At 47.0% G+C, this 57,158-nt stretch carries 60 protein-coding genes and 8 tRNA genes (2 of these 68 only partly in view); 22 read left to right on the top strand and 46 right to left on the bottom strand.

What is annotated here, in order from left to right; translation table 11 throughout:
• The 8 genes in view from GQ671_RS09365 to GQ671_RS09400 are tightly spaced (at most 60 nt apart) and all read right to left on the bottom strand, a layout consistent with a single transcriptional unit that may run on beyond the window.
• Positions 1-168 carry the 5' portion of a PTS sugar transporter subunit IIB gene (locus GQ671_RS09365; RefSeq protein ID WP_160656088.1) on the bottom strand. The gene continues 111 nt to the left of window position 1, outside the view, so the window shows 168 of its 279 coding nt (coding positions 1-168); its start codon is at positions 166-168; its stop codon lies off the left edge, out of view.
• Positions 165-929: an SDR family NAD(P)-dependent oxidoreductase gene (locus tag GQ671_RS09370; protein WP_160656091.1), complete on the bottom strand. Its 765-nt coding sequence runs from the start codon at positions 927-929 to the stop codon at positions 165-167. Before GQ671_RS09370 ends, GQ671_RS09365 begins: the two co-directional genes overlap by 4 nt.
• Positions 930-942: 13 nt before the next feature.
• Positions 943-1,626, bottom strand: a complete 684-nt coding sequence (locus GQ671_RS09375; protein WP_160656094.1) for an SDR family oxidoreductase — start codon at positions 1,624-1,626, stop codon at positions 943-945.
• Positions 1,627-1,640: 14 nt separating this feature from the next.
• Positions 1,641-2,669, bottom strand: a complete 1,029-nt coding sequence (locus tag GQ671_RS09380; RefSeq protein ID WP_160656097.1) for an alcohol dehydrogenase catalytic domain-containing protein — start codon at positions 2,667-2,669, stop codon at positions 1,641-1,643.
• Entirely contained in the window at positions 2,666-3,115 is a 450-nt protein-coding gene (locus GQ671_RS09385) for a hypothetical protein (RefSeq protein ID WP_160656100.1), read from the bottom strand. Before GQ671_RS09385 ends, GQ671_RS09380 begins: the two co-directional genes overlap by 4 nt.
• 22 nt (positions 3,116-3,137) lie before the next feature.
• A complete protein-coding gene (locus GQ671_RS09390) occupies positions 3,138-3,422 on the bottom strand; it encodes a PTS sugar transporter subunit IIB (protein ID WP_160656103.1) in 285 nt (94 codons plus the stop codon).
• Between the two features lie 60 nt (positions 3,423-3,482).
• On the bottom strand, positions 3,483-4,886 hold the full coding sequence (locus tag GQ671_RS09395) for a PTS galactitol transporter subunit IIC (RefSeq protein ID WP_322789470.1): 1,404 nt from the start codon (positions 4,884-4,886) through the stop codon (positions 3,483-3,485).
• A complete protein-coding gene (locus tag GQ671_RS09400) occupies positions 4,876-5,361 on the bottom strand; it encodes a PTS sugar transporter subunit IIA (protein WP_160656108.1) in 486 nt (161 codons plus the stop codon). Before GQ671_RS09400 ends, GQ671_RS09395 begins: the two co-directional genes overlap by 11 nt.
• Before the next feature lie 200 nt (positions 5,362-5,561).
• Here GQ671_RS09400 and GQ671_RS09405 point away from each other — a divergent pair, with 200 nt between their 5' ends.
• The 4 genes from GQ671_RS09405 to GQ671_RS09420 all read left to right on the top strand — a co-directional run bounded on the left by GQ671_RS09405 (position 5,562) and on the right by GQ671_RS09420 (position 9,862).
• The gene (locus GQ671_RS09405; protein WP_160656111.1) at positions 5,562-6,542 is read left to right on the top strand and encodes a thiamine pyrophosphate-dependent dehydrogenase E1 component subunit alpha; all 981 of its coding nucleotides are present in this window, start codon (positions 5,562-5,564) and stop codon (positions 6,540-6,542) included.
• A gap of 12 nt (positions 6,543-6,554) precedes the next feature.
• Positions 6,555-7,550 carry an alpha-ketoacid dehydrogenase subunit beta gene (locus tag GQ671_RS09410; RefSeq protein ID WP_160656114.1) on the top strand — a complete coding sequence of 332 codons (996 nt, stop codon included), beginning with the start codon at positions 6,555-6,557 and terminating at the stop codon, positions 7,548-7,550.
• A 2-nt stretch (positions 7,551-7,552) separates the two neighbouring features.
• Positions 7,553-8,830 (top strand): dihydrolipoamide acetyltransferase family protein, encoded by a 1,278-nt coding sequence (locus tag GQ671_RS09415; protein WP_160656116.1) that lies wholly within the window; start codon positions 7,553-7,555, stop codon positions 8,828-8,830.
• A gap of 75 nt (positions 8,831-8,905) precedes the next feature.
• Positions 8,906-9,862, top strand: a complete 957-nt coding sequence (locus tag GQ671_RS09420; RefSeq protein WP_160656119.1) for a sugar-binding transcriptional regulator — start codon at positions 8,906-8,908, stop codon at positions 9,860-9,862.
• 48 nt (positions 9,863-9,910) lie between these two features.
• On the opposite strand, the gene GQ671_RS09425 is transcribed toward GQ671_RS09420, so the two are convergent.
• The 4 genes from GQ671_RS09425 to GQ671_RS09440 are packed head-to-tail and all read right to left on the bottom strand — an operon-like array spanning position 9,911 to position 14,359.
• Positions 9,911-12,349, bottom strand: coding sequence for an ATP-dependent Clp protease ATP-binding subunit (locus GQ671_RS09425; RefSeq protein WP_160656122.1), 2,439 nt, complete (start codon positions 12,347-12,349; stop codon positions 9,911-9,913).
• A 1-nt stretch (position 12,350) separates the two neighbouring features.
• Positions 12,351-13,415: a protein arginine kinase gene (locus GQ671_RS09430; protein ID WP_246153222.1), complete on the bottom strand. Its 1,065-nt coding sequence runs from the start codon at positions 13,413-13,415 to the stop codon at positions 12,351-12,353.
• Positions 13,369-13,887 carry a UvrB/UvrC motif-containing protein gene (locus GQ671_RS09435; RefSeq protein WP_160656125.1) on the bottom strand — a complete coding sequence of 173 codons (519 nt, stop codon included), beginning with the start codon at positions 13,885-13,887 and terminating at the stop codon, positions 13,369-13,371. Before GQ671_RS09435 ends, GQ671_RS09430 begins: the two co-directional genes overlap by 47 nt.
• A 4-nt stretch (positions 13,888-13,891) precedes the next feature.
• Positions 13,892-14,359, bottom strand: a complete 468-nt coding sequence (locus GQ671_RS09440) for a CtsR family transcriptional regulator (protein WP_160656128.1) — start codon at positions 14,357-14,359, stop codon at positions 13,892-13,894.
• A 203-nt stretch (positions 14,360-14,562) separates the two neighbouring features.
• On the opposite strand from GQ671_RS09440, the gene GQ671_RS09445 reads away from it, so the two are divergent.
• Complete coding sequence (locus GQ671_RS09445) at positions 14,563-15,774, top strand: NupC/NupG family nucleoside CNT transporter (protein WP_160656131.1); 1,212 nt, start codon at positions 14,563-14,565, stop codon at positions 15,772-15,774.
• Positions 15,775-15,840: 66 nt separating this feature from the next.
• Here the strand turns inward: GQ671_RS09445 and GQ671_RS09450 are convergent, their stop codons facing one another.
• Together GQ671_RS09450 and GQ671_RS09455 are read right to left on the bottom strand one after the other, a co-directional pair.
• Positions 15,841-16,554: a Crp/Fnr family transcriptional regulator gene (locus tag GQ671_RS09450; protein WP_160656134.1), complete on the bottom strand. Its 714-nt coding sequence runs from the start codon at positions 16,552-16,554 to the stop codon at positions 15,841-15,843.
• Positions 16,555-16,678: 124 nt separating this feature from the next.
• Positions 16,679-18,574 (bottom strand): heavy metal translocating P-type ATPase, encoded by a 1,896-nt coding sequence (locus GQ671_RS09455; RefSeq protein ID WP_160656138.1) that lies wholly within the window; start codon positions 18,572-18,574, stop codon positions 16,679-16,681.
• A gap of 195 nt (positions 18,575-18,769) precedes the next feature.
• Between GQ671_RS09455 and GQ671_RS09460 the strand changes: the two genes are divergently transcribed.
• The gene (locus tag GQ671_RS09460; protein ID WP_160656141.1) at positions 18,770-18,979 is read left to right on the top strand and encodes a heavy-metal-associated domain-containing protein; all 210 of its coding nucleotides are present in this window, start codon (positions 18,770-18,772) and stop codon (positions 18,977-18,979) included.
• Between the two features lie 170 nt (positions 18,980-19,149).
• The gene (locus tag GQ671_RS09465) at positions 19,150-19,959 is read left to right on the top strand and encodes a metallophosphoesterase (protein WP_160656144.1); all 810 of its coding nucleotides are present in this window, start codon (positions 19,150-19,152) and stop codon (positions 19,957-19,959) included.
• A gap of 24 nt (positions 19,960-19,983) precedes the next feature.
• Here GQ671_RS09465 and GQ671_RS09470 read toward each other — a convergent pair whose 3' ends face one another.
• A complete protein-coding gene (locus tag GQ671_RS09470) occupies positions 19,984-20,277 on the bottom strand; it encodes a YerC/YecD family TrpR-related protein (protein ID WP_160656147.1) in 294 nt (97 codons plus the stop codon).
• A 160-nt stretch (positions 20,278-20,437) separates the two neighbouring features.
• Between GQ671_RS09470 and GQ671_RS09475 the strand changes: the two genes are divergently transcribed.
• The 11 genes from GQ671_RS09475 to GQ671_RS09525 all read left to right on the top strand — a co-directional run bounded on the left by GQ671_RS09475 (position 20,438) and on the right by GQ671_RS09525 (position 28,556).
• On the top strand, positions 20,438-21,241 hold the full coding sequence (locus GQ671_RS09475) for an ATP phosphoribosyltransferase regulatory subunit (protein ID WP_160656150.1): 804 nt from the start codon (positions 20,438-20,440) through the stop codon (positions 21,239-21,241).
• The gene (gene hisG, locus GQ671_RS09480) at positions 21,238-21,843 is read left to right on the top strand and encodes an ATP phosphoribosyltransferase (protein ID WP_160656152.1); all 606 of its coding nucleotides are present in this window, start codon (positions 21,238-21,240) and stop codon (positions 21,841-21,843) included. Before GQ671_RS09475 ends, hisG begins: the two co-directional genes overlap by 4 nt.
• Positions 21,840-23,072: a histidinol dehydrogenase gene (gene hisD / locus GQ671_RS09485; protein WP_160656155.1), complete on the top strand. Its 1,233-nt coding sequence runs from the start codon at positions 21,840-21,842 to the stop codon at positions 23,070-23,072. The genes hisG and hisD overlap by 4 nt, the downstream gene beginning before the upstream one ends.
• On the top strand, positions 23,035-24,108 hold the full coding sequence (locus GQ671_RS09490; RefSeq protein ID WP_246153223.1) for a pyridoxal phosphate-dependent aminotransferase: 1,074 nt from the start codon (positions 23,035-23,037) through the stop codon (positions 24,106-24,108). The genes hisD and GQ671_RS09490 overlap by 38 nt, the downstream gene beginning before the upstream one ends.
• Complete coding sequence (hisB, locus tag GQ671_RS09495; RefSeq protein WP_160656157.1) at positions 24,056-24,634, top strand: imidazoleglycerol-phosphate dehydratase HisB; 579 nt, start codon at positions 24,056-24,058, stop codon at positions 24,632-24,634. The genes GQ671_RS09490 and hisB overlap by 53 nt, the downstream gene beginning before the upstream one ends.
• Positions 24,631-25,206 (top strand): imidazole glycerol phosphate synthase subunit HisH, encoded by a 576-nt coding sequence (gene hisH, locus GQ671_RS09500; RefSeq protein ID WP_160656159.1) that lies wholly within the window; start codon positions 24,631-24,633, stop codon positions 25,204-25,206. The genes hisB and hisH overlap by 4 nt, the downstream gene beginning before the upstream one ends.
• On the top strand, positions 25,207-25,908 hold the full coding sequence (gene hisA / locus GQ671_RS09505) for a 1-(5-phosphoribosyl)-5-[(5-phosphoribosylamino)methylideneamino]imidazole-4-carboxamide isomerase (RefSeq protein WP_160656161.1): 702 nt from the start codon (positions 25,207-25,209) through the stop codon (positions 25,906-25,908).
• Entirely contained in the window at positions 25,905-26,669 is a 765-nt protein-coding gene (gene hisF, locus GQ671_RS09510; RefSeq protein WP_160656164.1) for an imidazole glycerol phosphate synthase subunit HisF, read from the top strand. The genes hisA and hisF overlap by 4 nt, the downstream gene beginning before the upstream one ends.
• Positions 26,666-27,289 (top strand): bifunctional phosphoribosyl-AMP cyclohydrolase/phosphoribosyl-ATP diphosphatase HisIE, encoded by a 624-nt coding sequence (gene hisIE, locus GQ671_RS09515; RefSeq protein WP_170288676.1) that lies wholly within the window; start codon positions 26,666-26,668, stop codon positions 27,287-27,289. Before hisF ends, hisIE begins: the two co-directional genes overlap by 4 nt.
• Before the next feature lie 111 nt (positions 27,290-27,400).
• On the top strand, positions 27,401-27,748 hold the full coding sequence (locus GQ671_RS09520) for a PadR family transcriptional regulator (protein WP_246153224.1): 348 nt from the start codon (positions 27,401-27,403) through the stop codon (positions 27,746-27,748).
• Entirely contained in the window at positions 27,720-28,556 is an 837-nt protein-coding gene (locus GQ671_RS09525) for a hypothetical protein (RefSeq protein WP_160656166.1), read from the top strand. The genes GQ671_RS09520 and GQ671_RS09525 overlap by 29 nt, the downstream gene beginning before the upstream one ends.
• 101 nt (positions 28,557-28,657) lie before the next feature.
• On the opposite strand, the gene GQ671_RS09530 is transcribed toward GQ671_RS09525, so the two are convergent.
• Positions 28,658-29,968: a CitMHS family transporter gene (locus GQ671_RS09530; protein WP_160656169.1), complete on the bottom strand. Its 1,311-nt coding sequence runs from the start codon at positions 29,966-29,968 to the stop codon at positions 28,658-28,660.
• Between the two features lie 366 nt (positions 29,969-30,334).
• Between GQ671_RS09530 and GQ671_RS09535 the strand changes: the two genes are divergently transcribed.
• Both GQ671_RS09535 and GQ671_RS09540 read left to right on the top strand, forming a co-directional pair.
• Positions 30,335-31,702, top strand: a complete 1,368-nt coding sequence (locus GQ671_RS09535) for a PepSY-associated TM helix domain-containing protein (RefSeq protein WP_160656172.1) — start codon at positions 30,335-30,337, stop codon at positions 31,700-31,702.
• Positions 31,695-32,159: a FixH family protein gene (locus GQ671_RS09540; RefSeq protein WP_160656175.1), complete on the top strand. Its 465-nt coding sequence runs from the start codon at positions 31,695-31,697 to the stop codon at positions 32,157-32,159. The genes GQ671_RS09535 and GQ671_RS09540 overlap by 8 nt, the downstream gene beginning before the upstream one ends.
• Positions 32,160-32,225: 66 nt before the next feature.
• Here GQ671_RS09540 and GQ671_RS09545 read toward each other — a convergent pair whose 3' ends face one another.
• From GQ671_RS09545 to GQ671_RS09560, 4 genes are all read right to left on the bottom strand, one after another.
• On the bottom strand, positions 32,226-32,918 hold the full coding sequence (locus tag GQ671_RS09545; protein ID WP_160656178.1) for an aspartate/glutamate racemase family protein: 693 nt from the start codon (positions 32,916-32,918) through the stop codon (positions 32,226-32,228).
• Between the two features lie 60 nt (positions 32,919-32,978).
• Positions 32,979-34,571, bottom strand: a complete 1,593-nt coding sequence (locus GQ671_RS09550) for a MutS-related protein (protein ID WP_160656181.1) — start codon at positions 34,569-34,571, stop codon at positions 32,979-32,981.
• 151 nt (positions 34,572-34,722) lie between these two features.
• Positions 34,723-35,496 (bottom strand): hypothetical protein, encoded by a 774-nt coding sequence (locus GQ671_RS09555; protein ID WP_160656184.1) that lies wholly within the window; start codon positions 35,494-35,496, stop codon positions 34,723-34,725.
• Positions 35,486-35,824, bottom strand: coding sequence for a PadR family transcriptional regulator (locus GQ671_RS09560; RefSeq protein ID WP_160656187.1), 339 nt, complete (start codon positions 35,822-35,824; stop codon positions 35,486-35,488). Before GQ671_RS09560 ends, GQ671_RS09555 begins: the two co-directional genes overlap by 11 nt.
• Before the next feature lie 171 nt (positions 35,825-35,995).
• Between GQ671_RS09560 and GQ671_RS09565 the strand changes: the two genes are divergently transcribed.
• Entirely contained in the window at positions 35,996-36,904 is a 909-nt protein-coding gene (locus GQ671_RS09565) for an SDR family NAD(P)-dependent oxidoreductase (RefSeq protein ID WP_160656190.1), read from the top strand.
• Positions 36,905-36,950: 46 nt separating this feature from the next.
• Here the strand turns inward: GQ671_RS09565 and pdxT are convergent, their stop codons facing one another.
• On the bottom strand, positions 36,951-37,532 hold the full coding sequence (pdxT, locus tag GQ671_RS09570; protein WP_160656193.1) for a pyridoxal 5'-phosphate synthase glutaminase subunit PdxT: 582 nt from the start codon (positions 37,530-37,532) through the stop codon (positions 36,951-36,953).
• Entirely contained in the window at positions 37,532-38,416 is an 885-nt protein-coding gene (gene pdxS, locus GQ671_RS09575; protein WP_160656196.1) for a pyridoxal 5'-phosphate synthase lyase subunit PdxS, read from the bottom strand. Before pdxS ends, pdxT begins: the two co-directional genes overlap by 1 nt.
• A 100-nt stretch (positions 38,417-38,516) precedes the next feature.
• On the opposite strand from pdxS, the gene pdxR reads away from it, so the two are divergent.
• Positions 38,517-39,863, top strand: a complete 1,347-nt coding sequence (gene pdxR / locus GQ671_RS09580; protein WP_160656199.1) for a MocR-like pyridoxine biosynthesis transcription factor PdxR — start codon at positions 38,517-38,519, stop codon at positions 39,861-39,863.
• 49 nt (positions 39,864-39,912) lie between these two features.
• Here pdxR and GQ671_RS09585 read toward each other — a convergent pair.
• The 24 genes from GQ671_RS09585 to GQ671_RS09700 all read right to left on the bottom strand — a co-directional run.
• Positions 39,913-39,986, bottom strand: a tRNA-Ile gene (locus GQ671_RS09585).
• Positions 39,987-40,011: 25 nt separating this feature from the next.
• Positions 40,012-40,084: transfer RNA gene (locus tag GQ671_RS09590), tRNA-Ala, on the bottom strand.
• 32 nt (positions 40,085-40,116) lie between these two features.
• Positions 40,117-40,190: transfer RNA gene (locus GQ671_RS09595), tRNA-Pro, on the bottom strand.
• Positions 40,191-40,202: 12 nt separating this feature from the next.
• Positions 40,203-40,276 (bottom strand) — tRNA-Arg (locus GQ671_RS09600).
• Positions 40,277-40,318: 42 nt separating this feature from the next.
• A tRNA-Gly gene (locus GQ671_RS09605) sits at positions 40,319-40,393 on the bottom strand.
• Between the two features lie 26 nt (positions 40,394-40,419).
• Positions 40,420-40,503, bottom strand: a tRNA-Leu gene (locus tag GQ671_RS09610).
• A 72-nt stretch (positions 40,504-40,575) separates the two neighbouring features.
• Positions 40,576-40,651, bottom strand: a tRNA-Thr gene (locus GQ671_RS09615).
• A 20-nt stretch (positions 40,652-40,671) separates the two neighbouring features.
• A tRNA-Val gene (locus GQ671_RS09620) sits at positions 40,672-40,747 on the bottom strand.
• A gap of 136 nt (positions 40,748-40,883) precedes the next feature.
• Entirely contained in the window at positions 40,884-42,371 is a 1,488-nt protein-coding gene (lysS, locus tag GQ671_RS09625) for a lysine--tRNA ligase (RefSeq protein WP_160656202.1), read from the bottom strand.
• 96 nt (positions 42,372-42,467) lie between these two features.
• A complete protein-coding gene (gene folK / locus GQ671_RS09630) occupies positions 42,468-42,944 on the bottom strand; it encodes a 2-amino-4-hydroxy-6-hydroxymethyldihydropteridine diphosphokinase (protein ID WP_160656205.1) in 477 nt (158 codons plus the stop codon).
• Positions 42,944-43,309: a dihydroneopterin aldolase gene (gene folB / locus GQ671_RS09635; protein WP_160656208.1), complete on the bottom strand. Its 366-nt coding sequence runs from the start codon at positions 43,307-43,309 to the stop codon at positions 42,944-42,946. Before folB ends, folK begins: the two co-directional genes overlap by 1 nt.
• A complete protein-coding gene (gene folP, locus GQ671_RS09640; protein ID WP_160656211.1) occupies positions 43,302-44,090 on the bottom strand; it encodes a dihydropteroate synthase in 789 nt (262 codons plus the stop codon). Before folP ends, folB begins: the two co-directional genes overlap by 8 nt.
• 123 nt (positions 44,091-44,213) lie before the next feature.
• The gene (gene cysK / locus GQ671_RS09645) at positions 44,214-45,143 is read right to left on the bottom strand and encodes a cysteine synthase A (RefSeq protein WP_160656213.1); all 930 of its coding nucleotides are present in this window, start codon (positions 45,141-45,143) and stop codon (positions 44,214-44,216) included.
• A 67-nt stretch (positions 45,144-45,210) separates the two neighbouring features.
• On the bottom strand, positions 45,211-46,086 hold the full coding sequence (gene hslO / locus GQ671_RS09650; protein WP_380645460.1) for an Hsp33 family molecular chaperone HslO: 876 nt from the start codon (positions 46,084-46,086) through the stop codon (positions 45,211-45,213).
• A 44-nt stretch (positions 46,087-46,130) separates the two neighbouring features.
• Positions 46,131-48,230, bottom strand: a complete 2,100-nt coding sequence (ftsH, locus tag GQ671_RS09655) for an ATP-dependent zinc metalloprotease FtsH (protein WP_211364908.1) — start codon at positions 48,228-48,230, stop codon at positions 46,131-46,133.
• Between the two features lie 74 nt (positions 48,231-48,304).
• Positions 48,305-48,838: a hypoxanthine phosphoribosyltransferase gene (gene hpt, locus GQ671_RS09660; RefSeq protein ID WP_160656398.1), complete on the bottom strand. Its 534-nt coding sequence runs from the start codon at positions 48,836-48,838 to the stop codon at positions 48,305-48,307.
• Positions 48,828-50,081, bottom strand: a complete 1,254-nt coding sequence (gene tilS / locus GQ671_RS09665) for a tRNA lysidine(34) synthetase TilS (RefSeq protein ID WP_160656219.1) — start codon at positions 50,079-50,081, stop codon at positions 48,828-48,830. The genes hpt and tilS overlap by 11 nt, the downstream gene beginning before the upstream one ends.
• 59 nt (positions 50,082-50,140) lie before the next feature.
• Positions 50,141-50,521 (bottom strand): S1 domain-containing RNA-binding protein, encoded by a 381-nt coding sequence (locus tag GQ671_RS09670; protein ID WP_160656222.1) that lies wholly within the window; start codon positions 50,519-50,521, stop codon positions 50,141-50,143.
• Between the two features lie 85 nt (positions 50,522-50,606).
• On the bottom strand, positions 50,607-51,005 hold the full coding sequence (locus tag GQ671_RS09675) for a septum formation initiator family protein (protein WP_160656225.1): 399 nt from the start codon (positions 51,003-51,005) through the stop codon (positions 50,607-50,609).
• A 62-nt stretch (positions 51,006-51,067) separates the two neighbouring features.
• Complete coding sequence (locus GQ671_RS09680) at positions 51,068-51,343, bottom strand: RNA-binding S4 domain-containing protein (RefSeq protein WP_160656227.1); 276 nt, start codon at positions 51,341-51,343, stop codon at positions 51,068-51,070.
• Positions 51,333-52,511, bottom strand: a complete 1,179-nt coding sequence (locus GQ671_RS09685; protein WP_160656230.1) for a MazG nucleotide pyrophosphohydrolase domain-containing protein — start codon at positions 52,509-52,511, stop codon at positions 51,333-51,335. The genes GQ671_RS09680 and GQ671_RS09685 overlap by 11 nt, the downstream gene beginning before the upstream one ends.
• A complete protein-coding gene (gene mfd, locus GQ671_RS09690; RefSeq protein ID WP_160656233.1) occupies positions 52,508-55,978 on the bottom strand; it encodes a transcription-repair coupling factor in 3,471 nt (1,156 codons plus the stop codon). Before mfd ends, GQ671_RS09685 begins: the two co-directional genes overlap by 4 nt.
• Positions 55,971-56,543: an aminoacyl-tRNA hydrolase gene (gene pth, locus GQ671_RS09695; protein WP_160656236.1), complete on the bottom strand. Its 573-nt coding sequence runs from the start codon at positions 56,541-56,543 to the stop codon at positions 55,971-55,973. The genes mfd and pth overlap by 8 nt, the downstream gene beginning before the upstream one ends.
• A 63-nt stretch (positions 56,544-56,606) precedes the next feature.
• Positions 56,607-57,158 carry the 3' portion of a 50S ribosomal protein L25/general stress protein Ctc gene (locus GQ671_RS09700; RefSeq protein WP_160656239.1) on the bottom strand. 108 nt of this gene lie beyond the right edge of the window, so only the last 552 of its 660 coding nucleotides appear in the window; its start codon lies off the right edge, out of view — the gene reads right to left on this strand; its stop codon occupies positions 56,607-56,609.

Genomic DNA, 57,158 nt, shown 5'->3' on the forward strand with positions numbered 1-57,158 from the left:
GAGCAGTACGATAACCGCAGGTGAAATTTCTTCGAGGTCAGCTTTATAGACATTGGACGCTATGACCTCTGCTTCTATATTTTCTGCCTGACAGTAGTTTCTAATCTTATCGGCCACTGTATTCATCTTATTTTCAGATGTACTTGTCGCTACCAAAATCGTATTCATTGTAATATCTCCCTACTTTTTAAATGTGTTCTTCCGCCATCCAGAAACAGTACTTGTCCTTGTATATAATCTGAAGCGTCAGAGCATAAAAAGTTTATTGCTTCCGTTGTATCTTCCAAAGTTCCCATCCGCCCCAATGGTATGGAACGGAGCAACTCTTTTCTACTTTCCTCAGTGGGATAGAGTGTTTCAATCATCGGTGTTTCAATGACCCGGGGCGCAATCAGATTTATGTGAATGCCCCTGTCACTGTACGCCTGTGCCACCGCTCGCATCAGTCCTATGGCGCCTCCTTTTGAGGTCGCATAATGGACGCCCCCGCCAGATCCTGTGAAGGAGGATCCGGAACCTACAATAACTACTTTGCTTTTGGCATTTTTCAAAAGAAGCGGAATCGCTGCTTTTACACTGTTGAACAGCCCCATTAGATTGATGTCCATCGTCTTCTCCCACTGGTCAAGGTCCAGATCATCCCAATTCTTTTTCATTGTTATACCGGCTGAACAGATAAGAACATCGATATTTCCGAAATGGTGCGTGATTTCTTGAAAAACTCTTTTTGTCATTTCTTCTGAAGTGACGTCGTGATGAATATAGTGAAGGTTAGAATTGCTTAAATCATCTATCATTTCCATTCCAGCTTTTGAATTCACATCGGTAGCGACCACACGATCTCCTTTGCTTAGACGGTCGACTACAAAATCTCGCCCTATACCCGAAACTCCACCAATCACAACAATATTCTCAGTTTTTCCCTGCATAGTATTCTCCTTTCTATGCGATGATTATCGTGTCATCGACATTAATAATCTGTCCATTGATGTGTTTTGATAAAGGAGACGATAAGAACGTTGTAGTACTGATCAGCGTACTGATACTGGAAGTATTAGCACGCTCGAAATCAAAACGCAGACAATTGACCCTAAAGCCGTTTGGTGACAGTTCTTTATACAGAGCTGTACTCATCGACTCGAGTGCTGAGCTCGCAGCACAGTAGCTTGCGTCACCCTGGTCCCCTTTCACTGCATCTACTGCCGAGACATTTACTATGCACTTGGTTTCACTTTTCCCTAAAGTCCTATACAACTTTTTTACCACCATATAGGGGATCGTCAGGTTGATGATTGTATTTTGCTGCCAGTCAGCCAGTGATGTATTTTGAATATCCTTATTCAACTTAAAGTTATTGGCATTTAGAATCAGATCCACATCTTTAACGTAATCGAGCAGGATGCTGCTTTTATAGAGATGCTTATATTCATCCAGGGATATGCTGAAAAGTGGTTCCGCATCACCAGTGGTGACCCTTCTCAGCTCAACTTTCCCTGAAAGACCATCTGCATAGAGGTGGTATAGGATCAAATCCTGCTGACTGTAATGGTCAAGAAACACTCTACCCAAATCATTGTTTGTACTCAACAGAAGTACGCTTTTAATTGTTGAACTGTGTGCTTCCAAAATATGAACCTCCTTCAACGCTCGGTTATGACCACCTTCAGAGATTGTCCGCTTGGATCATGGGCACTATGGATGGCGGATTCCAGCTCTTCCAGTGGAAACTTGTGCGTAATCATTGCCTGTGCATCAATCACCTTATTTTTTATCATTATTAAAGCCGGCTCATAATCGAGCGGGGTCGAGGAATAGGCACCAACAACTTTGATTTCATCTTCAAAGAATCTGTAGGCGGGAATATGTACGTCATCTTTTTTGAAAGGGGCGAACACCAGAATCTGCCCACCTCGTCTAATCAGATTCATCGCATCATTGAGCAGCCTGCCTATGCCTGCAGATATGATGATCAGGTCGATTCCCTGACCGTCCGTCATCGCAAGCAGTTCCGCATGGATATCCTGTTTGGATGGATTAATTATATTGGTGGCACCGAACGCCAATGCTTTCTCCAGCCGAAAGTCATTGACATCACTGACTATGATCTGATTTGCCAGCTTATGCCTGGCTATTTGAGATTGAATGATGCCGATCTGTCCTGCACCCATGATAAGAACATTATCGCCAGGCTCGAGATCCACTTTACTGAATCCGTGCAGACAGCACGCCACAGGTTCTACCAGCGCACCTTCTTCGTAGCTGACGTTATCGGGAAGTTTGCCCATAGTACTGTGTATATGCTTATCGGAAACAACGATATAATCTGAAAATCCACCTGGATTCAAGTTGGTTGCCTTAAACTGTGGACATAAGGAGTAGTTGCCTTTTCTACACTGATCGCAGCTGTAGCAAGGCACATGATGTGCCACGAAGACTCTGTCCCCTGCTTTAAAGTCCTTAACATCCTTACCTGTCTTTTCTATAATTCCTGATACTTCATGCCCCAAAACTGTAGGTGTAGGAACAGTCTGCTCGATTGCTTTATGAACGTCTGTACCACATACACCACAGCACATCATCTTGAGCAAAAGCTCAGTATCCCCGATCTCTACATTTTCTAGACTTTCAATCCGAAAATCATCTTTCCCGTAGTAAACATTCTTTTTCATGACCCACACTCCACATCCTGATTTCGTTCCGCATCAGCAAGCCCAATCAACATCGTCTTCAAATCCTGGGAATCTGATATGCTTCCTGAAATCCAGTATCTTCCTCCAAAAAAGTGATTGGAACTGTCAATGGAAAAATAGAATTTTCCGATATAGGCGTAGTCTTTAACTTTGACACTCTTCACATGACTCCATTTATAGCTGTGTTTGATCAAACCCAATGATAAGGTCATACCTTCTTCATTGACGTTCACTCTAGCAGGGTTGTTGATACCTACAATGGACATGAATAGCATAAATGGCATTGCAACGAGCACTAGGTTATTTAATGGCGCTGACCCGTTTCTGTAGATATCAAAGATGCCCCACACCAATACGCCCGCCATAAGCAGTATCGGCACCAGAATGGTAAAGAAAAAGTTCGACAGTGAATATCTACATGACATGCTCATCTGCTCCTTCCTTTGGTTAATATTCGAGATTCAGCTCATTAAATATTTTCTTGATATCTTCTTCCATGCCGATACCAGTAAGAAACGATATGGATTGTATGACAGGCGTGTCTCCGACATTTCCGACCGGCGTCGTAGCCACGATCAGATCGAAGTTTGCAGCCTTGGAAGGTGCTTCCGATGCTTTGCACTGATCAACTTGTACATCATGTCCTTTGTTTTTAAATACTTCCTCTATCTTCTTGGCGACTACAGTAGATGTTGCGATGGCTGTTCCACATGCGACCAATATTCTTTTCATTATTATTCTCCTTCAGGATATGATTTTTACATCTTGTTTTATTAGCTGATTTCTACTTGATCAAGTGTTTTGTTTTTGTGATTCGGCTAAGGCAATCTCCTCAGCAAATTGCTTCCTGATATCCTTTCTGACCCAGAACCAGAGCAGGGAATAGATGACCGCGAAGATAATTGCAGTAATGAAGAGTGGATTGCTCGGATCGAGAAGGTTTATAAAAATAAACACCAGAATATGGGAACCTACGTCAATACCTGAAATGAGGGTTGCGCCATCCGGTATATCAAACCCTACTGTGCGTCCCATAGTTGTGGTCAGTTCGGCGATGTTTGTTGCAATGAAGAATACAATCATCATGACCACTGTGGCATTGACAATCCCTCTTATGATATTGCCTCTGGAAGCCGCAACAGCCCAAATTACAGTGAATGGGAGTACTGCAAGGTCAGCAAAAGGTAGCATTTCATTCCATGGCAGAATGATCGCCAGAAGTATGGTAATAGGTACCATGATAAGCGCAACCGCCATATTTGCCGGGTTACCAATGACAATCGCTGCATCCAGCCCAATGTAGACTTCTTTTCCCGGGAACCTCTTCGTAATATAGTCCCTTGCCCCTTCTGAGATGGGGATAAGGCCTTCCATCAGCAAAGCCACCATTCTTGGTAATAGCACGAGTACTGCGGCCATTTGTATACCTAATGTCAGCACACCTTGAAGATCATAGTTTCCAAGCACACCGATCAGCATCCCAAGAACCAGACCCATTACTAAAGGTTCACCGAAAACACCAAATTTTCTACTCAACGTTTCGGGGTCGGCATTCCATTTGTTGAAACCAGGAATCTTATCCTCGACTTTATTTAAAGCATAGGTGATTGGTGCAAAGTTTACTGTTTCCGAGTGTGCGAGTGAAACACCTTTCAGTCCAAAGTGATGTTCCACTGCAGGCGCTGTCCAATCGGCGAGTTTCAGAGTGATAGCTGTAATGATAAGACCGATCGCTATTGCCAGAATTGCATTATCTGTAGCAATATACGCGATTGAAGTCGAGAAAATCAAATGCCAGAAATTCCAAATGTCAACGTTCACTGTTTTAGTGAAATTAATTGCAACCAGAATAACATTGAAAATGATGATGAGCGGAATCATCAATGGTGCAAGTGATGTCCCAAAGGAGATGGCCGCACCGACTGGCCAACCCACATCCAATATGCGCAAATTCAGACCAAACCTTTCGACCATCGCTGATGCAGCTGGTCCGAGCGCTTCAGAAAGCAGCCCGATCACTAGATTAACTCCAACAAAACCAATTCCTATCGTTATTGCAGCACGGAATGATTTATTAAACCCTTGTCTAAGTAATAACCCGAAAATCAACATCACGATAGGCAGCATAACCGAAGGGCCAAGTCCAAGAATAAAATCTACACTGTTTTGTAAAGTCTGCATTGACTCACTCTCCATTGGTCATTTTTTGAGTACTGTACTCTCTGATAATATCTATCACTGCTTCCTTGCTTCCGGCACCCTTTATTGAATCCAGCAATTCTTCTTTCTGGATCAAGTCCATAATGATTTGAAGAACACCAATCTGATTTTCGGGTTTCTTTATTGCCAGCATGAATATCACTTCTACATCCACTGAGACCTCGGGCATGCCCATATGCTCAAACACGACTGACTTCTCCAATACGCCGATACTTATTTTTTCTTCATTGACATGCTCATAATCGGTATGCGGAATCGCTACGCCGCGGGATGATGTCTGCAATCCGGTGGCGTACTGCACTTCTCTATCCAGCAAAGCTTTGAAGTAGCTTTCTTTTACAACCCCTTTCTCATACAGATTATTGAACATGACTTCCAGTGCTTCCTCTTTGCTTTTCTGCTCCTTAATGAAACAGATAAATGCTTCATCAAAATACGAGTCAAAGTCCATTTTTCTCCACCTCCTTATTTACACTTGTAAGTTAAAGTAACTTTTGTAAAAATGATAGCGCTTACTTTCATTCTTGTCAATATAATTTTTAGAAAAATTAAAATGTTCAAAATAGAGTGATCCTATTGCATAATTTCACTAAATGTATTACATTACTATCAAATGTTCTATTTAAGAACAGATGTAAAGGGAGGCATATTATGAATTTTCAGGTTCCTGAAAAAGTATCCAATGAGAAACTGATCGAGCTTTACGAGCAGATGTGGCTGATAAGACTATTTGATGAGAAAGTGGATGAGTTCTTCGCAAAAGGAAAAATCCATGGTACCACGCACCTGGCTGTCGGCCAGGAAGCGTCAGCAGCAGGAGTGTGTGCACTGCTGGATGATTCCGATAAGATCACGAGCACCCATAGGGGGCACGGGCACTGTATTGCCAAAGGTGCAGACGTCAACAATATGATGGCGGAACTATTCGGCAGGACAACCGGCTACTGCAAAGGCAAAGGCGGATCGATGCATATCGCGGATCTTGAAAAGGGCAACCTCGGTGCCAACGGCATTGTCGGTGGCGGCTTTGCGATTGCGACAGGTGCTGCACTGACTTCAAAAATGCGCAATGAGGGATACGTTGTCGCCTGCTTCTTCGGAGATGGTGCTTCCAATGAAGGCAGCTTCCATGAAGCGATCAATCTTGCCTCCGTATGGCAGCTTCCCGTCGTCTTCGTATGCGAGAACAACCAATACGGCATGTCGGGCTCGGTGAACGATATGACCAACATCAAAAATATCGCAGATCGTGCGGTTTCCTACGGTATTCCTGGAACAGTCGTCGACGGCAATAACATTTTCGATGTAATGAATGCGATGGAAGAAGCAGCCGACCATGCCAGAAATGGTAACGGTCCAAGCATCATCGAATGCAAGACATACCGTTGGAAGGGGCATTCCAAGAGTGACGCCAAGAAGTACAGAACTCGCGACGAGGAACAGGAATGGCGGTCCAAAGATCCAATCAAAAGAATGCGCGATAATTTGATAGAACAAGGCATCTTTACTGAAGAAGATGCCGAACGAATCAAAAAGGAAGCGGTCCAGAAAATAGAGGACAGTGTGGAATTCGCCCTCAACAGCCCGGAACCGGATGTGTCAACACTACTCGAAGATGTCTATGCTGAATAGGAGGATATGATAATGAGGGAAATAACTTATTTGGAAGCGGTAAGAGAAGCACTCTCCCAGGAAATGAGGCAGAACGAAGATGTCTACATGCTCGGGGAGGACATTGGTGTATATGGCGGTGCGTTCGGCGTATCGCGCGGAATGATCGAGGAATTCGGTCCGGAGCGCATCCGGAATACCCCGATTTCAGAAGCGGCGATTTCAGGTGCCGCCATCGGTTCCGCGCTGACAGGCATGCGTCCGATACTGGAGCTGCAGTTTTCGGACTTCATCACCATTGCGATGGACAACCTGGCCAACCAGGCAGCCAAAATCAGATACATGTATGGCGGTAAAGGCACCATTCCTATCGTCGTCCGGACACCATCCGGCTCAGGTACAGGCGCTGCAGCCCAGCACTCGCAGAGTCTCGAGGCATGGGTGGCGCATATTCCCGGACTCAAAGTTGTCCAGCCATCGTCGGCAAGTGATGCCAAAGGGTTGCTGAAAGCGGCAATGGACGATGACAATCCGGTCATCTTCTATGAACATAAGCTACTCTATAAAACGTCGGAAGACGTGCCCGAAGAGCAGTACAGCATTCCGCTTGGTAAAGCGGATATCAAACGGGAAGGCACAGATGCGACAATCGTAGCGACAGGTGTTATGGTCCATAGGGCGCTCGAGGCAGCTGGGAAACTTGCAGAAAAAGGTATTGAAGCAGAAGTCGTCGATCCAAGAACACTTGTACCATTCGATGTGGAGACTGTCGTCGAATCGGTCAAGAAGACAGGTCGTCTGCTCGTCGTGCATGAGGCAGTCAAGTTCGGAGGCATCGGCGGAGAGATTACATCCATCGTCGCTGAAAGCGAGGCATTTGATTACTTGGACCACCCGATCAGACGTCTTGGCGCAGCCTTTGTACCCGTCCCCTACAACCCTACTCTTGAAAAAGCAGCCATTCCGTCGGTTGAGGAAATCATCGCAAATGTCGGCGAAATGGTGAACTACCAGTCCGAGGAGGAATAGAGATGGCAAATGAGATTTTCATGCCCAAGTTGAGCAGTACGATGGCTGAAGGTACCGTCATCGAGTGGTTTAAAGAAGAAGGAGACACGGTGGAAGTCGGTGAACCTATCTTAGAAATCATGACCGATAAGATCAATATTGAAGTCGAGTCCTATAATGACGGCATACTATTGAAAAAATATTTTGAAACGGATGACGTCGTTCCGGTAAATCACGTCATCGGATTCATCGGTGAGGCGGGAGAATCCGTCCCTGATGAGGCACCGGGTGAGAGCAGCGGCGCCGATTCTGATAATGGTCCAGAAGAGGCACCTTCACAGAGCGAACAACCGGAAGGTCACGCCAAGGACAGTGAATCGAAATCAGAGCTTTCCGGGAAAAGGGAATCGATGATCGGCAAGGTGCGCGCGACACCAGCCGCGCGGGCACACGCCAGAACTAATGACGTTGATATCAAGCAGATTACAGGCAGCGGAAGGAATGGACGCATCCACAAAGCTGATGTCGTCAATCATCTCTCTGCACAGTCTAAAACTCCAGCGAAACAGGCTGAGAGTGTAGATGCACCTGTAACAGAAGTTACGGCAAGTCAGGCGGCAACAGTCCAAACCGAGAAGCTGAGAGGTTCACGAAAAGTGACAGCAGATCGGATGGCTGACAGCAGTGCGACCATTCCACACGTCACGTTGAATTTCGAAGTGGAAATGGAACCATTGATTGAATTGAGAAAGGATCTGAATGAGAAGTACAAAGATGTAAAGGTTTCTTTCAATGATCTATTCATTCTCATTGCATCAAAAGCATTGGTTCTGCACCCGGACGTCAACATCACTTTCAAAGACAATGAAATCAGCTATCATGAGGAAAGGAACATTTCATTGGCTGTCGCTGTTGAAAAGGAACTGTTTGTGCCTGTTGTCAAAAATACCGAGAAGATGGGTCTGTTTGGCATCAGCAAGGAAAGCAGACGCCTGATTGAGGATACACGCAGCCGCAAGCTGTCGCAGGAGGATATGACCGGCGGCACATTCACCATATCGAATCTCGGCATGTATAGCATCACCAGTTTCACCCCGATAATCAATAAACCGCAGGCTGCCATACTCGGCATCGGTGCCACGACCGAGCAGCCGACGCTTAGGGATGGTGTGCTCCATAACAGGAAAATCGCAACACTCAGCCTTTCATTTGATCATAGAGTAATCAATGGCGCCCCTGCTGCAGCGTTCTGCGACACGGTTAAAAAGTTGACGGAGAACCCGATTGAACTGATCCTGTAATGAGAATGCCATCCTTATAACAGGATGGCATTCTGCATTTGAGGTGGTATAATTTACCCATGAGAGGATGAGTTTATGAGAGCCATTGTAGACGATAAAAAATTGATTGTTAAAGTATGCAAACTCTACTACTTCGATGGAATGACACAGGCTCAGATTGCCAAAAGGATCGGCGTATCCAGACCGATCGTCTCCAAAATGCTGTCAAAAGCAAAGGAGGAAAAGATTGTCGAAATCTTTATCAAGGATGAGAGTGCCCATACAGTGGATCTCGAACTGCATATAGAAAAAAAGTACGGAATAAAGGAAGCCATTGTCGTATCAAAATCCGGCTATGGGTCTGGTGTACTGCTGGATCTTCTAGGACAGGCAGCGGCTTCCTATGTATCCAAGAAGATAGGCAATATCGGATCTCTTGGCATCAGCTGGGGGAAATCCGTTTCAAGCTTTGTCGATGCCTATCCATTTGAGAAGAATGAGAATGTAAAGGTCGTACCGCTTATCGGTGGCATGGGTCGCAGCGAACTTGATCTGCATTCCAACATGCTGACGCTTAAACTGGCACAGAAACTGCATACACATTGCAGCTATCTGTATGCACCCGCCATGCTAAAGAATATCGATACAAAGAATAGGCTGCTGGAATCAGAAGATATCAACGGGGTCCTTCAGGAAGGAAATGCGGTCGATATGGCCATTGTGGGCATCGGCAACCCCGTTGTCCATTCCACCATGGAAGAGATCGGCTACCTCTCCAATGAAGATGTGGAGTCACTGAGAGAATCGAGCGCTATCGGGGACATCAACTCCTTTTTCTTCGATATTGATGGCGTACCTCTAACCCATCCGCTGAACGACAGCATCATCGGGGTCGACCTCGAGTCGCTAAAAGCCATCGGCACGACCATTGCCATCGCTACAGGTGACAACAAGACCCTGAGCATCCATTCGGCACTCCTCGGCGGGGCTGTGGATGTACTGGTAACAGATGACGAAACAGCACAGAAGATACTGGATATCGAACAAAAATAAAAACGACGGACCATCATGTCATCATATGATGGTCCGTCGTTTGCTGTATTATTCAGCTGTCACACTTTCTTTAGTCGTCACACTGAATTCGTCATCTTTATAATCGATTGTTACGATTCTGCCTTCAAGCTCTTCTCCGGAAAGGAGTGACTCACTGAGCCTATCTTCAATATGACGCTGGATGGAACGCGCAAGTGGACGTGCACCATATTCCGGATCATATCCTTCATCAGCAATTTTCTCTGTCGCAGCCTCAGTCACTTCAAGATGGATATCCTGACTGTCGAGGCGTTTCGTGAGCTGATTGATCATCAGCTTGACGATCTCTTTAAGATGTTCTTTTTCCAGACTGTGGAATACAATGATATCGTCCACACGGTTGATGAATTCAGGACGGAAAGTATTTTTCAGTTCCTTCATCATCGTGTTCTTGATGTTATCATAGTTACGTGTCTGATCCGTTGTACCGAAGCCGGCGAACTTATTGTCCTTGAGCTCCTGTGCACCTACGTTTGATGTCATGACGATGATTGTATTACGGAAATCTACAGTACGTCCGTTGGAGTCTGTCAGACGACCATCATCCAGCACTTGCAGAAGCATGTTGAAGACATCCGGGTGTGCTTTTTCTATTTCATCAAAGAGTACGAGTGAATAAGGCTTTCTTCTCACTTTTTCAGTGAGCTGGCCACCATCTTCGTATCCGACATACCCTGGAGGTGAACCGACGAGACGGGAGACGGAATGCTTCTCCATATACTCACTCATATCGACACGGATCATCGCATCCTCTTCACCGAACATCGCTTCACTGAGCGCTCTGCCAAGTTCAGTTTTACCGACACCTGTCGGGCCAAGGAAAATAAAGCTGCCTATCGGACGCTTCGGATTTTTAAGTCCGGCACGTGCCCTTCTGACCGCCTTGGCGATGGACGTCACTGCATCCTCCTGACCGATGACACGGTTGTGCAGGATTGATTCAAGATTCATCAGCCTATCCGACTCATCTTCAGCAATTTTCGAGAGTGGAATACCGGTGATGCCGCTGATGACGATTTCAATGTCACTTTTCTTAACAGACTGGGAAGCCTGACCCTGTTCCTTCTTCCAGTCATCTTCACGTTTTTTAAGCTCTTCTTCGAGTTTTGTCTGCTGATCCCTGTAGTTTGCTGCCGCTTCGAACTCCTGGCTCTGTACAGCAGAATCCTTCTCTTTCTTGATCGCTTCAAGTTTGCTTTCAAGGTCTTTCAGGTCCGGTGGGGATGTGTAGCTTCTGAGTCTCACTTTGGAGGACGCTTCGTCGATCAGGTCAATCGCCTTGTCCGGCAGGAATCTGTCCTGGACATAGCGGTCACTCATGACTGCCGCCGCTTCCAAGGCCTCGTCTGTAATTGTGATTCTATGGTGGGCTTCATAGCGGTCACGCAGTCCTCTGAGAATAAGGATCGCATCCTCAACATTCGGCTCATCCACCTGTACCGGCTGGAAACGGCGTTCCAGTGCTGCATCTTTTTCGATATGCTTACGGTACTCATCAAGCGTTGTCGCACCAATACATTGCAGTTCGCCACGGGCCAAAGCAGGTTTCAAGATGTTCGATGCATCAATAGCACCTTCTGCACCCCCTGCACCGATCAGTGTGTGGAGTTCATCGATGAAGAGGACAACGTTGCCCGCCTTATGGATTTCCTCCATGACCTTCTTCATACGCTCTTCAAACTCACCACGGTATTTGGTACCTGCGACAACCGTTCCCATATCGAGGGACATGACACGCTTGTCCTTCAGCGTTTCAGGCACTTCATTTTTGATGATCGCCTGGGCAAGACCTTCAGCAATGGCCGTCTTACCTACACCCGGCTCACCAATCAGTACCGGATTATTCTTCGTTCTTCTGCTCAGGACTTCGATGACACGCGTAATCTCTTTGGAACGGCCGATTACCGGGTCGAGCATTTCGTCACGTGCAATCTGAGTCAGATCACGCGCGAGTGAATCCAGTGTCGGCGTGTTATGGTCTTTTTTCATGCTTTCCTTCTGCTGGAACGACTCCGGGTTGCCGAGCATCTTGATGACAGCAGCCCGTGCTTTAGTAATGTTCAGATCGAGATTCGACAGTACACGTGCCGCAACGCCTTCACTCTCTCTGATCAGACCGAGCAGCAGGTGCTCTGTGCCTACGAAATTATGGTGAAGCTTGCGTGCTTCATCCATGGAAAGTTCAATGACTTTCTTTGCTCTCGGTGTATAGTGGATGGAAGAAGATGGTTCTGTCCCTTCATTGATCAGGTTGAATACTTCTTCTTTCACTTTCTCTTCGGTGATATTGAAGGATGCGAGCACTTTGGCCGCGATACCTTCATTTTCTTTAACCAGGCCGAGCAGCAGGTGCTCTGTGCCGATATTGGAATGTTTGAGGTTGATTGCTTCTTCCTGTGCATAAGCAAGCACTTTCTGGGCTCTTTCAGTTAATCTGCCAAATAGCATATTATTCCCCTCCTAGTAGTTGTCTCATCAATGCCGCACGCTCTTCTTCAACAGCGCGCTCCAGTGATGCTATTTCTTTATTCTGTTCATTCAGGCGCATCTTGATGAATGCTGGCTGAATCAGTTGAATCCATTTTTGGAATTGAAAATCTTCATGTTCTATCAGCTCAAGGTCGATTCCGAGTTTGATATCACTCAGACATTTGGCCGCTTCCTTCAGCGGAAGCTTGAAAGCATGCTTCAGTATACCGTATGAACGGTAGACCGAATCCTTCACTTCAATCAGATGTTCACTTTTGAACTGTGAGCGCATCTCGATCTCCTCTTCCACTATCCGTTCCTTCAATTCGTCCAGATTGCTGATGATCTCCTCTTCAGTCTGACCAAGCGTCAGCTGGTTGGAAAGCTGGTATATGTGGCCAAGGGGGATGGAGCCTTCTCCATATATGCCTCTCAATGTAAAACCGAAACGACTCAGGTTCGCCGCCAGTGTCTGAATTCTGCTGCCGAACGTCATCGCCGGCAGATGCAGCATGACCGAAGCTCTGAGGCCGGTACCAATATTGGTCGGACATGCTGTCAGATAACCATACTGGTCATCGAATGCATAACCTACTTCGGACTCTATTTCATCATCGATCTCATTCGCTTTATTATAGAGCGACATCAAGGACATCCCGACACCCATCGTCTGGATGCGCAGGTGGTCTTCTTCGTTGACCATGATGGAAATCGACTCTTCTTCATTAATGTAGCTGAGCAGTCCCCGCTTTGTAAACAGTGGACTGATCAGATGCTTTTCGACCATTAATGCCTTGTCTTCAAATTGAAGGGTGTCCATCTGTATACGTCTGTACCCTGTCAGTGTATCATCCAATCTATCCAATACAGGTTTAAGCTGCGCGTCATCGTTCATCATATGAGGGAACGGCAGATTGCTGATATTCCTCGCCAGCCTGACCCGTGTCGACATCTCGACAGGCAGCTCTTCGACATTGTGCATCCATGGACTGATATGGCTATACTCCATTGCTGTCACCTGCCTGTTCCAATGCTCTGATTTCATCCCGTACGACAACCGCCTCTTCAAACTCCTGAGTTTCGACGAGCTGTGCCAGTCTTTCCTTCAATGCTTCGATTTTTCTTTTGGTTTGCAGATGGGCCCGCGATTTCATCGGCACTTTGCCTACGTGCTCCGACTGATGCGCCTGTACTCGGCTCACGATATCCGGCACCTGCTCTTCAAATGTGTCATAGCAGTCGGGACAGCCGAACTTGCCCATATGGACGATGGTATTGATCGTCGAGCCGCACGTGGAACACTGTCTAGGCTGCTGCTTGGACTGATGCATCGATGGGTGCTGGGACAGTGATTGCAGCAGCTTCTGGATATTGAATGTATCGTCCGGATAGCTGAAGTCATTTTCAAATGAAGCATTGGCACACTGCTCACAAAGGAACTTCTCCGTCTTTTCGAGACCATTGCCTTTGGATATGTGGATCGTCGCTTCCCTTTCATTGCAGGATTCGCATTTCATCCCCTCACTCCTCGCTGTAGAGAATGACGTCGATCACCCTCATAAGAATATTTGCCCTGAGGCGGTCACGATATGGCAGGTCGAGCATCAGGCTCTCCCTTTCCAGTACCGCATCTATGATTTTTGCTTCTTTTCGTGTAACCACTTCATTCTCCATCAGAGACTGGACGATGCGATTCGCATTCTGCTGTGAGATGCCGTCCCCGATCAATTGCTTCAGACGTGCCAGATAATCGGATTTGGAATGCGTTTCGACTTTCGTGATCCGGATGTATCCGCCACCGCCTCTTTTGCTTTCGACGGTGTAGCCGTGCTCATTAGTAAAACGGGTTTTTATTACATAATTCAGCTGTGAGGGGACACAGTCGAACTTCTCAGCGATATGCGCACGCTTGATTTCGACGACTTCACCGCCGGACTGCTCAATCAGCTGTTTCAGGTACTGTTCGATTATATCCGACATATTGCGCATTTCATCACCCCTTTTGACCTTCTTTGACTATAATTATATATCCTATGATCCAATATGGCAAATGGAATGTTTTGCAAATTCACTCTTTATTTTTGTAACCGTTTGCATTATAATTAATCAGGATGTTCCATCAATCGTGCATATACAGAAAGAAACACTCTATTATATAATGTACAAAACTTACTATTTATGAGGTGACAGACTTGAATATTATTATGGGTATCATCGGAATCGCGTTTACATTCCTACTGGCATGGATTGTCAGCAGTGACCGCAAGCGTGCTTTCAGTAAATGGAAGAACATACTGATTCTTCTTGCCATCCAGTTGCTACTTGCCTTCATTCTTCTTTCCACTGGTGCCGGAGAAGCACTGATTGGCGCACTTGCAGCCGGCTTCAACGCTTTACTCGGGTTTGCCGCTGAAGGTGTTGCATTCGTCATGGGCGACCTGACCACACTTGAAGATGGTTCACCTGCAGATGTGTTCTTATTTAACGTATTGCTGCCGATCATCGTCATTTCCGCACTGATAGGAATTCTGCAGTTCACTAAAATTCTGCCACTGATCATTCGTCTACTTGGTCTACTATTGACAAAAATCACCGGTATGGGATATCTCGAGTCGTACAATGGTGCTGCTTCAATGATCCTTGGTCAGTCTGAAGTATTCATTTCACTCAAGAACCAGCTGCCGCACTTGCCTAAACACCGTCTTTATACATTATCAGCACAGGCGATGAGTTCAGTATCACTTTCCATCGTCGCTGCATACATGACGATGCTGGAACCGCAATATGTTGTAACAGCAATCGTCCTCAATCTATTCGGTACATACGTCATTGTCCACATCCTCAATCCGTATGACGTAACGGATACAGAAGATGCGGCAGATGTCGATGATAATCCTGATGCAGGAAAATCATTCTTCCAGGTGCTTGGAGACTACATCATGGATGGTGCCAGAGTCGCATTGACCGTAGCAGCGATGCTGATCGGCTACATTGCACTCATTGCCATCCTGAACCAGGCATTCCTGCTTATTCCTGGTGTAAATATTACTTTCCAAGATGTCCTTGGCTACATCTTCATGCCGATTGCATTCCTGATCGGTGTGCCATGGTCGGAAGCCCAGCAAGTGGGTAGCCTGATGGCCACGAAGCTGATTACGAACGAATTCGTCGCGATGCTCGACTATACGACAATGGCAGAAGAACTCAGCCGCAAGTCCCAGGCAATGATTTCCGTATTCCTGGTATCATTTGCGAACTTCTCAAGTATCGGTATCATTGCAGGATCTGTTAAGGGTCTGCATAACGAAAGCGGCGACAAAGTTGCACGCTTCGGTCTGAAACTTGTTTACGGTGCTTCCCTCGTCAGCGTTCTGACAGCAGCAGTCGTCGGCTTCTTCGCTTAGAAATTCATAGCAAATAAAAATACAGGCCAATGGCCTGTATTTTTATTTGCTTCATATTTGATCGAATCAACTACTAGAGGACGATAAGGCGTTCAGATTCAAAACGCGAATGACGCGCTGGTCCTTTTGTTCAATCCAACCCTCATTTTCAAATTTACCCAACTTTCGACTGATGGTTTCGGGAGTGGTTCCAAGAAAGGATGCAAGATCCTTCCGAGACATCGGCAGATGGAATTCCATGGAATCTTTTTCTTCCGCCTGCTGTACCAGGTAGAAGGCGATACGCGAATCTATATCTTCTGTTGCAAAACGTGTCATCTGCATTTCCGTCCGTTCAAGACGGTCGGAGAATTCATTGAGAATCTTTAAAGAAATGCTTGGAAATATCCTAAGGAGTGCATTCAGATCATTTCGCTGTATACTACAGATCTCTGTTTTTTCCATGGCTTCTGCATACACATCATGTATCGATTCCTTAAAGAGCGCAAGTTCACCGGTAAAGTCACCCGGGTACAGAATCCTGACCAGCTGCTCTTTTCCATTCTCGGATAGCCGGTAGATTTTAATTTTTCCACGATGAATGATATAAAGTGAACTTGAGACGTCACCTGCACTATATAAAGGTTCCCCTCTCCTTAGAGAGATAGGACGTGTTGTTTTCACGACTTCCCTCATTTCTTCTTCTTGAAGATGATTGAAGATCGGTACAATGGCAACACACGACTGGGCCGTTTTTTTACTATTCTGCGCTGTATGACTGCAAACTTCCTGCTCCTCCATGTCTATCCTCCTCCATACACCAATACTATATAAACTATTTTACAGAATTTCCAGTTGAACATACCAGCAACTAAAAAATATAAAGCGAAAAGATGTCTTACCCGAATGGGTCATCTCCTCAAAATCAAACAGGTTTAATCTTTAAGTCCTGCCTTGATTTTTTAGAGGGACGTTTGAAACTCATCAGCCGCATGGCATTCAGAATGACAATCAGTACGCTTGCTTCGTGGATAAACATGCCGGAAGCCAGATGGACGGAACCCATAAGCACACCAATCAGCAGAATTACGACAATACTAACGGCAAAGAACGTATTCTGTTTCATATTTCGTATTGTGGCCTTCGACAGTGAGTGGGCATGGGATAGTTGCATCAGCCTATCGGCCATCAGGACGACATCTGCAGTTTCCATCGCAACATCCGTACCACCCTCACCCATTGCAATGCCGACATCCGATGCGGCGATTGCTGGTGCATCATTGACACCATCACCTGCCATGGCGACCGTATGCCCCTGTGCTTTCAGTCGTCTCACGAAAGCCACCTTTTCTTCAGGCAATAGTTCGGCATGGAATTCATCCAGTCCCAATCTTGAGGCAACGAGTTCAGCAGTATGCTGATTGTCACCGGTCAGCATGATGATTCTTCTGATGCCATTATTTCTCATTCGAGCGAGTGCAGCCACTGCATCTTCGCGGATCTCATCGGCAATCGAGAAGATGCCGGCTAACTTCTTGTCCACGGCGATGAGGATCGCTGTGTTTCCAAGCTTTTCACGTTCCACCGCATAAGCTTCGATTTCAGTTGGGATAGCGATTTTTTTCTCTGACATCAGCTTCCGGTTGCCGATAGTCAGAACCCGTCCTCTCACTCTGGCCTCCAGACCGTTTCCTTTGATGACGTCCACCTGTCCAGCCTCCTGGTCGAGGACCAATCCTCTGGTTTCCGCTTCTTTGACAATCGTTTGTCCAAGGTGGTGTTCAGAGCCTATCTCTGCTTGTGCCACCCAGTTGAGCAATTCCAATTCCTTGTGTGAATCGAAGGCTTTAATTTCAGTCACTGACGGTTTCCCTTTAGTCAATGTACCCGTTTTGTCTAATACGATCGTATCCACTTTCGAGAAACGGTCCATCACTTCTCCACCTTTGACCAGCACACCATTTTTTGCGCCATTGCCGATGCCTGCTACACTGGAAACCGGTGCACCAATGATCAACGCACCCGGACAAGCGATGACAAGGAAAGTGATTGCGAGATGCAGGTTTCTTGTCAAAATATACACCAGGATGGAGAGCACTATTACTGCAGGTGTATAGATATCCGCGAATCTGTTCAGAAATTTTTCTGTTTTCGATTTTGATTCCTGCGCTTCTTCTACAAGCTCAATGATCTTTGCGAATGTTGTATCATTCCCGACTTTTTCAGCGATCACTTCTATATAGCCGGTATCAATGATTGTACTGCTGAACACATTGTCCCCAATGCTTTTGGAAGCCGGTACAGATTCACCCGTGATAGCTGCTTCATCAAGGGAAGCATTCCCACTGACTATTCTACCGTCCACTGGCACTTTTCCACCCGTACGGATGAGGACATGGTCCCCTTTGCTCACTTCTTCCACCGGCACTGTCTGGCTGATGTCGTCCCGAACTACCGTCGCTTCCTGTGGTGTCATATCGATCAAATTCTTTAAGGAAGAACGTGTTTTTTCCAACGTTCGCGCTTCCAGATAATCGCCGAAAAGGAACAGGAAGGTCACAACAGCCGACTCCACATATTCTCCAATGAAAAGCGCACCAATGACCGCAATCGTTACGAGCACTTCAATACTGAAGGCCTTCATGCTAATCGCCTGCAAGGCCTTCAATGCAATCGGACTTCCGGCCATGACAGTCGCAATGATCAGGGTGAACTGCCGCAGGACATCGAAACCTGTGAAGTGGAAAATGAGCGTCAATACCAATAGTAATGCAGACAGAAAAGTAATCGCTTTTTTATGCTTATGAATAAGACCCACCATTTCGTTCAACTCCTCTTTTAAAGTGTATTTTCTTTACACTCCTATCTTAAGTGATTTTAAAAAAGAATAACTTGACTCCCATCAAGAACGAAGTTTTTCGAATATATTTTTTACCCCAAAAGATTGATGACGGTCAAGGAATGATGAAAGCAGAAGATCTATACTTGAGATAGAAAAAATAAAGGAGAGATCGAGATGAACACAGTCAAATTTAAATTGGAACCCCTCACATGCCCATCCTGCATCAAAAAGATAGAAAGCAAAGTCGGGAAAGTGGAAGGTGTCGAAGAAGTGAAGGTCCTTTTCAACTCCAGCAAAGTGAAAGCCACCTTTGACAAAGACAAAGTGACACCAGAAGAACTGAAGACGATCATCGAGAAACTGGGTTATGCGGTAGTCGCTTAGAATCAACCACTGATTTTATGGATGGAAATAGAAATGCGAGCCTCCTGTGGCAAGGAGGCTCGCATTTCTATTTTCCTGTTCTTTAATATAACAGCTGAACTCACTTCAGTTGACTTCATTACAATATGTGCATAGTATTTTTCAGTATATGAATACGACGGAGAGATAATATGAAAATAGGCATCATCGCCGATCTGCATATCGATCGGACCAGGACAGAATATACAATAGAAGATTTCAGGCAAGTACTGTCCCATGAAATGCTCAATCAAAATATCGACTTGCTGCTCATTGCCGGTGATATTTCCAATGACTACCGGGTCACTTCGGCATTTGTCGAGTCTCTGATGGAATCAACAAATATCGACATCCGGTTTGTTCCGGGCAACCACGACTACTGGCAGCCGGAGGGTGTCTCAAGTACGGAGGTATACCGATTCTACAAGGACCATCCGAAAAGCCTGATCGAATCGCCGCTCATACTGGGTGATGACTGGGCGATTGTCGGTCATAGCGGCTGGTACGACTATTCCTACGCCGACCCGCGCTTCACGCTGGAGAAGCTTGCGAGTGGCAAGTTCTACGGCGGTACTTGGCAGGATAAGGTCAAAATCCACTGGCCAGTCGATGATCCGGAATTATCACGTTCCTTTGCCGAATCCGTACAGAAGGACCTGGAAACAGTCAAAGACCGCAACATCATACTGATGACGCACGTCGTGACCCATCACAGATTCACCGTGCCCACACCCCATAGACTGTTCGACTTCTATAATGCCTTCATCGGCACATCCGATTTCGACAGCTTCTATGAAGATTATCCCATCCGCTACAGCATCATGGGACACGTCCATTTCCGTCACCAGTTTGAAGCAGACGGCATCCAGTATATATGCCCCTGCCTCGGCTACCAGCGGGAATGGCGGACGGATGACCTGGCTACGGAAATCAGAAATACATTCAGAGTCATTGAAATATAGGCAGTCCCTGCATGCAGAGGCTGCCTATTTCTGATCCATCCGGTCAATGATAGCGTGATAGCCTTCACTCCCATAATCCAGACACCGCTTCACTCTGGATACTGTAGCACTCGATGCACCGGTCTTATCCTGTACTTTCGAATACGTATGTCCCTCTTTTATCATCTTAGCCACCTGGAAACGCTGCTTCAATGAAACGAGTTCATTCGTTGTACATAGGTCATCGAAAAAGTGATGGCATTCCTCGACCGATTCAAGCTTCAGTATCCCCTCGAACAGATCATCCAGTTCTTTACCCCTCAGTTTATCTATCTGCATATATTTCCCTCCATTAATACGATTATCATAACAAAACACTTTAGCGTTTTAAAGTGTTAAACAAAATTGCACCAAAAGTCTTGTCATTGTCAGTTTACTTTGCTATTATCTAATTTATTGATTATTCTTTATCACGCTAAAGTATTAAAGGAGACATCGTATGAAAAATGAACTGATCATCCGACGATTGAAATTTGCACAGGACTATACACAGCTGCTTGCTGATGAAAACTATCAGCTGGTCGATATGAATATGGTGGAACCATTCAATATCGATGACAAAAGACACCATTCTTCAACCATCATCTTCGAGAAGAATGAACAGCTCTTTTCAATCCGCAGTGACTGGACACGCTCACTGCTGAACTATAATGAAAACTATACGCTTGATGACCGCTTCTTCGGCTACTTCGGATCGGTAGTGAGGAACTATGAGACATTCTACCAGGCAGGCGTTGAGCTGTATGGCCCATCCAACGATGAAATTCTTTCAAGCATCGATATGCATCTGTCGTTTGTCACAGCAAGATATGATGAGAAATTCCAGTCCATCGTCGTCAACGACGATACGCTGCTTGATCTGTATATCGAAAAATACGCGCTTGAAGATGATATCCGTACGCTCGTCCATGAGAAGAACCTGTCGGAAATAAAGAAACGCCTCGGTGGCAGCCACTCGCTCTATACGTTGCTTTCCGCAAAAGTAAGCGACCAGATCGATCTGGTGAATGCAGAATTCGGAGACAGTGACATCATGCTTTTCATTGAAAGACTGAAACAGCTGCTCGAAAAATATGATATGAAGTTCATACTGGATTTATCGTTCCGTTCTCCACAGTCCTACTACAACGGCTTTTATTTCCAAGCTTTCCTGAACCATGACTATCCATTGCTCAGCGGCGGGGAATATAACAGCAGCGCCTTCGGCATCGCGGTGAATCTATCTAATGGAGGATTGCTATGATTACAGTTGCATTGACAAAAGGACGCCTTTTCAAGGACTTCCTGAAATATATGAATAAGAACGGACTGACCGTCTACAACGAAGCGCTCGAGGAAGAGACACGTTCGCTCTATACCATTGTCGACAATGTCAAATTCATCTTCGCCAAAGGCCCGGACGTACCGACCTATGTGGAGAGTGGGGTGGCGGATCTCGGCATCGTCGGATCCGACATCATCACCGAGGATACATTCAATATACTGAACGTCTCCCAGCTGCCGTTCGGCGAATGCCACTTCTCGGTGGCTGCACTGCCCGACCAGCAGGAATTCAAGGTCATCGCGACGAAGTATATGAACATCGCCCACACCCACTTTAAAAACAAAAGACAGGATGTCTCTCTGATCCATCTGAATGGTTCAGTGGAACTGGCCCCACTGCTTGGCCTGTCCGACGGCATCGTCGATATCGTCCAGACCGGTAGTACGCTCCGGGATAACGGACTCGTGGAACACGAAGAGATCATGGAAATCCACGCAAGACTCATTGCCAACAAACGGACGTTCTATACGAAAGAGGACGAGATCTATGATTTCATCAAGGAAATCGGGGTGATCGAATGAATGTCGCAGAATTCAAATCGGTTTTCGATGTAAAGCGCGGCTCTGCCGGTTTCGATGACTATAAAGGTGTCATGGAGATCATAGAGCAGGTCCGGACGGATGGTGACCGGGCACTGCATGACTATACGGCACAGTTCGACAATCAGACCGTGGATACTTTTAAAGTAGACAAGGCAGCACTGAAGAACAGCTATGATGCCATCTCAGAAGAAGAGCGTGAAGCGCTTGAGACGATCAAGAAACGGATAGAACAGTATCAGGGAAGCATCAAGTATAGGGATATGGATAACGGTGAGTTCCAATACGTCTACCATCCCATTGAAAGAGTCGGCGTCTATGTACCCGGCGGTACGGCACTCTACCCATCGAGCGTGCTGATGACAGTTGTGCCGGCACTTGCTGCAGGCGTTAAGGAGATCCACGTTGTCACGCCAACTTTCGAAGAGAACAACATCACCTTCGCCGCTCTCCACATCTGTGGTGTCGAGAATGTATATACGGTCGGTGGCGCACAAGCCATTGCTGCTCTCGCTTACGGCACAGAAACGATTCCAAAAGTCGACAAAATTGTCGGACCCGGCAACTATTACGTAGCGCTTGCCAAAAGATTATTGTTCGGCGAAGTCGGCATCGACATGATTGCCGGCCCAAGCGAGATTCTGATCTATGTCGATCAGGACGTCCATATCGACGCCATCGTCTACGATCTGTTTGCCCAGGCCGAGCATGATGTGAATGCACGGACATTTCTGATCAGTGAAGATGAAGCGGTCATAAAAGCTATAGAAGACCGTCTTGATCAGATGATGGAAGATCAGCCACGCAGCCATATCATAAGAGATTCCATAAAAAACAATCACTACGCTGTGATCGATTCGCAGGAAGCGCTGATCGGTATGATCAACGATATTGCACCCGAGCACGTTTCCATCCAGCATAAGGATGCGGACAGAATCATCCGTAATATCAGGTATGCCGGTGCCGTCTTCAATGGCTATTATTCACCGGAAGCGATCGGCGACTACGTAGCCGGCCCGTCCCACGTGCTACCGACCGATAAGACCGGGCGGTTCAGCCATGGACTGAACGTCAATGACTTCATGACGAGCCATGCAGTGATTTCACTGGAAAAAAGTACTTATGGTGAGATTGCAGGACCAGCAAAGACCATTGCCAGACGCGAGCAGCTGGATGCCCACTACCAATCTCTACACATTCGAACGGAGTGATGACATGATCCATATGGACCGCAATACAAGCCCGATCTCCCCGCTCGATGATGAAGCCATCTCAGAAGTCATCAAGGCGACGAAAATTCATGAATACCCGGGAGATGAAATAGATAACTTCAAACAACTATATGCCGACTACTACGATATCGAGCCTGCCACCATCGAAGTCGCCAATGGCTCCGATGAATGGATTCAGAAGGCCATCATGACACTGGGGCACAACGGCGTCATGACACTCGACCCGGATTTTGTCATGTATCATGAGTATGCCAATCAGGTGGATGTGCCTGTCTACACTGTTTCGTGTGATGCAGACTTCACTTTCGACTTTGATCAGGTCATCAAGGCAGTCGAATTACACAAGCCTTCTCTCTTCCTGATATCCGTACCGCATAACCCGACCGGGCGCATGTTCAGAGCCGAAGAACTTCAAGCACTGGCAGATGCGATGCAAGACGTGGACGGCTATCTCGTACTCGATGAGGCCTACTTCGAATTCGGACCGGCCTATACAAGACCGGAAGGTGCACATGTGCTGATCATCCGTACGCTCAGTAAAATGTTCGGTGTTGCGGGACTTAGAATCGGCATTGCGATTGCCAAGGACGAGACGTTCGATAAAATCACCCGTCTCAACCACCCCTACCCGGTCAACTCACTATCACTGAACTTGGCAAGCAAAATCTTCGAAAAAAGATCGACGCTTGATGTATTCATCCGTTATCAGCTCGATTCGAAAAAACGCCTTTCCAAGTCGCTTGGACAAGTATCTGATAAAATAAATATCATCGGATCCAGTACAAATTTTATTCTGACCTATGGTGAAACTGCCCGTGATCTGGCAGCCTATCTGAAATCACATGGCTATCAGGCAAGGGTGTATGACAAACCGCCGCTTGAAAATGCCGTCAGATATTCGATCATCGGACTCGAACATTACGAAACTTTCAACCAACTAATCAAGAAATGGAGCAATCAATATGATCAAGAAGGAACGCGCGACAAAGGAAACGAAAATATCCATATCACTTGATGATGAGAAGTCACCCAACGACTCCTCCATCTCGACCGGTGTCGGCTTCTTTGATCATATGCTGACACTGTTCAGCTTCCACTCCGGCCTCTACCTCAATGTTGAAGCGGACGGTGATCTTGAAGTGGACGACCACCATACCGTCGAGGATGTCGGCATCATTCTCGGCCAGATGATCCGTGAACTTTATGTCGAGAAGTCCTCATACCAGCGCTATGGCACCACCTATATACCGATGGACGAATCCCTGGCGCGTGTCGTGCTCGATCTTTCCGGCCGACCGCACCTCAGTTTCCAGGCACACTTCTCGAAAGAGAAGGTCGGTACATTCGATACGGAACTGGTCATGGAATTCTTCAACGCAGTGAGCATGAACAGCCGGATGACGCTGCATATCGATTTGCTCAAAGGCGGCAATACGCACCACGAAATTGAAGCGATCTTCAAAGGATTTGCCAGAAGCCTGAAAGCCGCACTTGCACCGAGTGATGCAGGCGTACCTTCCTCAAAGGGTGTCATCGAATGATCGGCATCATAGACTATTCCCTCGGTAATATACAGAACATAAAGAATGCACTCGAGAAGCTTGAATATGAATATATCCTTTCAAGCAAATATGAAGATCTGAAGGATTGCGATGCCATCCTGCTGCCTGGTGTCGGCCATTTCGGCAATGCGATGGAAACCATCGATCGTCTTGATATCAAGTGGGATCTGTTGAAACTGGCTGAAACGAAGCGGTTCATCGGCATCTGTCTCGGCATGCAGCTGCTTTTTGAGGAGAGCGCGGAAGGCGACGCAAAGGGACTCGGTCTACTGCCCGGAAGAATCATCCGGATGAAAACACCGCATCCTGTGCCGCACCTCGGTTGGAACACACTCACAAGCACGAACCCGGTGCTTGACGGCAAGGACGTCTATTTTGTACACAGCTTCATGGCTGAGAGCACAGAACACGCCATCGCCACAGCGGAATATGGTGTGACCGTACCGGCAGTTGTAAAAAAGGGCAATATCATCGGCATCCAGTTCCATCCGGAAAAATCCGGAGATCTTGGTGTCGATATGCTGAAGCAAGCCATTGAAGGAGGACTATAGATGAACATCATCCCAGCAATCGATATCATCGACGGTCAGAACGTCCGTCTGACCCAGGGCGACTATGATAAGAAAACATCGATGAAGCGGACACCTGAGGAGGCGATCGCCTTCTACAGTAGTTTCGATCAAGTGGCCCGTATCCACATCGTCGATCTTATGGGTGCATTGAAACAGAACGCTCAAGAGTCCACTATCATACAGAAATTGAAGCAAAAGACTACGCTTCCCCTGCAGATCGGTGGAGGGCTGAGAAACACCGAAACACTCGAAAAATATGATGCCATCGGCATCGACTACTTCATTCTCGGTACCCGGGCCATCATGGACTTCGAATGGTTGAAATCAGTTGCCACAAAGTTCCCAGGACGCATATTTGTTGGTGTCGATGCCAGAGAGAACGACATCTACATCAATGGTTGGACTGAAAACAGTGGTATCGTGATCGATGACTACATTGAAAAGATAGAAAGTCTCGATATCGCCGGCATCATCTATACCGATATCAATAAGGATGGCATGAACCAGGGGCCGAACTTCGAGAATACAAAGCGGATCAATGACCTGACACGCCACACCGTCATCGCAAGTGGCGGTGTCAGAGACAAGGCAGATCTCGACCAGCTCGAGTCGATGGGAATCACTCATGCCATCGTCGGCAAAGCCAGTCATAGCAACGACTTCTGGAGGGGAATCAGATGATCAAAAAACGCATCATTCCATGCCTCGATGTCAAAGAGGGACGCGTCGTCAAAGGTGTGAACTTTGTCGGATTGAGGGACGTCGGTGACCCTGTGGAACTGGCTACTCGATACAACGCAGAAGGCGCAGATGAACTCGTGTTACTCGACATATCCAAGACCCAGAACGGACATGATCTGATGATCGATGTCATCCGCGAAACTGCCAAAGCCCTATTCATTCCGCTGACAATCGGTGGTGGCATCTCGACAGTCGATGATATCCGCCAGCTACTCAACGCAGGCGCCGATAAGGTCAGCGTCAACTCCGCTGCCCTCAGAAATCCGGAACTGATCCGTGAAGCCAGTGAAGTGTTCGGAAGCCAGTGCATATGCGTCGCGATAGATGTAAAGTATGATCCCGATGCAACAGACTACTTCGTCCACACCCATGGCGGTTCGAAAAAGACGGAGATCCGTGCTTTCGAATGGATCGAGCAGTGTGCCGCACTCGGTGCTGGGGAATTCCTCATTACAAGCATGGATCATGACGGCGTCAAGCAGGGCTTCGACATCGACTTTCTCGCGCGTGCAAATAAAATGGTGGATATTCCGATCATCGCAAGCGGCGGTGCCGGGAATGCAGCCCACTTTACGGAACTCTTCCAGGAAACCGGTGTATCGGCTGGACTGGCAGCTTCCATCTTCCACAACAAGGAAGTTGAAATCAAAGATTTAAAAGAAGATCTTCATCAATCAGAAATCGAGGTGAGATTCATATGAAACCGGATTTTGCCAAAGGCAACGGTCTCCTATCCGTCATCCTGCAGGATGACAGTACCGGTCAGGTGCTGATGAACGGCTTCATGAATGAAGCAGCCTACGAGAAGACCCTCGAAGACAAAGTCGTATGGTTCTATTCCCGCTCCAAGGAGCGGCTGTGGAAAAAGGGTGAAACAAGCGGCCATATACAGGTCGTCAAAAGTATGGCACTCGACTGTGACTCTGATGCACTGCTCATTCATGTCGATCCGAAAGGACCGACATGCCACCTTGGCACACAGAGCTGCTTCGGCGATGCCTATTTCAACCTGCAGACGCTGGATAGGATTGTCGATCAGAAGGTGGATAATCCACAAGAAGGCTCCTACACCAGTTATCTCACAGAAGAAGGCATCGATAAGATTCTTAAGAAATGCGGTGAGGAAATGACCGAAGTTGTCATTGCCGCCAAAAACAATGATCATCAGGAGCTTGTAAACGAAACAAGCGACCTTTTCTATCATATGCTCGTCCTGCTGAAACACCAGGGTGTTTCCCTGAAAGAAGTGGAAGACAACCTGGAAACTCGCCATGGACAGAATCTTTCATACAAGGTCCGTGGAGATATTGAAGAATGGTAGAACAGATGGCTGGATAACATTCCAGCTTTTCTTTCTGCTCACTACCTTGCTTTACAAGTTATTAAATCTATCCTATACTATCACCAAGTTGTAAAACAAGGATGTGATATTTTGAAGTCACAGATGCTAAAAGGCATTCTAGAAGGATGCATCTTAAAACTGATCGAGAAAGAAACGCTTTACGGATATGACATCATTGTCCGTCTGAAAGAGTTCAACCTCAGCATGGTCAGCGAAGGCAGCATCTACCCTCTGCTGCACAAACTTCAGAAGGCTGGATACATTACTGGCAGGCGTGTCAAATCTGCAGAAGGCCCAATGAGAAAATACTACAAGATTACCGATGAAGGAAAAAACTATCTCGATGAATTTCAGCTCCACTGGCGGGAACTGGACGGCGCAGTAAATCAGATCTTTGAGGAGGAATATGATGATAACCCCGCTCAAAAGAGAATATGACCATATGCTATCAACCTTGGATGAAGCAGACAGACTCCATTTCCAGGAGCTCGAAGGTGTACTTGATGCACATTATGTAGATGAAGAAGAAAAATGGGATATCCTCCATGAAATGATGACGCACTTCTATGAAACCGAGAATATCTCCTTCAAAGAAATGTTCGGAAATGATCCAAAATCCTATGCACTCGATCTGGCTACAAATACAGACAGATCTTCTGTGGGTTTTTGGCGTGACTATCGTCTGATGATTGGCTATTACGTATTCATATACTTTCTATGCGTCATCATCATCGGTCGCCTGGCTCTCTCATGGTTCATGATCGTCGTGCCTTTCCTGGTCCTCATCATGGTCCCTCTGATGAATAGAGGTATAAAGCAGCAGGCTTTCAGGGGCCCCGCAAAACAGACACTGACCACCATTCTTTTCATTCTGCTGTTCGGAGTCACAAAAATTTTCATCATATTTTCATTCCATGAACGGTTCGAGCAATTTTTCCTATTCAACTATGAAGGCAGCATATTCAATATTCTCAGAGTGATGATCATGCTCGCAGTCATCTTTATCGGCATCAGAATCTTCCAGTTGTCAAAAGGTCTATTTCATAAAGTATTCGCCAGTGTCATCATACTGTATGCAATAAACTCCACCCTGCAAACCTTCGAGATAGCATGGCCAGGAAGCGCAATCTTTAATGAGGTCATCGACATCGCAACTATATTGACGGTCATTGCATTTTTCATCCACAATATTAAAATTGAAAATAGATTTTGGAATCCAAAATCTACCGGCAAGACTGTAAAGTAAATGTTGGATATGAAGTAATTTAACCATAATATAAAAGAGCGCACCTCCCAGTGATATGTAATCATCGGGAAGTTCGCTCTTTTATTTTCTATAACCAGATTTTAAATAATACCCATTAGGAATGCAGCACCCATCGCTATCAGGCTGAATCCCCACACCCAGAAGAAGGCGTATCGGATGTAGCGGCCCATCTCTATCCCCGCAAGACCTACAGCGAGCCATAGTGCTGGTGAGAATGGACTGATGAATGTGCCGATGACATTTCCGATCATTATTGCATACGCGGCACGGATACTGTCTACACCATAACTTGTAACAATCTGCTCCACCACCGGAAGCAGTGCAAAGTAATAGGCATCCGTATTCAGAAATATTTCCATCGGTGCACCGAAGAACCCGACAATATAGTGGAGATAAGGCACCATGAAGGCCGGCAGTATATATATGATATCTTCTGCCAGTGAGTCCAGCATTCCGGTATTGCTGAGTATACCCAGGAAAGAGCCGGCTGCCAATATGATGGCTGCCATCATCAAGGCATTGGGCGCATGTGCTTTGATGCGCTTCATCTGCAGATCAGTACTTCTGAAGTTGAGTGGCAAGGCGATGCTGACTGCAAGCATGAACACCATGCCGGCTGGAAGCACACCCCACATTAGAAAACCGACGACTACAAGTGTCAGCAGGAAGTTGAGCCAAAGCAGCCCAGGACGTTTCAACTCTTCTGACTCGTCATCCTGAGAGACACCTATTCCGAAACTCTCCACGTTCTCTGGATTGGTCAACAGTCCTTTGCGTTTTATCCGCATCTTCTCCAAATAGCCAAGCAATGCCCCGACCAGAATCAAGGATATTATCAGAACGCCCTGCAAGGGAATGAGCGGTTGCCATAGTTCAGATGCATCCACCCCGAGAACCGCTGCTGTACGTCCGAGCGGACCACCCCAAGGCACCATATTTATGATACTTGCACTCAGTCCGATCAGCATGACAAGAAGATAGGGGCTCATATTCAGTTTCCTATAGAGTGGCAACAGTGCCGGTATTGTAATCAGAAATGTAGATGCTCCGGAGCCATCCAGATGTGCCACAACTCCGATGACCACAGTAGCCATCGCCACAAGAATGACATTCCCCCCAGAAAGCTTCACCATGCGGTCGATCAACGGGTTGAACAATCCTACATCCTGCATGATTCCAAAAAATAGAATTGCAAATATGAACATGATGACAACGGATAATACAGAACTGATGCCATCATTGAAGAATTCACTGATCTCCCCGAACCCAAATCCAGCGATCAGTGCTCCGATGAATGGCACAATCACCAATGCAACAATCGGATTCAGCTTCTGTGTAATCAGAAGAACGACAATCGTCGAGATGACAAATAAACCAACTATACTGAGCATAACCTTACTCCTTCGTGCGTTATTCCCCTTGATGATCAAAACGACTGATCCATTTACTATAAATCGCCGTATATGTAGTAAGCGTTCACAATATTGCTTGGAATATCCCCTTCATTCCTTGAATGTTCAATTATATTCCAAATGAATATCAAATCCAATAGATAGGAATATAAATTATTTATATTTTTTAAAAATTTTAACTTTTAGTGGAGGTCTGCAAATTTCATGGTGCTTTGAACTCTCAATTCCATGACTTTTGATGCAGGTGATCTACTGCAGTCTTGTCTTCTTTAGTACATTCTAGACCTGACTCTATTCCTTACTTTTGCCATCGTATATAATTTGACCTATCGAGGAGGAAATAAATTGAAAAAATCGCACAGGAAGCGTTATGCGGCCATTTGGCGATGGCATTTTTATGCAGGGATCATCATTACACCAATACTGCTTATTCTAGCTTTTACCGGCGCAGTCTATCTCTTCAAATATGATATAGAAGCCGCCCTATATAAAGACTACTATCAAGTTGAAGCAGTGGGAGATCCCCTTACGCCTGAAGAGCAGGTGGATATCGCCCAGAATGAAATAGATGGCAGTGTCACCCGCTACCGCCCGGGAGAAGGTCCAGAGCGTTCCGCAGAGGTTGCAATCACAACAGAAGATGGGACATCCTACACAGTCTTCGTCGATCCGTATGATGGCACAGCACTGGGTGTCTTGAATGATGACAGGCGTGTCATGGATATCATTGAAAAGGTCCATGGTGAACTCATGGCAGGCACAGTCGGTGATAGGCTTGTGGAACTTGTCGCCTGCTGGACAATCATCATGATCATTACAGGAATCTATCTCTGGTTCCCAAGAAAGGCCAAGGATTTCCGAGGTATACTGATTCCCCGACTGAAACAGGGAACAAAGATATTGATACGCGATCTGCATGCCGTGACCGGTTTCTGGTGGTCAGGCGGGTTGATATTCTTCCTCCTGACGGGCTTGCTCTGGACCGGATTCTGGGGAAACGGTGTACAGAACATCACGACCATGAGCGGGGCTGGCTATCCACCATCCATCTGGATAGGCCCCGCTCCGGAATCCGACGTTAAAACCGAAGAAGTGGCAGATGTCTCCTGGGCAGCAGAAAACCTGCCCGCACCAACATCAGAAATACTGTCCGGACGCCTTCCTGTTTCAATCAACGATGTTGTCAACAGAGCTCAGGAAATTGAAGTTCACCCAACATACGATGTCTTCTATCCAGCAAGTGAAGAAGGTGTATTCACCTTGTCCACCTTCCCGGATCAGGCACAGGATGAGGCGACCGTCCATATCGACCAGTACAGTGGCATTACACTTGCAGACTACCGTTTTGTGGACTACGGCATTCTCGGAAAAATAATGGCTCTTGGGATCACCATCCATAAAGGACTACAGTTTGGACTGATCAACCAGCTGTTCGGTCTCGCCATCTGCCTGGGACTCATCGCCATGATCATCACCGGGTTCTGGATGTGGCTGAGAAGGAAACCGAAGGACAGTACAGGTGCACCTGCATCCGACAGGCTGATCAACCATAAAGTGCCGTTCTTTATCCTGATTGTTCTGTCCCTGATCTTCCCGCTTGTCGGCCTTTCCTTGATTGCAGTGTTCCTGATCGACCTGCTCATTTTGCAGAGAATTCCAAAGGTCAGGAAATGGCTGAATGTCAAAGAAAATCGGAGGTCCGATGATGTATAGGCTATTGATCTTAATATTGGCCGCGACCCTCCTTTCCGCCTGTGGCAGTATAGACAGTGAGACGCATGGTATATATACAGAGATTCCTGACATCTCGATTATTATGGATACTCAAGGGATTTCTGACGTCAAAGAAGCACAGCCACTCTTCATTGAAGTCAGTGAAAATGACACATTGGTCGATGACGCAGAAATCAGCTTGGAAGTATGGCGTGCCGTTGAAGAGATTTCGGCATCTGAAGTTTACACTGTTTCCCAAAGGGACGACGGTTTATATGAAGCAAACGTCGATATCGATGTTCCAGGTCTATATTTTGCCAAAGCCATTGTTTCAGCAGGCAATGTAGAAGCGACGCCTTTGCAGTACTTTATAGTCGGACAGCTCAATCCGCAGGAACATGAGCTGCTCAATGAAATTCTCCCTGGTGATAATGAACATACAGGCGGCCACCATTAGTGAAGTTTTCCAAAGAAATTAAAATGGTTTTTCACCCTTCCGCAAAGAAGAGTGAAAAACCATTTTTTATTCTGTTAGAGCCGTATTTACTGCCTCGACTGCATGGATATATGCAGTATCAAAGAGTGGCACGGTTGAATCTTCAGGTTTAATCAACAGGCCGATTTCAGTACATCCGAGTATGATTCCTTCGGCACCGGCTTCGATCAGATTTTCAATCACCTGCCTATAATATTCTCTGGATGGCTGCAAAATTTTTCCCATGCACAGTTCTTCAAATATGATCTCGTTGATGACTCCACGCTCTTTTTCCGGAGGTATGATTACATTGATATCATTTGATGCAAGTCGCTGTTTGTAGAAATCCTGTTCCATGGTATAGCGCGTTCCAAGCAGACCCACTGATGTCATTCTTTGGGCTTTGATCTGTGTCGCCGTAGTATCTGCAATATGGAGCACAGGAATATCTATTCTCGATTCGATATCATCTATGACCTTATGCATCGTATTGGTGCAGATGACAATAAATTCGGCACCACCCCGCTCAAGAGACTCTGCTGCATCTGCCAGTATTTGGCCCGCCTTTTGCCATTCACCAGCTGCCTGGCATCGCTCAATCTCTTCGAAGTCCACACTATAAAGTAGACTTCTGGCTGAATGCAGACCACCCAGACGATCCCTGACTTCCTCATTGATAAGTCGATAATATTCTGCAGACGATTCCCAGCTCATTCCACCAATCAGACCGATTACTTTCATCACTTACCTCCATGAATAATTATTATATCGAAGCCGATACTTGCTGTTGCTGCTTTGCCATTACTCAATCTTACGCTTTGCTTCCTCATATACCTCGTCCGGAAATTCATAGAGTCTGAGCAGTTCGATGGCGTTTGATGTGGAAGCAACGCCTTTTCGCAGTTTGTAGTCGAAGTAGATGTCATCACCTTCCAGATGCTCTCTGAAGTGGTAGAATACATATTTATCTTTCAGCAGATCAGTCAGTTCCATGTCATGGGTGGCCGCAATAACGAAGACATTCCCTCTTCTATTCAAGTAGCGCAGTACCGTCTCGGCTGCAGCGACTCTTTCTATCGTATTAGTACCTTTGAAGATCTCGTCTATGATGCAGTAGACATTCCCTTCAAAATCCTCCACTTCCTCCATGATACGCTTCAATGACTTTATTTCACTGATGAAGTAGCTATCTCCTTCGATGACGCTGTCTGTAATATCCATGGAAGAGATCACCTTACCACGTCTGTACTTGAACATTGTACTGGTCGATGTATTGAGTCCATTGCTCATGATGACATTGAGCCCCAGCGCCTTCATGAAGGTTGATTTCCCTGCAGCATTCGACCCTGTCAGCAAAATATCAGTGTCATAATCAAGATCGTTTTCCACCGGCTCTGTCAATAATGGATGATAGAGGCCTTCAGTCTGGATGGAGGATGTCTCCGCCACTTCCGGAGTGGTGAAGTAAGGCAAGGTCTCCCGCCACAATGCGACACTATAGTTCACATCCATTTCGGCCAGATAGCGCCAGCTTTCTCCATATAATGTGTGGTTCCTGCTCAATGACCTGATGACCAGATGGTAGAGATGATAATCCAGAAGAAAAGCTGATTTCAGTCCAATGAACAGCTGGAGTCCTATATTCATTTCACCAGCGTTGTCGTCTGTTACTGAGAGCGGACTGATGAATGACAACCGCTTCAATCCTTTGCGATTATACCTGGAATTGATTTTCCCAGCTGCAATGATGATATTGATGGCGTGAAAGATATCCGGATAGTCGAATCCGGTCGAAGATTTATGCTTCTGTGATATGTAAAGATTGGCACCCAGTCCGCTGAGCACCGTCACAATCGACAGAAGTGGATGGATGAAGAACATGAACACACCGATGATGGGAAGTAGTGACAGCAGAATGAATAATGGATTATATTCCATCCTCGGTCTGAATGCGTACATGAACTTGCTTGTATCGGAGTTCCTCGACTTGCCCAATTTCGCCAGCTGATATGAAATACGCTCCCGGAACTCGCGGTCCTCTGTTATTTTATCAATCAGATCTTCATCAATGATGCTACTTTCAGTGGCATTTCTGAGTGAAGCGTACAGCAGTTCATCACCAATTGTCGTAAATGTGAAATTGCTTTTCGGTAACAGTTGACCGACATCGAGATCACTCCATGTCTGGTCATCCACGATGTTCCTGTCCTCCGTATCTTCATTTTCCATGATGTTGACGAAGTAGTTATGGTAATGGACGTAAGGATTATTGTTGTCCGATAAAGCCCGCTTCCTATCCCATAACGTCTTGATCGCCTGCCTAGTTTTATAATTCTCGTAAATGCCAATGCCGACGGACAGCAGAAAAGTCAGCGCAATGACAATCAGAATCAAATATAGCGTCTGAATGAAAATCACCCGTTCTTATAAAATTATGTATACATGAATATTATACAGAAGTTGGAAGGTTACATCTAAAAGAAACTTCTGCAAAGAGAAATGGATAAGTAAAACCCTCCTCCATTATTTGGAGGAGGAGACTGTATTATGTTTCACTCTTCTTATCTTCTTTTCGGTTCATATAAAGCAATATACCTGTGATAGTTAAATTGACCAGAATCAGAATGATTCCTGAAATGAGTAGATAATCGTCACTCATCGGAGAAGCGCCATCGGTAGCAAACCTGGCTATAAGTTCGGGGGCAGATAATAAGAGCAGCAGTACTGCAAAAAACCATCTTTTCATAAACAACGTAATGAGCAGGAAAACACCGAGGAGGGATAGACCGATGATAAAGTTCAGATACGGGGTACCTTCATAAAAGACGAGTCCTGGGTACGAACGAATGATAAACTGACCACCGACCATCCCAGCAAAAATAAGTACTCCGTAGGAGACAGTATACACATATGTTCTTCTACTATCCCCATACTTCACTATCATTTCTTTCATCACATAGAGTGATCCGTACCCCATGAACAGAATCACAAGAAGATAATATATGATTAATGAAGTCGACAGCTCAAACTGGCCGCTGAGCAGGCTCGGTATAGTAAATAATCCGAATATATAGAAGATGAGCTGTACGCCTTTCTTCTTAATGCCAGGCTCCAATGAAAGTTCCTCTGATATCGATCTGATATATGATTTCACAGAACCGCCAGTAACACTATCGACACTTTTGCCGCGCGCTTCCGCTTCAGTCAGATGATCGCGAAGTTCTTCTTCCAGCTCTTCAACCTCAGTATCGCTTTTTCCACGAGCCATCAGTTCGATCCTCAGACTCAAAAGAAATTTTTCCGACTTTTTACTCAGCATCTTCAACACTCCTCATCAGATTATTCATTCCACGATTAAGATAAGTCCACTTGTTCCGAAAAATCTCCAGTTCCTCAAGGCCACTTCCAGTAATGGAATAGTACTTTCTTTTTGGTCCGCCTGTATCCGACTTTTTCATCTGTGTACTTACATATCCCTTCTTGCCCAGCCTCAGGAGTACCGGATATATGCTGCCATCACTGATTTCTGGAAAGTCCTTCTCCTTCAGCTTTTCCAGAATTTCATAGCCGTACGTCTCTCCCTGGGCAATCAGGCCGAGTATGGCCCCATCAAGCAATCCTTTCATCATCTGGTTCGATACTGTCATAAGCTTCCTCCCAGCAACTATCTTATAATGTACTATAGTTTAATATAATGTAGATGTCAACTACCTTATATAAAAAGGGAGTTCTTTCCGTCTATTCATTGATCATACGAATATTTATTGGCATAAAGGGAAAAAGAGAACAGATACTTAATATAAATGGGGGAAGTCAATATGAAAAAACGTGAAGGACTGACCGTAGTCATCGCCGGCGCATCAAGCGGATTTGGTAAGGAAACCGCTAAGCAGCTTGCTCAGGAAGGTGCCAATGTTGTCATCGGAGCCCGTCGTGCCCATCTGATTGAGGAACTTGCCGACCAGCTGGGAGAATCGGCCATCGGCGTAACTATGGATATCAGCAAGGAGGAAGATGTCAAAAAGCTTCATGACGCTGCAGTGGATAATTTCGGAGATATAGATGTGTGGATCAATATGGCTGGTGTCGGATTAATTGGTTCCTATACTGAAATACCTGTCGAAGATATGAAGCGCATGCTTGATATCAACGTGCTGGGTACAATGATCGGCAGCCAGTTTGCACTGAAACACTTCAGACAGCAGAAGAAGGGCACTCTCATCAATATCGGCTCGGTTGCTGCCAAAGTACCATTTCCATACTACACGAGCTACAGTGCAAGCAAATACGCTGTATCATCACTGAGCTACGCGTTGCAGCGCGAAATGGAGGCGGATGGCTATGATGACATCCACGTCTGCACTGTCCACCCTTGGGCGACAGATACACCATGGTTCGACCATTCAGGCAACTACACCGGACATCGTGCCCAGATGAAGCCAATGGATAAGCCGGAAAGTGTCATCAAAGCGATCATCGGTCTGATTGATGAACCTGAGGAGAGCGTGGAAGTTGGCATCAAGACAAAAGGTACAGGCATTTCGGAAAGTCTGGTCCCAGGGCTGACAGAGAAATTCAATGCCAACCATGTCAAAAGTGTCATTGAAGATGCACCGGAAGCACCATATACGTCAGGTAGTCTGCACGAACCGATGGAAAGCGGTACAGAAACATCTGCAGGCATGAAAGTGCGGATGAAGGCGGATAAGAAAAATAAAGATGACTGATACGAAAAAGCTGCAAAGTCCTAATCCAGACCTTGCAGCTTTATTTTTAGACACTCATTTTCTTCGAAATATTTTCTTTTACCATATCCATGAAATACTTATGGAATACTAGCGAATCTGTCAGCTCCGGATGGAAAGATATGCCGAGATGGCGGTCGGAGCGTACAGCAACGATCTTGCCATCGACTTCCGACAGTACTTGTACATCATTCCCAGCCACAGCAATATGAGGCGCCCTGATGAATACTGCGAGGGCACGCTCCTCTAAACCTCTGACCTCGAGCTCCACTTCGAAACTGTCAACCTGTCTGCCGAATGAATTTCTTTCCACTGTAATATCAAGCTTGTTAAGATGGCCTGTTTCTTGGCCCACAACTTCTTTTGCTAGCAGGATGACACCAGCACATGTGCCGAACATCGGCAGTCCACTTGAACGCAATGCCTCTGTGAAACCGTAACGATCCATCAGCCTTCTTATGGCTGTCGACTCTCCGCCAGGCAGGATGAGTCCATCAATTTCAGATAGTGTCTCGACTTTCCTGATGAGTACAGCTTCCCCACCACATGCTTCGACCATCCGGTGGTGCTCCCGGACAGCACCCTGCAGGGCCAGTATGCCGATTTTCATTACCAGCCACGCTCCTGCATCCGATCTTCCAGTGACAGCTGATTGATATCGAGACCTTTCATGGCTGTACCGAGCTCCTTGGCGAGTTTGCCGATCAGTTCATAATCCTGGTAGTGCGTTGTTGCCTCGACAATGGCTTTCGCAAATTTTTCCGGGTTATCCGATTTGAATACGCCGGATCCGACGAACACGCCATCTGCGCCAAGTTCCATCATCAATGCAGCATCCTGCGGCGTTGCGACCCCACCTGCTGCAAAGTTGACGACCGGAAGCTTACCGTGTGCCTTGATTTCTTTCAAGATATCGTACGGTGCGCCATGGTTCTTCGCTTCGGTCATCAGTTCGTCATCGCTCATCACAGCAATCTGACGGACCTGCTGGTTGACCATCCTCATATGTCTGACCGCTTCTACAATATTGCCTGTGCCAGGCTCCCCTTTCGTTCTGAGCATGGCGGCGCCTTCCGCGATACGTCTTGCTGCTTCTCCAATATTGCGGCAGCCGCAGACGAATGGCACTGTGTAGTCATCCTTCTTCAGGTGGAAAACTTCATCGGCAGGCGTCAGCACTTCCGACTCGTCTATGTAGTCGACACCCATCGCTTCAAGTACTCTTGCTTCCGTAATGTGTCCGATTCTGCATTTTGCCATGACCGGAATGGATACGGCATTCATCACGTCTTCGACGATCCTCGGATCACATGCTCTCGCTACACCGCCTGCTGCACGGATATCGGATGGGACACGCTCAAGTGCCATGACTGCGACTGCGCCGGCAGCTTCAGCCACACGTGCCTGCTCCGCGTTGACAACGTCCATGATGACGCCACCCTTCTGCATTTCGGCCATTCCTCTTTTGACTCTCTCGGTACCTGTCTGCTGCATTCAAAACGACTCCTTTATTTTCAGATTATAATAACGTAGTATAGAGGTAAATCTGATTACCCGAAAGTATCAGTTTGGAATCATTTAAGGAGGTCAGATAATGCTCATTACTCTAGACAGACAATCGGAGACACCCCTTTTTGAACAACTATATAATGTGCTCAGGGGACAGATACTGGACGGTTCATTGGCCAGTGATGAAAAATTGCCGAGCAAACGTCAACTGCAGTCGGACCTTTCCATCAGCCAGACAACTGTCGAACATGCCTATCATCTGCTTCTGGATGAAGATCTGATCTACAGCCGGGAGAAGAGCGGGTTCTACGTCTCTGTCATTGAACAGCTGAAGCAGACAGACAGTCCCGCCCAGCCTGAAATCCGACGTCCGAAGGAGAAGGAATATACACTGCCGCTCGGTACCATCGATACGACACTCGTCCAAAGTGATGTCCTCAAACAGATTGCCCGGGATGTCCATGCCGATCCGGAACTGCTGAATAAAGGAGATGACAGCGGAGAAACGGTACTGAAAGAACAGCTCAGACACTACCTTCATATCAATCGTGGTGTCACATGCGCGGTGGATCAGATATTCATCGGCCCTTCCACTGAATTTCTGCTCGAGCAGGTCCTTTATTTGCTGGGTCATCCGAAGATGACCATAGAAGATCCGGGGTATCCTATCATACGGAGAGTGCTCGACCGTCTCGATAGCGGCATGGATTTTGCACCGGTTGAGGTGGATGGAATCGATATTGATACAGTTGAAGCACTGGACAACCCCGTCATCCATGTGACACCGTCGCACCAGTTTCCGAGTGGTGCTGTCATGTCACTGCAAAAGCGTATCCAGCTGCTGAACCATGCAAGCACCCGGGAGCACTACATCATCGAGGATGACTACGATAGTGAGTTCAGATACACCGGCCGCCCATTGCCTTCACTGCAGGGGCTCGACCAGAACGACCGTACAATCTATATGAGTACATTCTCGAAGTCGCTCTATCCTTCATTGAGGCTATCGTGCATGGTGCTGCCTGCCACACTGGCAGAGCGCTACTACCAGAAAGCTCTTTCCTGCAACGTCCCCCGGCAGATGCAGCATATCGTTGCCCGCTTCATGGAACAAGGCTATCTGAACCGCCACATCAACCGGATGCGGAAGATCTACAAGAAGAAGATGGCGGATATTACGGAATGGCTCAAAGCATCTCACGATGTGGAAATATACGGCGACCATACCGGTATGCATTTCATGCTCAGAATACCTGGAACCGACCTTCAGGAAATTGCTCACAAGCATGGTCTTGTACATGGCAACAGCTATGCCAATGATGGAAACCTGGAAAATACCGTCGTCATTGGCATCGGGGAGAAGGATATGGAGGAGATCAGGCACATTCTTGATGCATTTCTGGAAGATGCAGAAATGCAAGGAAGGACATGACTGTTTCAAGACATGAAAAAAAGACATGGATATTTCCATGTCTTTTGAGTGGGCCTAAGTGGACTCGAACCACCGACCTCACGCTTATCAGGCGTGCGCTCTAACCAGCTGAGCTATAGGCCCTCATTATGTATTCAAATTAAAAAAGTGGAGACTAGCGGGATCGAACCGCTGACCTCCTGCGTGCAAAGCAGGCGCTCTCCCAGCTGAGCTAAGCCCCCATCATAAGATGAAAAAAATATTAGAATAAGAGTCGGGAAGACAGGATTCGAACCTGCGACCCCTTGGTCCCAAACCAAGTGCTCTACCAAGCTGAGCTACTTCCCGTAAATTACTGAGCGCGCCCGAGAGGAGTCGAACCCCTAGCCTCTTGATCCGTAGTCAAACGCTCTATCCAATTGAGCTACGGGCGCATGAAAAAAATAAAAACGGTATCCACCGTTTAAAATAAATAATGGAGCGGAAGACGGGATTCGAACCCGCGACCCCCACCTTGGCAAGGTGATGTTCTACCACTGAACTACTTCCGCGTTTGAATATGAAATTAAATATATGATGCGGGTGAAGGGACTCGAACCCCCACGCCGATAAAGGCACTAGATCCTGATTCTAGCGCGTCTGCCAATTCCGCCACACCCGCATATATTAATATAGAGGTTTACCCTCCGATGATTACTGTTGTTCTGTCAACTGGCTCCTGAGTCTAATCAGATGGTGCCGGCCAGAGGAATCGAACCCCCAACCTACTGATTACAAGTCAGTTGCTCTGCCAATTGAGCTAGACCGGCTGAATCACCAAGTTTATAAATGGTGGAGAATGACGGGTTCGAACCGCCGACCCTCTGCTTGTAAGGCAGATGCTCTCCCAGCTGAGCTAATTCTCCTGAGATAGGGCGAGTTGTTTAACAACGACTGTTATATATAATACTATATTTCAGCATAAAGTCAACAAACATCCTAATTTTAAAATGGAAATAATACACCCGAACCCTTTTCCGGGTGTATTATTATATATAATGATTATTTTTGCCTCATATAAGGGAACAGCAGAACGTCACGGATGGATGCAGAATCCGTCAGCAGCATGATGAGACGATCGATACCGATACCGAGTCCACCTGTCGGCGGCATACCGTATTCGAGTGATTCGAGGAAGTCCTCGTCCATTTCATGCGCTTCGTCGTTACCCGCTTCCTTCTCGGCAACCTGAGCTTCAAAACGCTGTCTCTGATCAATCGGGTCATTGAGCTCTGTAAATGCATTTGCATGCTCCCGACCGACGATGAACAGCTCGAAACGGTCCGTGAATCTCGGGTCTTCCGGATTCTGTTTCGCAAGCGGAGAAATTTCAATCGGATGCCCGAAGATGAATGTCGGCTGGATGAGTGTCTCTTCTACTTTCTGCTCGAAGAATTCATTCAGAATGTGACCATACTTCATTGTGCTGTTCACTTCGATGCCATGTTCTTTCGCAAGTGCATGAGCTTCCGCGTCGGATTTGACTTCATAGAAGTCGACTCCTGTCTGCTCCTTGACTGCATCCACCATGTGCACGCGTTTCCACTGTGGTGTCAGATCGATCTCTTCCCCACCGTATTCGACGACTGTCGTGCCATTGACATGCTTGGCGATGTGCGCCACCATTTCTTCCGTCAGGTCCATGATATCGTGGAAGTCAGCGTAGGCTTCATAGAGCTCGATCATCGTAAATTCAGGATTGTGGCGTGTGGATACACCTTCGTTTCTGAATACACGGCCGATTTCATAGACCTTCTCCAGTCCACCGACAATCAGGCGTTTCAAGTGGAGCTCGATCGCAATGCGCATGAAGAGTTCCATGTCGAGTGCGTTATGGTGCGTGACGAATGGACGGGCCTGTGCTCCGCCTGCAATGGTATGCATCATCGGTGTCTCCACTTCGAGGAACCCGCGCTGGTTCAGATAATTGCGCATCTCCTGGATGATCCGACTGCGCTTGATGAATGTATCTTTGGAGTCTTCACTTGTAATCAGGTCGAGATAGCGTTTGCGATAGCGCTCCTCCACGTCCTTCAGACCATGATATTTATCCGGCAGTGGACGCAATGCCTTTGTCAGCAGTGTGAATTCCTGTGCTTTGACGGAGAGTTCCCCCGTATTGGTTTTGAACATGACACCTTTGACTCCGACGATGTCGCCAAGATCCGCCTGGTTCCAAATATCAAATGCCGCGTCGCCGACCTGGTCCTTACGTACATAAAGCTGAATCTGTCCCCGGATGTCCTGGATATGGGCAAATCCTGCCTTGCCCTTGCCCCGTTTCGTCATCAGACGGCCTGCAATGACTGTTCCGGATTCCGCTTCCTTACCTGCAAGTTCCTCCTTGGAAAATGAATCCCATGATTCCTTGAGGGCATCCGTGTAGGATGTACGTTCAAATTTCTCGCCAAATGGATCGATACCTAGATCGATGAGCTGCTGCATTTTTTCTCTTCTGACTGCTATCTGGTCATTTATTTCTTCACTCAATGATTTTCTCTCCTATACTATCAGTTGTTTTTCAAGTTCTTCGCTTATCCTTGAAGGGCTTCAATCACTTTGCCATCCAGCGACACCGGAAGGCTCTTAACTGTTCGCTTTTCCCGTCTCCAGATCCTGCCTCAGTGTTTCGATTGTCTTGCCGAATCCGGGATGTATGGCATCTCCTGCAATTTCCGAAAGCGGTTCAAGAACAAAAGCACGATTGTGCATCTCTGCATGAGGGATGCACAGATCATCGAGGGACAGCTCCAGATCCTCATAGAGCAGTATGTCTATATCGATTGTACGTGGCCCCCATACTTCCTTACGGACACGTCCCATGTCATGTTCAACAGAGAGGACGATTTCAAGAAGGTCCAGAGGAGAGACACGCGTTTCAATCATGATGCACATATTCATGAAATCCGGCTGGTCCGTTTTCCCATAGGGTGCTGTCTCAAGGATGGATGAGCGTCTGACCACTTCGATGGATTCGTGGTCTTCAAGCCTGTGTATGGCAGATTCGAGGTTCTCCCTGCGATCTCCCAGGTTACTTCCAAGTCCCAAATATACAACCGCCATTAATCTTCCCGCTTTCTATTCAATGTAATACTGACGTTATCATAATTACCCTCTATAGGAGGGTTTATTTTAGTGATTGTCACTTCTGTCCCTACTATTTTATCATACTGGTCAAACAGCGCCATCGATACCTTTTCTGCAAGATGCTCGATAAGATCGACCGGCTCCCCTTTGATGATTTTCTCGATCATATGGTACGCTTCGCCGTAATGGACAGTCTCGGTCAGGTTATCGGTCCTGGAAGCATCGGACAGATCCAGATACATGACGACATCAGTAATGAAAAACTGTCCAAGCACACGCTCCGCTTCAAGGACGCCATGATATGCGTATGTTTTGATCCCATTGATTCTGATATTATCCATCGAAATCCTCCTTGAGCTTCATATAGGCGTCAGCGAGCTTGCGGTTGAGCGCGACATTATGTACTCGAACCCCACTGATGCCCTTGTCGATACCATAGATGGTCGTGGCTGCTGTCGCCTCATCACGTTCTGTGGCCGTGGTCTCCTGGTCGATCAACTCCCTGATCATACGCTTCCGGCTCGTTGCGAGCAGCACCGGGTAGCCTGTTGCTACGAGGTCTTCCAGGCGGTGCATCACTGCCAGCTCCTCGCTACGCGACTTGACGAAACCGATGCCTGGGTCGAGCCATATGTTCTCACGCGGGACACCATGGGATTCGGCCAGTGCCACAGAGGCCATCAGTTCTTCAATCATATCCACCACGACGTCATTGTATGTGGCATGGGTATTATTGTGCATGAGGAATATCGGCACATTGTAGTCTCTCGCCACATCAAGGATCGTTTCATCATATGTACCCCGCCACTGGTCGTTGATCATCGTTGCGCCTGCTTCCACTGCCCGTCTTGCCACTGCCCCACGGAAAGTGTCCACTGAAATATCCGGACCGATATGACGAATCGCTTCAATGACAGGAACGACACGGCTGATTTCCTCTTCTGTACTGACCTCACTATGGCCGGGACGCGTGGAATAGCCGCCGACATCGATGATATCTGCGCCCTCCCAAGCCATCTGTTCCGCCTGTTCCACCGCATCCTCCACAGAATGGTATCTGCCACCATCACTGAAAGAGTCCGGTGTCACGTTCAGTATGCCCATGATCTGAAGTCGCTTCATACTATCCCTCTATTCCATAAGAATAGCAATATTATAACATGTATGGATAACGAAGCATAAGCCTCCACCATGGAAAATAAAAAACCATATCCCCCCTCGGGGATATGGTCTCCGCATAATCTATCAGCCTTCAAAGTTGAATAGTGGTGTGGACAGGTACCTTTCACCATTGGACGGCAGCACTGTGACGACACTCTTGCCTTTGCCGAGCTTCTTCGCCACTTCAAGGCTTGCCTTGACTGCTGCACCGGAAGAAATACCTCCAAGGATACCTTCCTTCGCTGCCAGTTCACGTGCCCATTCCATTGCTTCTTCATTGCCGATCTGAATGACTTCATCATATATTTCCGTGTTGAGGGTTTTTGGTACGAAGCCTGCTCCAAGTCCCTGCAGTTTATGCGGTCCTGGTTCTCCACCACTCAGGATAGGAGAATCCTCAGGTTCCACTGCATAGATCTTCAGATTTGGATATTGTTCCCTCAGCACCTTGCCGGCACCGGAAATGGTACCGCCTGTACCGATGCCTGAAACAAATCCTGCAACGTCCAGTCCTTCAGTCTGTTTGACGAGTTCCTGCCCCGTCGTTTTCTCATGGATTTCAGGGTTTGCCATATTTTCAAACTGCTGCGGCATGAAATAGCCGTTCTTCTCAACAAGCTCTTCGGCTTTTTTGATTGCACCCTTCATGCCTTCGGCACCTGGAGTCAGAATCAGTTCTGCACCATACGCCTTGAGCAGGTTGCGTCGCTCCTTGCTCATCGTATCCGGCATGACAAGTACGGTCTTGTAGCCTTTGCTTGCTGCGACCATCGCCAGGCCGATGCCGGTGTTACCGCTCGTCGGTTCTATGATTGTCGTATCTGCAGTGAGGACACCTTCTTTTTCAGCGCGCTCGATCATGGAAAGCGCAATACGGTCCTTGACTGAGCTTCCGGGATTCATGAATTCCAACTTTACGTAAATGTCGGCCATGCTATCATCTGTCAGGTTATTAAGCTTCACAAGTGGCGTGTTACCAATCACTTCTGTAATGCTATTATAAAGTTTGCTCATACCAGTCTCCTTCATCCCTACTTAGTTACTATGGATAATATACCATTTCCATTGTCAGAAATCAATTCTAATGGGCGATGAGTTCCTGCAGCTCTTCCTTCTCGATCCATACTTTATTGCGACAGAAATGACAATCCGCTTCCGCGCCGCCATCTTCCTGTATCATGGTAATGATTTCGGACGGATCAAGTGACGCAATAGCATTCAGGAACCTGTCCTTCGAGCAGTTGCATTCGAAATGAACCGGCATTTCATCGAGTGATCTCCAGTTCTCCTCACCTATTGCTTCATTGATGATATCTTCAGGAGAAAGCCCCTGTTCAATCAATTTTGATACAGGTGTCATCTCTTTTGCACGTGCGTCGAGATATTCAATCGTCTCATCACTCGCACCGGGCAGTACTTGTATGATGAACCCGCCTGAAGCTTTGATTGTATTATCCGGGTTCACCAGAACACCGAGCGCAACGATGGACGGAATCTGCTCACTGGCATAGAAATAGTAGGAGAAGTCTTCTCCGATTTCACCCGATACGATTTCCGTCGAGCCTGTAAAATGCTCCTTCAGTCCGATATCCTTGGCAACACTCAGAAATCCATCTGTACCGACAGCACGTCTGACATCGAGTTTTCCAATATCATTGAGCGGGAAATGAACCTTCGGGTTGCCAAGATATCCGCGGACATTCCCTTTTGCATTGCTGTCGACGACAATCGCACCAATCGGGCCACCACCCTGGATGGTAACTGTCACCTTCTCTTCATTCTTGAGCATCGTGCCCATCATCAGGCCTGCCGTCATCGAGCGGCCAAGGGCGGCCGCGGCCGTCGGATAGGCGCCATGTCTGCTTACTGCCTCATTTACTGTATCTGTTGTATCTACAGAAAAGATACGTATTTCATCATTCATTCCAATTCCTCTGATCAGACGATCCACTGGAATTCCTCCTTATAAATGACCAAAAGTCGCCCGTAGGCGACTTGGCATCAGTTTCTTCGGTTATCTTCTTCCCACTGCTGCTCTCTTTCTCTCTGTCCATCGAGAGGTCGATCTTCCTGTGGGTATCCCCTCTGTTCAACCGGCTGGTCGCCAGGTTCAACAAAACGGGATGTTTCTTCTTTTTCCGCTTCTTCAGCAGGGTCTGCTTCAGAGCGCCTGTTCGCTTCTTCTTTAACCTCTTCAAAGGATGGGCCGATTTTTTCGTCCGCTTCGTCTTCATGGCTGTCGTCATAATTACGCTCAGGCAATTTGCCATTATGGAAGAGTCCTTCGATCTGTTCGCGGTCGAGCGTCTCCACTTCAAGCAGCGTCTCCGCAATCAGGTTGAGCTGCTCCTGATGTTCAGTCAGAATCTGACGGCAGCGTTCATACTGCGACTTGATGATATTCTGCATCTCCTGATCGATTTCGTAGGCGATGCTGTCGGAATAGTTCGAGTCGGATTGCATGTCCTTGCCAAGGAATACCTGGCCATTGGAATCTCCGAACTGCAACGGTCCAAGTTTTTCACTCATACCATATTCCGTCACCATGCTGCGTGCAATGCCTGTAGATCTCTGGAAGTCGTTGTGTGCACCTGTGGAAACTTCACCGAATGTGATTTCTTCGGATACACGACCACCGAGAAGTCCGACGATCTTGTCTTCAAGCTCAGGCTTCGTCATGAAGTAACGGTCTTCTTTAGGGAGCATTACTGCATAGCCGCCGGCCTGACCACGTGGCACAATCGTCACTTTGTGGACCATGTCGGCATCATCCAGCACCATGCCGATGATGGTGTGTCCTGCTTCATGGTACGCTACGATATTACGCTCTTTCTTCGAGATGACGCGGCTCTTCTTCGCCGGTCCGGCAATGACCCTGTCCGTCGCCTCGTCCACATCACGCATATCGATCTTCGATTTTTCCTGTCTGGCAGCGACAAGTGCCGCTTCATTCAGCAGGTTTTCAAGATCTGCACCTGAGAAGCCTGGTGTTCTTGCAGCAAGCGCAGCCAGATCAACGGTATCATCGAACGGCTTGTTTTTAGCGTGTACTTTAAGCACTGCTTCACGACCTTTGACATCAGGACGACCGACCGGAATCTGTCTGTCAAAACGACCTGGACGCAGCAGCGCCGGGTCAAGAATATCAGGCCTGTTTGTTGCTGCAATCATGATGATGCCTTCGTTTTCTCCGAAGCCATCCATTTCTACAAGCAGCTGGTTCAGTGTCTGCTCACGCTCATCGTGGCCCCCACCGACACCTGCACCACGCTGACGCCCAACAGCATCAATCTCATCAATGAAGATGATACATGGTGCATTCTTCTTGGCATTCTCAAACAGATCACGCACACGGGAAGCACCGACACCGACAAACATCTCAACAAAGTCGGAACCACTGATGGAGAAGAATGGCACACCCGCTTCTCCAGCTACCGCTTTTGCGATCAATGTTTTACCTGTACCCGGCGGGCCGACAAGCAGCACACCTTTAGGTATTTTTGCACCGATGCGATCAAAACGGCGCGGATCTTTCAGGAAATCGACTACTTCGATAAGTTCCTGCTTCTCTTCGTCCGCTCCTGCAACATCTTCGAAACGGACTTTCTTCTTGCTCTGGTCATAGAGCTTCGCTTTACTCTTACCGAAGTTCATCACACGGCCACCGCCGCCACCGCCGCCTTGTGCCTGACTCATCAGGAACAGGAAGAGGAAGAGGATGAGCAGCAATGGAATGAACGTGAACAGCATGCTCGTCCAAGGGCTCTGTTCCTCTGCAGGTTCAATCGAGAAATTCAGGCCTTCCTGAGCTCTTGCTGTATTCAGAATCTGGTCAAGGTCTTCAGTGCTGTTATACGGAATCACGGAAGTAAAGGATTCCTGTTCATCCTGTCCAGCCAGTCGACCTTCAACAAGATAGACGTTCTGTTCCGGCTGTATCATGAGTTCTTCTATGTTACCGGCATCCAGTTCCTCGAGGAATTCACCATATTGGAGTTCCTCTTCAAGAGCTGAGTTGCCATTGAAACTTTGAAATATACCAAACATGATGACTGATAGGATTAATATCAGTAAAATGTTACGGCCTACATTTTTAGGCATCCGTAAACCTCCATTTCTAATACGACTAAGAGAAATAATACCATAATTTCACAAAGTTATTCCACTGTTTTGTCTTACTGGTAGAGCTCAGGCTTCAATAGTCCGATATACGGCAGGTTACGATATTTTTCATCGAAATCCAGTCCGTATCCGACAACGAAACCATCAGGTATTTCCGTTCCTATATACTTTACATCAACTTCAAGCTCTCTGTTTATCGGCTTATCCAGCAGCGTCACTATCTCAAGCGAAGCTGCATTTCTGTATTCGATCAGATCAATGATCGAGTTCAATGTTGTGCCGGTCTCTATGATGTCTTCCACTACAAGCACATGACGCCCATCCACTGAGGTGGAAAGATCTTTCAGAATTTTTACTTCACCGGAAGATTTTGTTCCGACATAGCTTGAAACATCCATGAAATCTATCTCCAGATGCGTATCTATGTACTTGATCAGGTCTCCCATGAACATGATGGAACCTTTCAGGAGGCCGACCAGTATTGGCGTCTTCCCTTCATAGTCTTCAGTGATTTTCTTGCCGAGCCGTTCTGCTATGTTCTGAATTTCTTCTTCAGACAGCACAATCTCGCTAATATCATTTCTCAGGCTCATTCGTAAACTCCTTTTCAATAATTAATCGACGGTTCTTTTCCTTGCTATCCATTATATTATAAATTTCACCCAGTGCAATAATTTGACGGTTTTTATCCACAACAACAGGCAGCAGTTCACGCTCATCCGCTGGTATCTTGCTGTCGATGAAAATACGCGACAGCTTCTTTGTACCTGTGCCGGGAATATTCATCCGGTCACCCTCGGTTTTTGTCCGCACCGTCAACGGGTAGCAGTCTGCATCCATGCGCACTGTAATCGTATAGCCGTTGAAATGGTAGGCACCATCACCATCCACTTTGAGCATCTCCATTTTTTCACCCTTGCCCTGTTTCTTTAGAACATGACCATATGAAATGACGATTCTCGTTTCACCCATCTCAAAGGATGCATTCGCAATATCGGAGGCGATGGCGTCCAGGACGGCGTCGATATGACGGCGTCTCGGCGCCTCACCTTGCTGTGCCAGCCAAACCTTTAGAATATATAGCCTGACGATGCGTTTTTCCATATTGAAGGCTTGCCGGTCAATGCTTCCTTCGTAATGCGCCAGAAATGCGTTCGCCCGGTCTTTCAATATATCATCGACATCATCCATATCCTGCTGCACACGGAGCAGCTGGCGCGCTTGGAGGTGCCGACTCTCCCTGATCGGCGGCATAAGCCGATGACGGATGTAATTCCTTGTATAGTCGGTCCGGATATTTGTTTCATCCTCGAAATAGGCGACATCGTGCTTTCTGGCATAGCTCGTTATCTCTCTACGCCCTGCATCAATCATCGGACGGACAATCGTGTATCCCGGCATATGCCTCCGTGCCGGAATCCCCATCTTCCCGGGCAGATGGCGTCCCGTAAGCAGAGCATGAAGGATGGTTTCGTACTGGTCATCCAGATGATGTCCGGTAAGCAGCATCGCTGCACCGTGCTTATCCATCATCTCATCAAAGAAATCGTACCGGGCTTCCCGGGCACTTTCCTGGCTGAACTCACCATGTGGAATATCAAGCACCGCTGTTTCACACAGCCGGCCATCCCGCTGTGCCATGCCCATGATGTATTTTGCCTCATCGGTCGAAGCCGCCCGCTGCCCATGATTTACATGAAGCAGAATGAGCGTATCATAAGTCTCTTTATATACCGTGTCCAGCAGGTGGTACAGGACCATGGAATCCACTCCGCCCGAAATTGCGAGCGCAATCTTTTCCTCCCGCTCCCAAGGGGTGAAGAGTTCCATACTACCATCCTTCTCAGAAAATAAAATAAGACGATTACTGGAATCGTCTGTGTGTCTATTTATTTTTTGCCTCGTCCACCACGACGTGATTCGGCCTGCCTCTTTATTGTTGACATACGATCTTCGCTGTCTTTCAGGAAGCTTGAAAGTTTCTTTTCAAAGTCTTCCGGAGATGGGTCTTTACGTGGTTTCGGCTTAGGTTTTTGTTCTTTGGCTTTCTTGATGGACAGACTGATCTTGCCGTCATCCCCAACGGTCAGGACCTTGACTTCTACCTCTTCTCCTACACTAAGGTGCTCATTGATATCCTCTACATACTGATCTGCAACCTCACTGATGTGAACGAGCCCTGTCTTTCCTCCCGGAAGCTCTACAAATGCTCCGAAATTCTTAATACCCGTGACTTTCCCTTTTACTTTACTGCCCACTTCGACTGACATCTTTATATATTATCCTCCCAATTATCATTTAATCTTTTCTTATCATATCATTAAAAAGAAAAATAATCATTACATATTGTAATGATTATTCCTCGTTTTCATTTTTTTCAGGCTTCTCTTCCTGCTCTTTTGAGTCAGCAAGATTAAACACAATCTCCCCTTCTTCAGAGAGGAAGAATTCGCTTCTCGCAATTCGCGTAATATAGTTATCATCGTTCAATTGTTTGATCTGCTGTTCCAGATCTTTCGCTTCATCTGCGCGCTCATCCAGTACAACCTGTGCCTGGACCAGTTCTTCATGAAGTAGCTGATTCTGGTTTTTCTGATTAAAAGCAGCAATGAGCAGAATACCCACTACTACCAGCAGCATGCTGCCGAACAATAAAGTCCGTTTCTTCGCTGCACGGTTTTCATTCTGTTTAGCCTTCTTTTCCTTTTCGCGCCTGCTAGTGTAATTATTGATGACCTTGACTACCTTGCTCACGGCTCAACACCTTCAATCTGTCCGTTGTCTATCTATAAAATACACCATAAGCACGCTGTTTACTAGAGAAAACTGGTATCCTTTTCAATTTTCTGTTCTTTTATCACTTTGTACATGCGTTCTGCATCTTCCTTGCGGGCATGTGCCTCGAGCTGTACCACTTCAAGCGTGACGATCTTCCTGCCGAATTCGATCTCCACGATGTCACCGACTGAAAGGTCCGTTCCTGCTTTTGCTGCCCTGTCGTTGACCTTCACACGGCCATCATCACTGATCTCCTTGGCCAGCGTCCGTCTTTTGATCACTCTGGACACTTTAAGAAATTTATCAAGTCTCATTTTTCCGCCCCCTCTCTTTCAGAATTTCTTCCAATGGCTTTCCTTCATGGATGGTCTCTTTCATCCATCCCAGTACAATGTCGCCATAGGCTTTTTCATACTTTATCTTTTCCTTCTTGCCTTCTTTCGCCTTCGCTTCTGACCATACACGATCGAGGTCATCAAGCGACTCCACAGAGGCGTCGCCGAATACATGCGGATGGCGTCTGACGACTTTCGCAGTCACACTGTCGAGCACATCGAAGAAATCAAAATATCCGTCCTTCTTGCCGATGGCGCTGTGAAGCGCGACCTGCAGAAGAATATCTCCAAGCTCCTCGACGATTCCTTCGTCATCCTGCTTTTCGATGGCTTCAATCACTTCATACGCCTCTTCAAGGAGATGACGTTCGATTGATTCATGCGTCTGCATCTTGTCCCATGGACACCCATTTTCACCGACGAGTGTATCGAATACTTCTGTCATGTAGTGTATGTCTCGCTGTGACATGCGTGCATCTTCTACTTTAGGAATATAGAGGCAGAGCAGGTTGCTCTGAATGCCCAGATGATCGATTTCATGCAGCGGTCGACTTGCGATCTGTTCATGGTCACTGCCTGCAGCATCGACAATCTTCACCTCGGTTTCAGGCGGATAGTATTCGAGCAGTGACAGCTTGACCTCTCCGAGACTGTACTGGTCATAGACCTGGGTGACCAGGGTGTGCTGGTGATAGTCAAGATCCCGCACATTGAAATTCATGCCGTCCAGCACCTGGAAGCCTTCATTTACAGGCACTCTCACAGCAGCAATGACTGCGTCGATAAAGCTTTGCCCGCCGGATATCGATACTTCCAACTCGCCTTTCTGCTGATGTTCGAGCAGCAGCTCGGTCGTCGTTTCATAGAACAGCGGGTGGCCCGGCACCGCATAGAGTACATCTTCATGCTCCGCCGCCGCGATGAGTCTGTCCACTATCGCATGATACGTGCCTTCAAATGTCTCATGCTGTTCATATACATCATCCAGATTGATCAGTTCGGTGCCATTCTCTCTCAGAGCCGACACTGCGGGGTGGTCTTCGGTGCGCAGGTATATGCGTCCGGCCTGCTCGAGGCGCCGCCATACACCAAGCGGCATCTGATCCAGATCCGAACTTCCAAGCCCGATCACTTCTATACGTTTCATAGCACTTCCTCCATTCTGCTGTTCTGTACCGCTTCAAGAATATCGACAAGCTGATTGACATCCTTGTTCCGGATTGTGATCAGCATTTCGCCATCCTGTACGGATATCTTCATGATGCGTCCATAGTCCTGTGTATCGTTGAACAGCTTCTCACCATCGATCTGCCCGGTCGCTTTCCTTGAGACTTGCAGATAGAAGTTGCGGCTGTCCTCTTTGACGTGGTAGATGCCGAACATCAATGCGAAGACTTTGATACGTACGAGCTGAAGCAGTCGTTCCACTTCGACCGGATATTCTCCGAAACGATCCAGCAGCTCATCCTGTATATCGCGTATGACATCAATCGACTCCGCTTTTCTCAGTCGTTTGTATATATCGATCTTGGATTGCTCATGTGAAATATAGGATGCAGGTATATAGGCATCCAGTGTAACATCAATCGGTATGTTGACCGGTTCCGGCTCAGGTTCAAGACCCTGCTTCTCCTTGACTGCCGTCTCGAGCATTTCGGAATAGAGCTCGTAGCCGACCGAGTCGATGAAACCGGACTGGTGCTTGCCGAGCAGATTGCCGGCACCGCGGATATTGAGATCACGCATCGCAATCTTGAAGCCGCTGCCGAGTTCCGTATATTCCTTGATTGCTTCAAGACGCTTCTCTGCGACTTCGGTCAGCACCTTGTCCGGCTGGTGGAAGAGATAGGCATAGCTGATGCGGTTGCTTCGGCCGACACGTCCACGCAGCTGGTACAGCTGGCTCAGTCCGAAGCGGTCTGCATCCTCGATGATCAGTGTATTCGCATTCGGTACATCAACACCCGTCTCGATGATGGTCGTCGTCACCAGCACATCGTATTCTCCGTTGACGAAAGCAAGCATCGTCTCCTCGATTTCCTTTTCATTCATCTTGGCATGCATGACGCCCACTTCAGCATCCGGCACCATCGCTTCGACATGGGCTTTTTTCTGATAGATTGTATCCACCCGGTTGTGCAGATAGAAGACCTGGCCATCACGTGCCAGTTCACGTTCTATTGCCTCACGGACAAAATCACCCTGGTACTCGAGCACGTAGGTCTGGACCGGGAAGCGGTTTTCAGGCGGCGTTTCGATGACGGATAGATCCCTCACACCGGAGAGGCTCATGTGCAGTGTTCTTGGGATCGGTGTCGCCGTCAAGGTCAGCACGTCCACATTCGTCTTCAGCTGCTTGATCTTCTCCTTATGCCTGACCCCGAAGCGCTGCTCCTCATCGACAACCAGCAAGCCGAGATCCTTGAACTCGAGATCCTTTGCCAGCACCTTGTGTGTACCGACTACGATATCGACGGTCCCCTTTTTCAGACCTTCTTTCGTTTTCTTCAGCTGACCTGCTGTTCTGAAACGGCTCATCATGTCGACATTGACAGGGAAATCCTCAATCCGTTCGATCAGGCTTTCATAGTGCTGTGCTGCAAGTATGGTCGTCGGCACGAGAAATGCCACCTGCTTACCATCCTGTACAGCTTTGAAGGCTGCCCGTATGGCCACTTCCGTCTTACCATACCCCACATCACCACAGAGCAGACGATCCATCGGCTGCAGTGACTCCATATCTTTTTTGATTTCACCGACCGAAGCCACCTGGTCGGGTGTCGGTTCATAAGGGAACCGCTCTTCGAATGAACTCTGCATATCCGTATCCATCGAAAAGGCAAACCCTTCAGCCTGACTTCTCTCCTGATAGAGTTTTATCAGTTCATCCGCGATTTCATTGACGTTGGCTTCAACCTTCGCTTTCGTCTTCTTCCAGTCCGTACCGCCAAGCTTATGCATCTTCGGCTGTCCATCATCACTGGAAATATATTTCTGCACGAGGTTCATCTGATCGACCGGAATATAGAGCTGGTCCGTGCCTTTATACTGCAGCTTCATATAGTCATTGTGGATGCCGCTGATCTCGAGCGTTTCGATGCCGAGGTAGCGGCCCACCCCATGGTGCACATGGACGATATAGTCGCCAACATTAAGTTCCTGGTATGACTTGATCTTTTCTGCATTCGATATTTTTTTGGCCCGCTTCTTTTTGCGTGATGTCTTGTTGTACAGTTCCTTGGAACCGAGGACCGCCACTTTCATGAATGGCAGAATAAAACCTTTTGACAAGACACCCTTGGTCAGGACAATCCCCGAATCCACCGGAATTTCTTCGATGTAGCTTGGAATCTTCAGATCTTCGAGCAGCTGACGTGTCTTGTCGATCTCATCTTCGTCCCTCAGAACCAGATTGATCATGTATTCATCATTCAGCATCCTGTTGAGGTTCGAAGCAAGAATATCATATTGACCGTAGTAGACCTCAGTCGGCCGGACTGATATTTTTACGATATGACCGATCTCGACCGGCATGCTTTTCGTGAACAGGTTGAAATAGGTGCTGCCTTTGAGTGACAGTAATCGTTCATACTGACCCTCGAGGAAATTGCCGCCGCCCTTGAACATACGCCCGGCTTCGACCATCGATTCGTAGTAGCTGCTGACCGAATTGAATTCTGACTCGTAGGCCGCCGCCATATTCTTCACTTCGTCAACAATGACACGGTGGTCATCAGTGATATAGTCGATGATCGAGATGCCACGGTCGGTGAGGAGCCGGCTGTAGTGGACCAGATGATTGAATGTCTGATCCGGATGGGTCACCGTATCGTAATATTCGTCCAGTGCCTCCTGGGACGCCTGGTCCAGATGGGTTCTGGTATCCTGATACATCTGTTCAATCCTACTAAGCAGCCTTTCACGTTCATCCCGTTCGATGATGTATTCGGCATGCGGTTTCATTTGGAAGGCGTCGATATTCTCTATGGAACGCTGGGTTTCAGGATCGATCGACCTCAGCGAGTCCACTTCATCATCAAAAAGCTCGATCCGGATCAGCTGCTCGGACATATAGACGTCGATGATATCACCACGCACTGCAAACTCTCCGAAGTGCACCGCCTGATTCATCCTTCTATAGCCAAGACTCACCAGGTCTTCGATGAACTGGTCGTATTCGAGTACGCTGCCTACCTCTATCGTCTTTTCAAAGCTGAGCAGCTTGTCTTTCGGCATCATCGGCTTCAGCAGCGCATGGACCGGTACGACAAATAGCCCTGGCTCATTATGTGCCAGAGCAAAAAGACTGCTCATCCGCGCTTTCATGAATTCAGGACTCTGTTTGGCATGATTCTCTATCATGATATCCCCAACCGGGAATGTATGGACATTATCCATCATATCCATCAGTGGAGCGGCCAATTTTTCCATCTGGTGGTTGTTCTGTACAAATAGGACGACCGGCCGTCCTTCAGATTGTACCAGTTCATACAGCAGAGCCGGCTTGAAATCATCATTGATTCCAGTGACCATCATGTTCAGTGAATCTTTATGATTGGCAACTTCAAGAAAACGTTCATCATTCTGTATTCTTTTCGAAACTTTATCATTCATCTACATCACCGTTATATTCCGTCATCACTTCTTCGAACGGCTCCGTCAGAAACGCAGTCGAGGCTTCGAAAGAACGTGTGACCACTTTTTCAATTACAGGCTGTTCGCTTTTGGAAAACCTGCCGAGCACATAACCGGGAATCGAACCTCCGGGCGCCGGGCGGTCTATACCGATCCTTATCCTTTTATACTTCTCGGTACTCAGGTGCTGGTTGAGCGATTTGATACCGTTATGGCCACCGCCACTCCCCTTTTTCCGTAGACGCAATCTGCCTACAGGAAGGTCCAGATCATCGTACAGGACAAGGATGTCATCGACGTCGATCTTATAGTAGTCAAGAAGTGGACGTACACCTTCGCCACTGAGATTCATGAAAGTCTGTGGCTTGATGAGCATTACTCTTTGGCCTTTATAGTAGCCTACACCGAAAAGACATTTGAATTTTCTGCTGGAGAGCTCGATGCCGAGCGCATCCGCCATATGGTCAATTACCATGAAGCCGATATTATGTCTCGTATAATCATACTTTTTCCCTGGATTTCCAAGTCCAATCACACATTTCATTCCATCACCTCATACAACGTTAAAAAAGGCGATGGGAAATCCACCGCCATGATCATGCTTATATTACGCTTCGTCTTTGTTATCTTCGTCGGAAGATTCCTCAGATCCTTCTGCTGCTTCTTCAGACTCTTCAGTTTCAGCGCCTTCAGTTTCTTCGCCCTCTTCAGGCTCTTCTGCCTGAGGTGGAACGACTGAAACGATTGCTTCGTCATCTTCATTCTCGATTGTGAAGTTGCCTTTGGAACGGATATCGGATACATAGAGTGTATCGCCGATCTGCATTTCTTCAACATTGACCTGGATGGATTCCGGAATGTTATCCGGTGTTGCTGTAACGGATACCTCGAAGATCGGGTGTTCAATCACGCCGCCTTCTGCTACGCCAGCAGCTTCTCCAACTACTTCTATTGTTACATCCACTGTAACCTCGGACTTCATGTTGATTGCTACGAAGTCGATGTGTGTAATCTGGTTTTTAAGAGAATCGAACTGATACTCAGTCACCATTACTTTTACTGCTTTGCCGGAAACATCAAGGTCGATGACACCGTTACGTCCAATTTCACGGATGACTTTGATGAATTCATTTTCGTCTACAGCGACTGGAGTATTATC

This window comes from Salinicoccus hispanicus (assembly GCF_009831115.1).
GTDB classification, from domain to species: domain Bacteria; phylum Bacillota; class Bacilli; order Staphylococcales; family Salinicoccaceae; genus Salinicoccus; species Salinicoccus hispanicus.

Bases quoted from the DNA above. Each gene is read 5' to 3' on its own strand.
- GQ671_RS09370 (WP_160656091.1), bottom strand. From the start codon at position 929: ATGCAGGGAAAAACTGAGAATATTGTTGTGATTGGTGGAGTTTCGGGT.
- GQ671_RS09380 (WP_160656097.1), bottom strand. From the start codon at position 2,669: ATGAAAAAGAATGTTTACTACGGGAAAGATGATTTTCGGATTGAAAGT.
- GQ671_RS09385 (WP_160656100.1), bottom strand. From the start codon at position 3,115: ATGTCATGTAGATATTCACTGTCGAACTTTTTCTTTACCATTCTGGTG.
- GQ671_RS09390 (WP_160656103.1), bottom strand. From the start codon at position 3,422: ATGAAAAGAATATTGGTCGCATGTGGAACAGCCATCGCAACATCTACT.
- GQ671_RS09395 (WP_322789470.1), bottom strand. From the start codon at position 4,886: ATGGAGAGTGAGTCAATGCAGACTTTACAAAACAGTGTAGATTTTATT.
- GQ671_RS09400 (WP_160656108.1), bottom strand. From the start codon at position 5,361: ATGGACTTTGACTCGTATTTTGATGAAGCATTTATCTGTTTCATTAAG.
- GQ671_RS09405 (WP_160656111.1), top strand. From the start codon at position 5,562: ATGAATTTTCAGGTTCCTGAAAAAGTATCCAATGAGAAACTGATCGAG.
- GQ671_RS09410 (WP_160656114.1), top strand. From the start codon at position 6,555: ATGAGGGAAATAACTTATTTGGAAGCGGTAAGAGAAGCACTCTCCCAG.
- GQ671_RS09415 (WP_160656116.1), top strand. From the start codon at position 7,553: ATGGCAAATGAGATTTTCATGCCCAAGTTGAGCAGTACGATGGCTGAA.
- GQ671_RS09420 (WP_160656119.1), top strand. From the start codon at position 8,906: ATGAGAGCCATTGTAGACGATAAAAAATTGATTGTTAAAGTATGCAAA.
- GQ671_RS09425 (WP_160656122.1), bottom strand. From the start codon at position 12,349: ATGCTATTTGGCAGATTAACTGAAAGAGCCCAGAAAGTGCTTGCTTAT.
- GQ671_RS09430 (WP_246153222.1), bottom strand. From the start codon at position 13,415: ATGAAATCAGAGCATTGGAACAGGCAGGTGACAGCAATGGAGTATAGC.
- GQ671_RS09435 (WP_160656125.1), bottom strand. From the start codon at position 13,887: ATGAAATGCGAATCCTGCAATGAAAGGGAAGCGACGATCCACATATCC.
- GQ671_RS09440 (WP_160656128.1), bottom strand. From the start codon at position 14,359: ATGCGCAATATGTCGGATATAATCGAACAGTACCTGAAACAGCTGATT.
- GQ671_RS09450 (WP_160656134.1), bottom strand. From the start codon at position 16,554: ATGGAGGAGCAGGAAGTTTGCAGTCATACAGCGCAGAATAGTAAAAAA.
- GQ671_RS09455 (WP_160656138.1), bottom strand. From the start codon at position 18,574: ATGGTGGGTCTTATTCATAAGCATAAAAAAGCGATTACTTTTCTGTCT.
- GQ671_RS09460 (WP_160656141.1), top strand. From the start codon at position 18,770: ATGAACACAGTCAAATTTAAATTGGAACCCCTCACATGCCCATCCTGC.
- GQ671_RS09465 (WP_160656144.1), top strand. From the start codon at position 19,150: ATGAAAATAGGCATCATCGCCGATCTGCATATCGATCGGACCAGGACA.
- GQ671_RS09470 (WP_160656147.1), bottom strand. From the start codon at position 20,277: ATGCAGATAGATAAACTGAGGGGTAAAGAACTGGATGATCTGTTCGAG.
- GQ671_RS09475 (WP_160656150.1), top strand. From the start codon at position 20,438: ATGAAAAATGAACTGATCATCCGACGATTGAAATTTGCACAGGACTAT.
- hisG (WP_160656152.1), top strand. From the start codon at position 21,238: ATGATTACAGTTGCATTGACAAAAGGACGCCTTTTCAAGGACTTCCTG.
- hisD (WP_160656155.1), top strand. From the start codon at position 21,840: ATGAATGTCGCAGAATTCAAATCGGTTTTCGATGTAAAGCGCGGCTCT.
- GQ671_RS09490 (WP_246153223.1), top strand. From the start codon at position 23,035: ATGCCCACTACCAATCTCTACACATTCGAACGGAGTGATGACATGATC.
- hisB (WP_160656157.1), top strand. From the start codon at position 24,056: ATGATCAAGAAGGAACGCGCGACAAAGGAAACGAAAATATCCATATCA.
- hisH (WP_160656159.1), top strand. From the start codon at position 24,631: ATGATCGGCATCATAGACTATTCCCTCGGTAATATACAGAACATAAAG.
- hisA (WP_160656161.1), top strand. From the start codon at position 25,207: ATGAACATCATCCCAGCAATCGATATCATCGACGGTCAGAACGTCCGT.
- hisF (WP_160656164.1), top strand. From the start codon at position 25,905: ATGATCAAAAAACGCATCATTCCATGCCTCGATGTCAAAGAGGGACGC.
- hisIE (WP_170288676.1), top strand. From the start codon at position 26,666: ATGAAACCGGATTTTGCCAAAGGCAACGGTCTCCTATCCGTCATCCTG.
- GQ671_RS09525 (WP_160656166.1), top strand. From the start codon at position 27,720: ATGATAACCCCGCTCAAAAGAGAATATGACCATATGCTATCAACCTTG.
- GQ671_RS09530 (WP_160656169.1), bottom strand. From the start codon at position 29,968: ATGCTCAGTATAGTTGGTTTATTTGTCATCTCGACGATTGTCGTTCTT.
- GQ671_RS09540 (WP_160656175.1), top strand. From the start codon at position 31,695: ATGTATAGGCTATTGATCTTAATATTGGCCGCGACCCTCCTTTCCGCC.
- GQ671_RS09545 (WP_160656178.1), bottom strand. From the start codon at position 32,918: ATGAAAGTAATCGGTCTGATTGGTGGAATGAGCTGGGAATCGTCTGCA.
- GQ671_RS09555 (WP_160656184.1), bottom strand. From the start codon at position 35,496: ATGCTGAGTAAAAAGTCGGAAAAATTTCTTTTGAGTCTGAGGATCGAA.
- GQ671_RS09560 (WP_160656187.1), bottom strand. From the start codon at position 35,824: ATGACAGTATCGAACCAGATGATGAAAGGATTGCTTGATGGGGCCATA.
- GQ671_RS09565 (WP_160656190.1), top strand. From the start codon at position 35,996: ATGAAAAAACGTGAAGGACTGACCGTAGTCATCGCCGGCGCATCAAGC.
- pdxT (WP_160656193.1), bottom strand. From the start codon at position 37,532: ATGAAAATCGGCATACTGGCCCTGCAGGGTGCTGTCCGGGAGCACCAC.
- pdxS (WP_160656196.1), bottom strand. From the start codon at position 38,416: ATGCAGCAGACAGGTACCGAGAGAGTCAAAAGAGGAATGGCCGAAATG.
- pdxR (WP_160656199.1), top strand. From the start codon at position 38,517: ATGCTCATTACTCTAGACAGACAATCGGAGACACCCCTTTTTGAACAA.
- folK (WP_160656205.1), bottom strand. From the start codon at position 42,944: ATGGCGGTTGTATATTTGGGACTTGGAAGTAACCTGGGAGATCGCAGG.
- folB (WP_160656208.1), bottom strand. From the start codon at position 43,309: ATGGATAATATCAGAATCAATGGGATCAAAACATACGCATATCATGGC.
- folP (WP_160656211.1), bottom strand. From the start codon at position 44,090: ATGAAGCGACTTCAGATCATGGGCATACTGAACGTGACACCGGACTCT.
- cysK (WP_160656213.1), bottom strand. From the start codon at position 45,143: ATGAGCAAACTTTATAATAGCATTACAGAAGTGATTGGTAACACGCCA.
- ftsH (WP_211364908.1), bottom strand. From the start codon at position 48,230: ATGCCTAAAAATGTAGGCCGTAACATTTTACTGATATTAATCCTATCA.
- tilS (WP_160656219.1), bottom strand. From the start codon at position 50,081: ATGGAACTCTTCACCCCTTGGGAGCGGGAGGAAAAGATTGCGCTCGCA.
- GQ671_RS09670 (WP_160656222.1), bottom strand. From the start codon at position 50,521: ATGTCAGTCGAAGTGGGCAGTAAAGTAAAAGGGAAAGTCACGGGTATT.
- GQ671_RS09680 (WP_160656227.1), bottom strand. From the start codon at position 51,343: ATGAGACTTGATAAATTTCTTAAAGTGTCCAGAGTGATCAAAAGACGG.
- GQ671_RS09685 (WP_160656230.1), bottom strand. From the start codon at position 52,511: ATGAAACGTATAGAAGTGATCGGGCTTGGAAGTTCGGATCTGGATCAG.
- mfd (WP_160656233.1), bottom strand. From the start codon at position 55,978: ATGAATGATAAAGTTTCGAAAAGAATACAGAATGATGAACGTTTTCTT.
- pth (WP_160656236.1), bottom strand. From the start codon at position 56,543: ATGAAATGTGTGATTGGACTTGGAAATCCAGGGAAAAAGTATGATTAT.